This window comes from Streptomyces sp. NPDC101219, assembly GCF_044767675.1.
GTDB lineage: Bacteria > Actinomycetota > Actinomycetes > Streptomycetales > Streptomycetaceae > Streptomyces.
The window spans coordinates 593492-650677 of record NZ_JBIWOK010000001.1; the positions used below are offsets into that span (position 1 = coordinate 593492).

The 57186-nt window shown below is 74.3% G+C and carries 48 protein-coding genes and 1 pseudogene (2 of these 49 only partly in view); 27 read left to right on the forward strand and 22 right to left on the reverse strand.

Annotated elements, in window-relative coordinates; genetic code table 11:
• Positions 1-157, forward strand: the 3' portion of a protein-coding gene (locus ACIRPP_RS02730; protein WP_403637583.1) for a carboxymuconolactone decarboxylase family protein. The gene continues 323 nt to the left of window position 1, outside the view; the window shows 157 of its 480 coding nt (coding positions 324-480); the start codon falls outside the window, past its left edge; the stop codon is at positions 155-157.
• A 68-nt stretch (positions 158-225) separates the two neighbouring features.
• On the opposite strand, the gene ACIRPP_RS02735 is transcribed toward ACIRPP_RS02730, so the two are convergent.
• Positions 226-1881, reverse strand: coding sequence for a GMC oxidoreductase (locus ACIRPP_RS02735; RefSeq protein ID WP_403637360.1), 1656 nt, complete (start codon positions 1879-1881; stop codon positions 226-228).
• Positions 1882-2054: 173 nt separating this feature from the next.
• On the opposite strand from ACIRPP_RS02735, the gene ACIRPP_RS02740 reads away from it, so the two are divergent.
• Positions 2055-2402: a hypothetical protein gene (locus tag ACIRPP_RS02740; protein ID WP_164346631.1), complete on the forward strand. Its 348-nt coding sequence runs from the start codon at positions 2055-2057 to the stop codon at positions 2400-2402.
• A gap of 249 nt (positions 2403-2651) precedes the next feature.
• Positions 2652-4715, forward strand: coding sequence for a discoidin domain-containing protein (locus tag ACIRPP_RS02745; RefSeq protein WP_403637362.1), 2064 nt, complete (start codon positions 2652-2654; stop codon positions 4713-4715).
• Between the two features lie 73 nt (positions 4716-4788).
• Here the strand turns inward: ACIRPP_RS02745 and ACIRPP_RS02750 are convergent, their stop codons facing one another.
• Positions 4789-6366, reverse strand: coding sequence for an FAD-dependent oxidoreductase (locus tag ACIRPP_RS02750; protein ID WP_403637364.1), 1578 nt, complete (start codon positions 6364-6366; stop codon positions 4789-4791).
• On the reverse strand, positions 6363-6962 hold the full coding sequence (locus tag ACIRPP_RS02755) for a TetR/AcrR family transcriptional regulator (RefSeq protein WP_403637366.1): 600 nt from the start codon (positions 6960-6962) through the stop codon (positions 6363-6365). Before ACIRPP_RS02755 ends, ACIRPP_RS02750 begins: the two co-directional genes overlap by 4 nt.
• An 85-nt stretch (positions 6963-7047) precedes the next feature.
• Here ACIRPP_RS02755 and ACIRPP_RS02760 point away from each other — a divergent pair, with 85 nt between their 5' ends.
• Positions 7048-8643 carry an FAD-binding oxidoreductase gene (locus ACIRPP_RS02760; RefSeq protein WP_403637368.1) on the forward strand — a complete coding sequence of 532 codons (1596 nt, stop codon included), beginning with the start codon at positions 7048-7050 and terminating at the stop codon, positions 8641-8643.
• Positions 8644-8704: 61 nt separating this feature from the next.
• Positions 8705-9586, forward strand: a complete 882-nt coding sequence (locus ACIRPP_RS02765) for a diacylglycerol/lipid kinase family protein (protein WP_403637370.1) — start codon at positions 8705-8707, stop codon at positions 9584-9586.
• 150 nt (positions 9587-9736) lie between these two features.
• Here the strand turns inward: ACIRPP_RS02765 and ACIRPP_RS02770 are convergent, their stop codons facing one another.
• Positions 9737-10168 carry a hypothetical protein gene (locus ACIRPP_RS02770; protein ID WP_403637372.1) on the reverse strand — a complete coding sequence of 144 codons (432 nt, stop codon included), beginning with the start codon at positions 10166-10168 and terminating at the stop codon, positions 9737-9739.
• A gap of 82 nt (positions 10169-10250) precedes the next feature.
• On the opposite strand from ACIRPP_RS02770, the gene ACIRPP_RS02775 reads away from it, so the two are divergent.
• From ACIRPP_RS02775 to ACIRPP_RS02810, 8 genes are all read left to right on the forward strand, one after another.
• On the forward strand, positions 10251-10931 hold the full coding sequence (locus tag ACIRPP_RS02775) for a helix-turn-helix transcriptional regulator (RefSeq protein WP_403637584.1): 681 nt from the start codon (positions 10251-10253) through the stop codon (positions 10929-10931).
• 134 nt (positions 10932-11065) lie between these two features.
• Complete coding sequence (locus ACIRPP_RS02780; RefSeq protein ID WP_192234859.1) at positions 11066-11512, forward strand: SRPBCC family protein; 447 nt, start codon at positions 11066-11068, stop codon at positions 11510-11512.
• A 93-nt stretch (positions 11513-11605) separates the two neighbouring features.
• The gene (locus ACIRPP_RS02785) at positions 11606-11785 is read left to right on the forward strand and encodes a hypothetical protein (RefSeq protein WP_403637374.1); all 180 of its coding nucleotides are present in this window, start codon (positions 11606-11608) and stop codon (positions 11783-11785) included.
• 178 nt (positions 11786-11963) lie between these two features.
• Positions 11964-12419 carry a hypothetical protein gene (locus ACIRPP_RS02790; protein ID WP_403637376.1) on the forward strand — a complete coding sequence of 152 codons (456 nt, stop codon included), beginning with the start codon at positions 11964-11966 and terminating at the stop codon, positions 12417-12419.
• Between the two features lie 262 nt (positions 12420-12681).
• Positions 12682-13038: a hypothetical protein gene (locus ACIRPP_RS02795; RefSeq protein ID WP_031102058.1), complete on the forward strand. Its 357-nt coding sequence runs from the start codon at positions 12682-12684 to the stop codon at positions 13036-13038.
• Positions 13039-13210: 172 nt separating this feature from the next.
• Positions 13211-14443 (forward strand): ricin-type beta-trefoil lectin domain protein, encoded by a 1233-nt coding sequence (locus ACIRPP_RS02800; protein ID WP_403637378.1) that lies wholly within the window; start codon positions 13211-13213, stop codon positions 14441-14443.
• A gap of 78 nt (positions 14444-14521) precedes the next feature.
• Positions 14522-14992, forward strand: coding sequence for a hypothetical protein (locus ACIRPP_RS02805; protein ID WP_403637380.1), 471 nt, complete (start codon positions 14522-14524; stop codon positions 14990-14992).
• Complete coding sequence (locus ACIRPP_RS02810; RefSeq protein ID WP_403637382.1) at positions 14989-15615, forward strand: DinB family protein; 627 nt, start codon at positions 14989-14991, stop codon at positions 15613-15615. The genes ACIRPP_RS02805 and ACIRPP_RS02810 overlap by 4 nt, the downstream gene beginning before the upstream one ends.
• Before the next feature lie 85 nt (positions 15616-15700).
• On the opposite strand, the gene ACIRPP_RS02815 is transcribed toward ACIRPP_RS02810, so the two are convergent.
• The 3 genes from ACIRPP_RS02815 to ACIRPP_RS02825 form a co-directional block, all read right to left on the reverse strand.
• Positions 15701-16882, reverse strand: coding sequence for an acyltransferase family protein (locus tag ACIRPP_RS02815; RefSeq protein ID WP_403637384.1), 1182 nt, complete (start codon positions 16880-16882; stop codon positions 15701-15703).
• A 246-nt stretch (positions 16883-17128) separates the two neighbouring features.
• Positions 17129-17878, reverse strand: a complete 750-nt coding sequence (locus tag ACIRPP_RS02820) for a beta-glucanase (RefSeq protein ID WP_403637386.1) — start codon at positions 17876-17878, stop codon at positions 17129-17131.
• Positions 17879-18084: 206 nt separating this feature from the next.
• Positions 18085-30753 carry an amino acid adenylation domain-containing protein gene (locus tag ACIRPP_RS02825; RefSeq protein WP_403637388.1) on the reverse strand — a complete coding sequence of 4223 codons (12669 nt, stop codon included), beginning with the start codon at positions 30751-30753 and terminating at the stop codon, positions 18085-18087.
• A gap of 414 nt (positions 30754-31167) precedes the next feature.
• Here ACIRPP_RS02825 and ACIRPP_RS02830 point away from each other — a divergent pair, with 414 nt between their 5' ends.
• The 5 genes from ACIRPP_RS02830 (at position 31168) to ACIRPP_RS02850 (ending at position 35922) form a co-directional block, all read left to right on the forward strand.
• On the forward strand, positions 31168-31887 hold the full coding sequence (locus ACIRPP_RS02830) for an FAD binding domain-containing protein (protein ID WP_403637390.1): 720 nt from the start codon (positions 31168-31170) through the stop codon (positions 31885-31887).
• 144 nt (positions 31888-32031) lie between these two features.
• Positions 32032-32889 carry an MBL fold metallo-hydrolase gene (locus tag ACIRPP_RS02835; RefSeq protein ID WP_403637392.1) on the forward strand — a complete coding sequence of 286 codons (858 nt, stop codon included), beginning with the start codon at positions 32032-32034 and terminating at the stop codon, positions 32887-32889.
• Between the two features lie 92 nt (positions 32890-32981).
• Positions 32982-33395 (forward strand): SRPBCC family protein, encoded by a 414-nt coding sequence (locus ACIRPP_RS02840; protein WP_164345675.1) that lies wholly within the window; start codon positions 32982-32984, stop codon positions 33393-33395.
• A 19-nt stretch (positions 33396-33414) separates the two neighbouring features.
• On the forward strand, positions 33415-33723 hold the full coding sequence (locus ACIRPP_RS02845; RefSeq protein ID WP_403637394.1) for a hypothetical protein: 309 nt from the start codon (positions 33415-33417) through the stop codon (positions 33721-33723).
• Between the two features lie 903 nt (positions 33724-34626).
• Positions 34627-35922, forward strand: coding sequence for a flavin-containing monooxygenase (locus ACIRPP_RS02850; RefSeq protein ID WP_403637396.1), 1296 nt, complete (start codon positions 34627-34629; stop codon positions 35920-35922).
• Positions 35923-36015: 93 nt separating this feature from the next.
• Here ACIRPP_RS02850 and ACIRPP_RS02855 read toward each other — a convergent pair whose 3' ends face one another.
• The 6 genes from ACIRPP_RS02855 to ACIRPP_RS02880 all read right to left on the reverse strand — a co-directional run bounded on the left by ACIRPP_RS02855 (position 36016) and on the right by ACIRPP_RS02880 (position 41225).
• A complete protein-coding gene (locus ACIRPP_RS02855) occupies positions 36016-37146 on the reverse strand; it encodes a tryptophan dimethylallyltransferase family protein (RefSeq protein WP_403637398.1) in 1131 nt (376 codons plus the stop codon).
• A 208-nt stretch (positions 37147-37354) separates the two neighbouring features.
• Positions 37355-38698 (reverse strand): cytochrome P450, encoded by a 1344-nt coding sequence (locus tag ACIRPP_RS02860; protein WP_403637400.1) that lies wholly within the window; start codon positions 38696-38698, stop codon positions 37355-37357.
• Between the two features lie 14 nt (positions 38699-38712).
• Complete coding sequence (locus ACIRPP_RS02865) at positions 38713-39306, reverse strand: ATP/GTP-binding protein (RefSeq protein WP_164332438.1); 594 nt, start codon at positions 39304-39306, stop codon at positions 38713-38715.
• Positions 39281-39658: a DUF742 domain-containing protein gene (locus tag ACIRPP_RS02870; protein ID WP_164332439.1), complete on the reverse strand. Its 378-nt coding sequence runs from the start codon at positions 39656-39658 to the stop codon at positions 39281-39283. Before ACIRPP_RS02870 ends, ACIRPP_RS02865 begins: the two co-directional genes overlap by 26 nt.
• Positions 39655-40056, reverse strand: a complete 402-nt coding sequence (locus tag ACIRPP_RS02875) for a roadblock/LC7 domain-containing protein (RefSeq protein WP_164347243.1) — start codon at positions 40054-40056, stop codon at positions 39655-39657. Before ACIRPP_RS02875 ends, ACIRPP_RS02870 begins: the two co-directional genes overlap by 4 nt.
• Positions 40053-41225 carry an ATP-binding protein gene (locus tag ACIRPP_RS02880; protein WP_403637403.1) on the reverse strand — a complete coding sequence of 391 codons (1173 nt, stop codon included), beginning with the start codon at positions 41223-41225 and terminating at the stop codon, positions 40053-40055. The genes ACIRPP_RS02875 and ACIRPP_RS02880 overlap by 4 nt, the downstream gene beginning before the upstream one ends.
• Positions 41226-41650: 425 nt before the next feature.
• Here ACIRPP_RS02880 and ACIRPP_RS02885 point away from each other — a divergent pair, with 425 nt between their 5' ends.
• On the forward strand, positions 41651-41983 hold the full coding sequence (locus ACIRPP_RS02885; protein ID WP_164332442.1) for a cupin domain-containing protein: 333 nt from the start codon (positions 41651-41653) through the stop codon (positions 41981-41983).
• A 104-nt stretch (positions 41984-42087) separates the two neighbouring features.
• Here ACIRPP_RS02885 and ACIRPP_RS02890 read toward each other — a convergent pair whose 3' ends face one another.
• The 8 genes and pseudogenes from ACIRPP_RS02890 to ACIRPP_RS02925 all read right to left on the reverse strand — a co-directional run bounded on the left by ACIRPP_RS02890 (position 42088) and on the right by ACIRPP_RS02925 (position 49384).
• Positions 42088-43194 carry an ABC transporter substrate-binding protein gene (locus ACIRPP_RS02890; protein WP_403637405.1) on the reverse strand — a complete coding sequence of 369 codons (1107 nt, stop codon included), beginning with the start codon at positions 43192-43194 and terminating at the stop codon, positions 42088-42090.
• A 243-nt stretch (positions 43195-43437) separates the two neighbouring features.
• On the reverse strand, positions 43438-43539 hold the full coding sequence (locus ACIRPP_RS02895; protein ID WP_403637407.1) for a putative leader peptide: 102 nt from the start codon (positions 43537-43539) through the stop codon (positions 43438-43440).
• A 145-nt stretch (positions 43540-43684) separates the two neighbouring features.
• Complete coding sequence (locus tag ACIRPP_RS02900; protein ID WP_403637409.1) at positions 43685-44143, reverse strand: RrF2 family transcriptional regulator; 459 nt, start codon at positions 44141-44143, stop codon at positions 43685-43687.
• 71 nt (positions 44144-44214) lie between these two features.
• Positions 44215-44541 (reverse strand): annotated as a pseudogene (locus ACIRPP_RS02905) (acyl-CoA dehydrogenase family protein); the annotation flags it as partial.
• A gap of 27 nt (positions 44542-44568) precedes the next feature.
• Positions 44569-45750, reverse strand: coding sequence for a PP2C family protein-serine/threonine phosphatase (locus ACIRPP_RS02910; RefSeq protein ID WP_403637411.1), 1182 nt, complete (start codon positions 45748-45750; stop codon positions 44569-44571).
• 100 nt (positions 45751-45850) lie between these two features.
• Positions 45851-46603, reverse strand: a complete 753-nt coding sequence (locus ACIRPP_RS02915) for an IclR family transcriptional regulator (protein ID WP_403637413.1) — start codon at positions 46601-46603, stop codon at positions 45851-45853.
• Positions 46604-46667: 64 nt separating this feature from the next.
• Positions 46668-47822, reverse strand: a complete 1155-nt coding sequence (locus ACIRPP_RS02920) for an amidinotransferase (protein WP_403637415.1) — start codon at positions 47820-47822, stop codon at positions 46668-46670.
• A gap of 83 nt (positions 47823-47905) precedes the next feature.
• Complete coding sequence (locus ACIRPP_RS02925) at positions 47906-49384, reverse strand: glutamate-cysteine ligase family protein (RefSeq protein WP_403637417.1); 1479 nt, start codon at positions 49382-49384, stop codon at positions 47906-47908.
• A 185-nt stretch (positions 49385-49569) separates the two neighbouring features.
• On the opposite strand from ACIRPP_RS02925, the gene ACIRPP_RS02930 reads away from it, so the two are divergent.
• The 6 genes from ACIRPP_RS02930 (at position 49570) to ACIRPP_RS02955 (ending at position 54304) form a co-directional block, all read left to right on the forward strand.
• Positions 49570-49779, forward strand: a complete 210-nt coding sequence (locus tag ACIRPP_RS02930) for a DUF2191 domain-containing protein (RefSeq protein ID WP_164335479.1) — start codon at positions 49570-49572, stop codon at positions 49777-49779.
• 126 nt (positions 49780-49905) lie between these two features.
• Positions 49906-50802 carry a DMT family transporter gene (locus tag ACIRPP_RS02935; protein ID WP_403637419.1) on the forward strand — a complete coding sequence of 299 codons (897 nt, stop codon included), beginning with the start codon at positions 49906-49908 and terminating at the stop codon, positions 50800-50802.
• A gap of 104 nt (positions 50803-50906) precedes the next feature.
• Positions 50907-51707 carry a VOC family protein gene (locus ACIRPP_RS02940; protein ID WP_403637421.1) on the forward strand — a complete coding sequence of 267 codons (801 nt, stop codon included), beginning with the start codon at positions 50907-50909 and terminating at the stop codon, positions 51705-51707.
• 87 nt (positions 51708-51794) lie between these two features.
• A complete protein-coding gene (locus ACIRPP_RS02945) occupies positions 51795-53000 on the forward strand; it encodes an MFS transporter (protein ID WP_403637423.1) in 1206 nt (401 codons plus the stop codon).
• A 94-nt stretch (positions 53001-53094) separates the two neighbouring features.
• Complete coding sequence (locus ACIRPP_RS02950; RefSeq protein WP_403637425.1) at positions 53095-53676, forward strand: sugar O-acetyltransferase; 582 nt, start codon at positions 53095-53097, stop codon at positions 53674-53676.
• Between the two features lie 10 nt (positions 53677-53686).
• Positions 53687-54304 (forward strand): TetR/AcrR family transcriptional regulator, encoded by a 618-nt coding sequence (locus ACIRPP_RS02955; protein WP_403637426.1) that lies wholly within the window; start codon positions 53687-53689, stop codon positions 54302-54304.
• Here ACIRPP_RS02955 and ACIRPP_RS02960 read toward each other — a convergent pair.
• The gene (locus ACIRPP_RS02960; RefSeq protein WP_403637428.1) at positions 54268-54759 is read right to left on the reverse strand and encodes a hypothetical protein; all 492 of its coding nucleotides are present in this window, start codon (positions 54757-54759) and stop codon (positions 54268-54270) included. The genes ACIRPP_RS02955 and ACIRPP_RS02960 overlap by 37 nt on opposite strands.
• Before the next feature lie 142 nt (positions 54760-54901).
• Between ACIRPP_RS02960 and ACIRPP_RS02965 the strand changes: the two genes are divergently transcribed.
• Together ACIRPP_RS02965 and glpK are read left to right on the forward strand one after the other, a co-directional pair.
• Positions 54902-55798, forward strand: coding sequence for an MIP/aquaporin family protein (locus ACIRPP_RS02965; protein WP_403637430.1), 897 nt, complete (start codon positions 54902-54904; stop codon positions 55796-55798).
• A gap of 126 nt (positions 55799-55924) precedes the next feature.
• Positions 55925-57186, forward strand: partial view of a glycerol kinase GlpK gene (gene glpK, locus ACIRPP_RS02970; RefSeq protein WP_403637432.1) — the 5' portion only. The gene runs 256 nt beyond the window's last position; 1262 of the gene's 1518 nt are visible here — the first part of the coding sequence; it begins with the start codon at positions 55925-55927; its stop codon lies beyond the right edge, outside the window.

A 57186-nucleotide genomic window follows, 5' to 3' on the forward strand; every position in this document is an offset into this window, starting at 1 on the left:
CCACCGCCTCGACGACGCGTTCTGGTCCCGGATGGCCGCGCACTACAGCCAGCGGGAGATCGTGGAACTGACCATGAGCCTCGGCTCCTGGCTGGCCTTCGGACGGCTCAACCGGGTGCTCGGCCTCGACACCGTGTGCGTCCTGCCCGGGCACTGAGGCTGAGAAAGGGCCGGGCGGCCGGGGTGTCCGACGGCACCCCTGGTCAGCCCGGCCCCGCAGCGTCCTCACAGGTCATCGGCGATGATCCGCGCGATGTTGCGCTCCGCGAGGGCGGTGATGGTGACGAACGGGTTGACGGTGGTGTTGCCGGGGACCAGCGCGCCGTCGACCACGTACAGACCCCGGTAGCCGTGCAGGCGCCCGTGGTGGTCGGTGGCCCGGTCCAGCACCGCGCCGCCCAGCGGATGGTAGGTGAGGTGGTCGCCCCAGATCTTGTGGACGCCGAACAGGTCGGTCCGGTAGATCGTGCCCTCCTTCGCGTTGATCCGGTCGAAGATCGTCCTGGCCATGTCGATGGAGGGCTGCTTCCAGGCGGTGCGCCAGTCGAGCTCCACCCGCCCGGCCGCGGCGTTCCAGCCGAAGCGGGCCCGGTGCGGGTTGGCGGTGATCGACAGGTAGAACGACGCCCAGGTCTCGATGCCCGTGGGCAGCGGCGCGATCTCGGCGAAGGCGCCGCCCGCGGCCCAGTTGTCGATGCCCGCGCACGGGATCGAGGACTGCAGGGAACCGGTCGGGTCCCACAGGTGGTTGGCGCGTCCGCACATCACGTTGCCGTTGTCGCCCCAGCCCCGGCCGACCTCCCCGTTGAGGGCGGGCAGGGCGCCGGTGGCCTTCATCCGCACCAGCAGCTTGCTGGTGCCGACGCTGCCCGCGGCGAAGAAGACCCGGTCCGCCGTCACCGACTTGGTGGCCGTGACCCGCCCGTCGGTGGCGAGTTGCTCGATGCCCACGGTGTAGCCGGTGCCGGACGCGGGGGCGACCGACGTGACCCGGTGCAGCGGGGAGACGGTGACCCGGCCGGTGGACCTCGCCCGGGCCAGGTAGGTCTGCTGGAGCGACTTCTTGCCGTGGTTGTTGCCGTAGAGGATCTCCCCGGCGAGGGCCGACCGCGGAACCGTGCCGGCGGCCTCGCGCTCCATGTAGTCCCAGTCGTAGACGTCCGGCACGAACACGAAGGGGAATCCGGACCGTTCGGCGTGCCGGCGCCCCACGCGGGCGTACCGGTAGCACTCCGCGGTGTCGAACCAGGCGGGGTCGACGCTGCCGACGCCGAGTTCGGCGTTGGCGCGCGGGTAGTGCACCTCGTACATCTCGTCGGGGTCGACGGTGGGCAGCACGGCGTGGAAGTTCTCGCGCCGGGGTGTCACCGCCATGCCCCCGTTGACCAGGGAGCCGCCCCCGACGCCCCGCCCTTGGTAGACGAGGATGCCGCCCAGGTCCTCGGCGTCCAGGATGCCGGTGTAGCGGGGGACGTCCTTGTCGAGCGGGAAGCCCAGGAAGTTGCTCAGCGGCTGCTTGGTCCGGGTGCGCAGCCAGTACGAACGGTAGTCGGGCCGGGTGGTGTTGGCGAAGATCCTGCCGTCCTCGCCGGGGGTGTCCCAGGCCATGCCCATCTCGGCCATGTGCACCTCGGCACCGGCCTGGGCGAGCCGCAGTGCGGTGACCGCGCCGCCGTACCCGGTGCCGATCACGAGCACCGGCACGCGGGCGCCCGGTTCGATGACGGCGCCGCCGGAGAGCGGCCGGGGGCGGGGTGCGGCCTGGGCGGGCGACGCGTGCGCGGCGATCGCCGCGGCGCCCAGAATGGAACCTGTTCCAGCGATGAATCCGCGCCGTGAGATTCCGCCGTATCTGTCTCTCTCCTGGAGGGTGGTGCTCATGGGGCACTCCTCGGATCGGGGGTGATTGAAACTGGTTCTACTGCTGGCCGTCGGGCAAGTCACGACATACCGGTAGGTAATCTGGGCTGTCCGGGAGGGGTGCCCGAGGCGCCGGGCGAGCGGGATCCGTCGGCGCCCTGGGGGAAGGGGGTGCGGCTGTCTAGGCTGTGGTCATGGAGCAGCGCGAGTTCATGCAGCGGGGCGTCGGGATCCTCACCGAGGCGCTGGAGATGCGGCGGCAACTGCGGGCCGACCCCGACGCGGTCACCAACAGCGGCGCGGTCTCCAAGCTGCTGGAGGAGATGCTGCCGCACATCGAGCTGCCGGCCGACGCCGGCGCCCGCGAGGTCGCGGACATCGTCACGGCGAAGCTGGGGCCCGCGATCGTGCAGATCACCTCCGCGCTGGCGTTCGCCTTCGTCCAGCTCGCCGAGGTCCACGACGCGGGCCGCACCGACGTGTCCGCCACGGACGTGCTGCGGTCCATCTCGCTGCACTACGAGACGGGAGCGGGGGAGTAGTCCGCCCGGCCGGGGCTCCGCCGCGCCGCGGTGGCCCTGCGGCGGAGGGGCGTGTCCCGTCCGTGCCCCGAACGGCTCCCGGGCGCGTCCCGTCCCCTTCGCGAGCGACTGCCGGCTCCCGGAGTCTTGACTCCTTACGCACCAGTAGCGATCCTCGGCCCGTACTGTGCGCGGTCATGACAAGCCGGGGGTCCCCCGTTCCCCGCCCGTCGAGCGGCCGTGCCGACCGCCGACGGAGGGACGTGGGCCGTGACCATCGTTCGACGCTCCACCGGCAGACGCCGACCAGTCGCCTTCCTGTCCCTGATCCTGCTCGTCCTGGCGGCGGCCCTCGGTCCCACACCGAGTTCCGCCGCCGACGGCGACTGGTGGGACCCGACGGCCCGCCCGTCCCCGGACTCGGGGATCGGCGTCACCGGTGAGCCGTTCCAGGGCACGAACTCCGCCGGAGAGGTACGCGGGTTCGTCGACGCGCACAACCACATCATGTCCAACGAGGCGTTCGGCGGCCGGCTCATCTGCGGCAAGCCGTTCTCCGACCGGGGCGTCGCCGAGGCGCTCAAGGACTGCCCCGAGCACTACCCCGACGGCTCGCTCGCCGTGTTCGACTTCATCACCAACGGCGGCGACGGCCGGCACGACCCCGTGGGGTGGCCCTCCTTCAAGGACTGGCCGGCCCACGACTCCCTGACCCACCAGCAGAACTACTACGCCTGGATCGAACGCGCCTGGCGCGGCGGACAGCGCGTGCTGGTCAACGACCTCGTCACCAACGGCGTCATCTGCTCGGTGTACTTCTTCAAGGACCGCAGCTGCGACGAGATGACCTCCATCCGGCTGCAGGCGCAACTCACCTACGACATGCAGGACTTCGTCGACCGGATGTACGGCGGCCCCGGCAAGGGCTGGTTCCGCATCGTCACCGACAGCGCGCAGGCCCGCCACGTCGTCGAACAGGGCAAGCTGGCCGTGGTGCTGGGCGTCGAGACGTCCGAGCCCTTCGGGTGCAAGCAGATCCTGGACATCGCGCAGTGCGACCGGGCCGACATCGACGCCGGACTGGACGAGCTGTACGACCTCGGCGTGCGCAGCATGTTCCTGTGCCACAAGTTCGACAACGCGCTGTGCGGCGTGCGCTTCGACTCGGGCGCGCTCGGCACCGCCATCAACGTCGGCCAGTTCCTGTCGACCGGCACCTTCTGGCGCACCGAGAAGTGCACCGGCCCCCAGCACGACAACCCCATCGGCCTGACCGCCGCGCCCGGGGCGGAGCAGAAGCTGCCCGACGGCGTGGACCTGCCCCGCTACGCCGAGGACGCCCGGTGCAACGTCCGGGGGCTCACCGACCTCGGTGAGTACGCCGTGCGCGGCATGATGAAGCGCAACATGATGCTCGAGATCGACCACATGAGCGTCAAGGCCACCGGCCGCGTCCTCGACATCCTGGAGGCCGAGTCGTACCCGGGCGTGATCTCCTCGCACAGCTGGATGGACCTGGACTGGACCGACCGCGTCTACGGTCTCGGCGGCTTCATCGCCCAGTACATGAACGGCTCCGAGCACTTCGTCGCGGAGGCCGCACGGACTGGCGCACTGCGCCAGAAGCACGGCGTCGGCTACGGCTACGGCACCGACATGAACGGCGTCGGCGGCTGGCCCGCGCCCCGCGGCGCGGACGCCCCGAACCCCGTCACGTACCCCTTCCGCAGCGTCGACGGCGGGTCCGTCCTCGACCGGCAGACCACCGGCGAGCGCACCTGGGACCTCAACACCGACGGGGCCGCGCACCACGGGCTGGTGCCCGACTGGATCGAGGACATCCGGCGGGTCGGCGGCCAGGACGTGGTGGACGAACTGTTCCGCGGCGCCGAGTCCTACCTCGGCACCTGGGGTGCCTCCGAGGCCCACCGCTCCGAGGTGAACCTCGCCGAGGGCGCCCCCGCCACGGCCTCCTCCGCCGAGTGGAACCCGTTCACCAGCTACGCGGCGGGACGCGCCGTCGACGGCGACCGGGGCACGCGCTGGGCCAGCGACTGGGACGACGGCCAGTGGCTGCGGATCGACCTGGGCGAGACCCGGCGGATCGGACGGGTCACGCTCGACTGGGAACGCGCCTACGCCCGTTCCTACCGCGTCGACGTGTCCACCGACGGCACCACCTGGCGCACCGTCTGGTCCACCGCCTCCGGTGACGGCGGCCTGGACACGGCCCGGTTCACCCCCGTGCAGGCCCGGCACGTGCGGGTGCAGGGCCTGGAGCGGGGAACCCGGTGGGGCTACTCCCTGTACGAGGTCGGCGTGCACAGCCGGTGAGCCCGCCGGGGGTCCCGCCGCGCCCGGGCGGGGCCCCCGGGGGCCGGCGGGACGGTCCGGTCCCGCGCCCGGGTCAACCCCCCTGCGTCAGCGCTCCGTCCAGCAGGTCCCGTACCGCGTCCAGGGCCGCCTCCCGGTCGGCGGGCACCAGCCCGATGCGGGTCCGGCGGTCCAGGACGTCGGCCTCGTCCAGGGCCCCCTCGTGCCGCAGCGCCCACAGCACCTCGGCACCGGTGACGGGGTGGGACGGCAGCACGCGCTCCCGGAGCCGGGGGTCGCCTGCGCCCAGTGCGTGGACCGCCGGCGCCTCCGTGCCGTGGCGCTGCACCAGCCGGCGGGGCGCGGGCAGCGCGGCCAGGGTGCGCGGTGCGGCGGCGCCGACCAGCGGGAGCGCGGCCGTGCGGGACGGGCCGGCCGCCAGCCCGCGCACACGCACCGCGGTGTCGACGGCGTCCTCGGCCATCCGCCGGTAGGTGGTGAGCTTGCCGCCCACGACGGTGACCACCCCCTCGGACGAGGTGAGGACCGCGTGCCGCCGTGAGATGTCGGCGGTCCTGGCCGACGCGCCGCCGCCGGCCGTGGTGTCGAGCAGCGGGCGCAGACCGGCGAAGGCTCCCACGACGTCGTCCCGGCGCACCGGCACGTCCACGACCGAGCCGAGGACGTCGAGGAGGAAGCCGATGTCCGTCTCCGGTGCCTCGGCGACGTCCGGGACGGGCCCCTGCACCGGTTCGTCGGTGAGCCCGACGTAGACCCGGCCGTCGTCCTGGGGCAGGACGAGGACGAAGCGGTTGGACTCGCCGGGGATCGGGATGTGCAGGCCGGCCGGGAGCGGCCCGAGGCAGTCGGGGCGCAGCACCAGGTGGGTGCCGCGCGAGGGCCGGATGCGGATGCCGTCGACCAGGCCGTCCGCCCAGACGCCGGAGGCGTTGATCACCGCGCGGGCGCGGATCTCGCCCTCCTCGCCGGTGAGTTCGTCCCGCACCCGGGCGCCCGTCCCGGTCAGGGCGAGCGCCCGCACGCGGGTGAGCACCACGGCGCCGCGCGCGGCGGCGGTCCGGGCCAGCGCGGTCACCAGGCGGGCGTCGTCGGTGAGCCGGCCGTCCCAGGACAGCAGGCCGCCGCGCAGGCCGTCGCCGCGCAGGACGGGCGCCAGGTGCCGGGTCTCCACCGCGGACAGCCGGCGCGGCGGCGGGAGCGTGGCGCGGGCGGTGCGGGCGGCGAGCCGCAGGGTGTCGCCGGCCCGGAACCCGGCGCGCGCGAGGGCGGCCTGACGGTGCGGGACCAGCGGGGTCAGCGGCAGCAGGAACGGCTGGGCGCGCACCAGGTGCGGGGCGGTGCGCTCCATCAGCACCCCGCGTTCCACCGCGCTCTCGTGGGCCACGTCGAGCTGGCCGGAGGCCAGGTAGCGCAGCCCGCCGTGGATGAGCTTGCTGCTGAAGCGGGAGGTGCCGAAGGCGAGGTCGTGGGCGTCCACGGCGACGACGCTCAGTCCGCGCGCGGCGGCGTCGAGCGCGACGCCCGCGCCGGTGGCGCCGAGGCCGACGACCAGCACGTCGACGGTGGGGCCGCCCACCGTGCGGGCGAGTTCGTGGGTGCGCCGGCGGGCCGACAGGGAGGACCCGGGGGGCGGGCCGCTGGGGGAGTTCATGGCGTGAGGGTCCTCTCCAGGAGATCGCGCAGCTCGGCGAGGAGGGCCTCGGCGCCGAGGTCGGGGTCGTCCTCGTCGGTCATGGTCCGCAGGGACAGGGCGAAGGACTGGACGACCAGCAGCAGCGAGCGGGCCTGCCGTTCGGCGTGTCCGGAGCGCACCGAGCCGTCGGCGTGTCCCTCGCGCAGGTCGTCGGCGAGCAGCCCCAGCAGGGCCTGCTGGCTGGCGCCGCGGCGGTCGAGGACGTAGGGCAGGAGCAGTTCGGGATCGACGTCCACGATCTTGCGGAACAGCGGGTGCTCCCCGAAGGCGCGCACCCCGGCCACCAGTCCGGCGACCATCCGGTCCCGGGTCGGCACGTCCGGACGGCGCTCGGGGACGACCCCGGTGGCGACGTCGACCCACTCACGGGTCATCAGGTCCCCGACCAGGGAACGCACGTCGGGCCACCGCCGGTACAGCGTCATGCGGGAGACCCCGGCGCGGCGGGCCACGTCGGTCATCGTGGTGCGGCGCACGCCGACGGCCATCACGCAGTCGCGCACGGCGTCGAGGACGGCGTCGTTGTCCGAACGGTTGTGACGAATAGGCGTCATGTGTAACAGTGTAACGCCAGGTGCGGCCGTCGGCGACGGCACCACTGCTTCATTCCGCTCGAACCGACCGGTGAGGACGACAGTCATGGACATGCTGTGGAGTGGCTGGGGCGACCCGGCCCGGGCGACGCCCCTGCCGGACTCGGTGACCGGATTGCTGCGCGATCTGCTCGGCGTCAAGCCCCGCGCCCAGGAACCCCTCGCGCTGGAGGACCTGACGGTCCCGGCCTCCCCCCTCGACCCGGCCGCGCACCGCGCCCTGGCCGCCGCCGTCGGCGAGGAGCACGTACGCACCGACCCGGAGACCCGGATCCGCCACACCCGCGGCAAGTCCACCCCCGACCTGCTGCGCATCCGCGAGGGCGACCTCTCCGACGTCCCGGCGGCCGTCCTGCTCCCCGCGGAGCACGACGACGTCGTCGCGGTGATGGCCGCCTGCGCCAAGCACGGCCTGGCCCTCGTCCCGTTCGGCGGCGGCACCTCCGTCGTCGGCGGTCTCGCCCCGGACCGGGGGCGCCCCTTCGTCGCCCTCGACCTGCGGCGCATGGACCGCCTGACCGGCCTCGACCCGGTGTCCCGCACCGCCACTCTCCAGCCCGGGCTGCGCGCCCCGCAGGCCGAGGCGCTGCTGGCCGAACAGGGCTTCACCCTCGGCCACTTCCCCCAGTCCTACGAGTGGGCCACCATCGGCGGCTTCGCCGCCACCCGCTCCAGCGGCCAGGCGTCCGCCGGGTACGGCCGGTTCGACGAGATGGTGCTCTCCCTGACCCTCGCCACCCCGCGCGGCACCCTCGACACCGGCCGCGCCCCCCGCTCGGCCGCCGGACCCGACCTGCGCCAGCTCGTCCTGGGCTCCGAGGGCGCCTTCGGCGTCATCACCGCGGTCACGGTACGGATCCGCCCGGTGCCGGACAGCCGCGTCTACGAGGGCTGGCGCTTCCCCTCCTTCGCGGAGGGCACGGCGGCGCTGCGCCGCCTCGCCCAGGACGGGCCGCGGCCGACCGTGCTGCGCCTGTCCGACGAGACCGAGACGCTGATCGGCCTCGCCCAGCCCGACGCCATCGGCGCCGGCGCGCAGGACTCCTCGGCCGGCTGCCTCGCCGTCGTCGGTCACGAGGGCACCGCCGAGGACACCGAGCACCGCAGGGCCGGCGCGGCCGCCGTGCTGCGCGCCGCAGGCGGCACGCCGCTGGGCGAGGAACCGGGCCGGCGCTGGGCGGGCGGCCGCTACTCCGCCCCGTACCTGCGCGACTCCCTCCTCGACGCCGGGGCGTTCGCCGAGACCCTGGAGACCGCCACCTTCTGGTCCCGTGTCCCGGAGCTGTACGCGGCCGTCCGGGACGCGCTGACCGGCACCCTCACCGAGGCGGGGACCCCGCCCCTGGTCATGTGCCACATCTCGCACGTCTACGAGAACGGCGCCTCGCTCTACTTCACGGTCGTCTCGGCGCAGGGCGACGACGCGGTGGCGCACTGGACCCGCGCCAAGCACGCGGCCAACGAGGCGATCCTCGCCGCCGGGGGCACCATCAGCCACCACCACGGCGTCGGCACCGACCACCGCGACTGGTACCTCCGGGAGATCGGCCCCGTCGCCGCACAGGCGCTGGACGCCGTGAAGCGGCACCTCGACCCCGCCGGACTGCTGAGCCCCGGCGTACTCCTGCCCGCCGGTGACTGAGCGGCACCCCGCCGGACCCCGCCCTGCCCACCCCACCCCTCGGCCCGCCGGAGGCAGCCCGATGCGCCAGTTCACCGCCGTCGTCAACCCCACCGCGGGCGGCTCGACCGGCGCCGCCGCGCTGATCACCCTGGCGCGGCTGCTCCGGGAGGCGGGCGCCGACCTGCGGACCGAGTACAGCCGCAGCCTCGCCCACGCGGGCGAACTGGCCCGCGCCGCCGGGGAGCAGGGCCGGGTGGTGCTCGCCGTCGGCGGGGACGGCATCACCGGGTGCGTCGGCGGCGCCCTCAGCGGCACCGGCGCCACGCTCGGCCTGGTGCCCGCCGGCCGCGGGAACGACTTCGCCAGGGCCCTCGGCCTGCCCTCCGACCCCGAGGAGCTGGCCCGGATCCTCCTCACGGGCGAGCCCCGGCCGGTCGACACGATCGAGGTCACGTCCGCCGTCCACGACCGCACCGTGGTCCTCGGCAGCGTCTACGCCGGCGTCGACGCGCTGGCGAACCGGCACGCCAACCGCTCCCGCCTGCTGCGCGGATCGGCGTCCTACTACGCCGGCGGCCTGCGCGCCGTCGCCTCCTGGCGGGCCGCGCACTACCGCGTCACCGTCGACGGCGTGGAACACGCGCACACCGGCTACACCGTCGTCGCCGCCAACTCCGGCTACTACGGCTCCGGCCGCCTGATCGCGCCGGACGCCCGGGTCGACGACGGGCTGCTGGACGTCGTGATGATCGAGGAGGCGCCCCGCAGGCTGTTCTTCGCCCTGATGAACGAGCTGGAGTCGGGGGCCCACGTGAACCGCCCCCAGGTCCGCGTCCTGCGCGGGCGGGAGATCCGCATCGAGGCCGACCGCGAGGTGCCCTACGGCACCGACGGGGAGGTCGAGGCCGTCCTCCCGGTCAGCGCCCGCGTCCTGCCCGGGGCGCTGCTGGTGCTCGGCTGACGGATGGTGCTCGGCCGAGGGTGGTGCTCGGCTGACGGCCCGGGCCGCCCGGGCCCTGGCCGGCGTGCCTTGCGGTTCCCGCGTGCGGACGCGGGCGGGTGGTGCGCACGGCACCACGCGCCCGCGCCCGACGCGGGTTCCCGCCGTCCCTCACTCCTGTGCGCCGTGGTAGCGCTGCGCCAGCCGGGCGAGCGCGACCGCGCCGAGCAGCAGCCCGAAGTCGCGCAGGGCGACGTCGTAGTAGTCCGGGATGGTCAGCAGGTTGAGGATGATGCCGGCCAGCCAGCCCGCGACCAGCCAGCCCCCGAAGCGCGGTGCCACGGCCACGACGACACCGGCCAGGATCTCGATCACTCCCACCATGTACATGGCTGCCTGGGCGTCGCCCGGCACGATGCCGTCGATCCACGGGGCGAGGTACCCGGGCCAGTCGACGAGCAGATTGGCGAACTTGTCCAGCCCGAACAGGATCGGCGCCACGACGAATCCCGTCCGCAGGATCACGTACGCCTGGTAACCGGGGTCGGCGAGCTGCGCGCGCCGCACACCGGTCGTGTTCTTGCTGGTGGTCGTGGAGGCCATGGCCCCTCCTTCTATCGACAAGGTTCATTACTTATAGAAGACCTCCGCCGTTCTTTAGTCAAGGGCTGTGGGTTTTACACTGGTGTTCGTGGACGACACGGACGAAGTACGCGACCCAGACGTCTCCGCCATCGCCGCGCTCGGCGAACCCACCCGCCGGAGGCTCTACGACTATGTGGCGCGCAGCACCGACCCCGTCGGCCGGGACGAAGCCGCGGCCGACCTGGGGCTGGCCCGGCAGACCGCCGCATTCCACCTCGACCGCCTCGCGGACGAGTCCCTGCTCGACGTGGTGTACGAGCGGCGCAGCGGGCGCACCGGACCCGGCGCGGGCCGCCCGGCCAAGCTCTACCGGCGGTCCGCGCGCCAGATAGCCGTCAGCCTGCCCGGCCGGCGCTACGAACTCGCCGGCCGGCTCCTCGCCCGCGCCGTGGAGGAGTCCGGCGCGACCGGTGAACCGGTGCGTGACGTCCTGCACCGTGAGGCGCGTGCGCTGGGCGCCCGCATCGGCGCCGACGGTGCGGGGGAGGAGGTGCTCCGTGTCCTGGAGCGGTACGGCTTCGAACCCCGGCGCGAGGACGGCACCGTCGTCCTGGGCAACTGCCCCTTCCATGCCCTGGCCCGCGAACACACGCAGACGGTGTGCGGGATGAACCTGCACCTGCTGGGCGGAGTCCTCGAAGGGCTCCGGGAAACCGGCTACACGGCCTGCCTGGCCCCGGCGGAGGGCCGCTGCTGCGTCCGCCTGGAACCCGTCGCCTGAACCGGGCCGGGTCAGGGGCGCCGCCGGGCGGCCGGGCCCCCGTGGGGCGGCACGACCCCGGTGACGGCCGTATCGTGGAACGGCGCCGACTGCCCTATGCGGCAGCGCCCAGCCTCCTCGGAGGAGGACGACCCATGTCCACACGTTTCGAGGCCACCGTCGACATCGACCGCCCGATCGACGAGGTCTTCGCCTACCTGGCGGACGGGGAACACGACCCCGAGTTCAGCCCGCGCGTGCAGCGCATCGACAAGGAACCCGGCGGCCCCACCCACGTCGGCACCGTCTTCACCAGCACGGTCAAGGACGCCGGCATGACGACACGGCGGGAGTTCGAGATCACCGAACTGACCGCCCCCACCCGGATCCGCTGGCACGAACGCTCCCGCAACCTGATCACGGCGGACGAAGGCGGCTACGACCTGGAGCCGACCCCCGACGGCGGCACCCACGTGCGGCTCTACAACGTCCTTGAGGGCCACGGCGTCGGCAAGCTGCTCCTGCCGGTGGCGGGCGGCGCGGCCCGCAAGGACGCCCCGGCCTTCGGCCGGCGCATCAAGACGGCGGTGGAGGCGCACTGACCGTGCACAACTCGCCCGCCCGGCGCCCCCGCGAGGCCGGACGGCCCGGACGCCGCACGGTCGTGGCCGCTGACGGTCCCTTACACCTCGTTCGTGACAGCGGCGTCGGCGCTGGCCGGCAGCGCCCTGCTGCTGACCGGCCGGGTCCTCGGAGTCGGCCGCCTGGGCCTCGGCGCCGCCGCGGCCACGTGCGTGCTGATCAGCATCACCTCGCGGTTCGCGACGCCGGAGCCGGAGGGGTCCGGCCCGGAGAAGGAGGGGGCGACCGCCTGACTCCGCCCGAGCCCCCGACGTCAACTGCCGCACCCGGCCGAGTGTTTCTCCACCGGTCGGCGACCGGGATCCGCCCCCGATGTCAGTGCCGAATTGCAGAATGATCGGAAAAGGAGATCAACACCGGCGCCCCGCTGGGTAGACGGTCTCGAGTCCCGGCTCCGGAAAGGCCCTGCTGATGCTCTCCACCGTCGATCAGGCCGCACGCCTCGTCGCCCTCCCGGCCCCGCGCACCCGCTCCTCCCGCACCGTTGCCGGACCCGCCACCCGGCCCCTGCCCCGGCCCCAGGGGGCGCCCGGCACGCCCGCGGCGGACGTGCTGCGCATCGTCTCCGACCCGCGCACTCCCACCTACGTGAGCGTGCACGCCAACGGCCGTCGCCGGTACAGCTATTGGCGTCCGATCGACTCCACCACGGGCCTCGGCGGCTGCTACGTCGCGCTGCCCACGGACGAGTGCGACGCCCTGCACGCCGCCGGCCGGATCACGCTCGGCGACCCCGTGGTCGACCCGCACCGCACGACGTACCGGGTCCGTGCCGCGGTGCGCACGCCCGCCGCCCCGGCCCGCCCGGCGGTCCGCACCGCCGAGCCGCCCGTGGGCCCGCTGCGGGGGCGCGCCCGCGTGGCCTGAGGCCCCGCCCGCCCCACTCAGCCCGAAGGTCCCGCCCGGGGCGGACCGCCCAGCATTGCCTCCGGCGTCACCCCGGCGTCTGACGGGACGCCAGGGACTCCCGACTCGCGCTGGGGCGAGGCCCGTTGAACTTCTGCCGTCCGGGCGGTCATGGTCCCGTCCATCGCGGGCATCCGAACTCCATCCGCAGTCGCCGGGACCCGGGCGAGTCACGTCGCCGTCCGGTCCGGTGCGCCCCCCCGACGGATCGAGGAGGACCGGCATGAGCAGAGGCAGCCGTACCCTTTCCGCGCTCTACGTCGCCGTCGCCCTCTGGCTCGCCTACTGCACCGTGCGCACCTGGGGCACGGTCCCCCTCTGGACCAGCCTCGCCATGGCCGTCGCCGGTCTGGCCCCGGTGCTCGGGGTCGCCCGGGAGGGCGTCATCGCGGAGGAGCGGCATGCCGTCGCCGTCCTGCGCGAGCGCGAGGGCCGACGCGGGGCCTGGCGCGACACGGCCGCCGCGGTGCTCGCCCGGGTCGAGGTGGACGCCGCGTGCTGCGAACGGTGGTGGACGTCGTGCGCGACCGACCACGACCCCGGCTGCGCGCACCGCACCTCACGCGACGGCACGGCCTGACGCCCGTCCACGCCCCGCGGCCCGGCCGGACCGCGCAGGTGTGAACGCCTGGTCCGGACCAAGGTGTTGACGCTCCCTTACCTCATGCCTTGAATCAAGAGGCGACGCTCTTTCCCCCCACCACCTCGGTCCGGCGTGCCCGTCGGCGGGCCGCCGAACGGAAGGGAGAGCCATGGCCTCTCCGCGCCCCCTCCGCACCTGGCTGATCGCCGCCCTGTCCGCCGCCCTCGTCGCCGCCGGAGCGACCGGGACCGCACGGGCCGAACCCGCCGACGTCCCCGCCCCGACGGCCGTGACCTTCTCGGACACCTTCGACGGCCCGGCCGGAGCGGCGGTCGACTCCTCGAAGTGGCAGCTGGAGACCGGCGACAACGAGAACAACCACGAGCGGCAGTACTACACGGGCGGCACCGGGAACGCCGCCCTGGACGGCCGGGGCCACCTCGTCGTCACCGCCCGCAAGGAGAACCCCGCCAACCACCAGTGCTGGTACGGCACCTGCCGGTACACCTCCGCCCGCCTCAACACGGCCGGGAAGTTCACCGCGCAGTACGGACACGTCGAGGCCCGCATGAAACTCCCGCGCGGTCAGGGCATGTGGCCCGCGTTCTGGATGCTGGGCACACCGGTCGACTGGCCCGCCTCCGGCGAGATCGACATCATGGAGAACGTCGGCTTCGAGCCCTCCACCGTCCACGGCACCCTGCACGGCCCCGGCTACTTCGGCTCCGGCGGCATCGGCGCCTCCTACACCCTGTCCGGCGGCCGGGCCTTCGCGGACGACTTCCACACCTTCGCCGTCGACTGGGCGCCCGACTCCATCACCTGGTCCGTGGACGGCACCGTCTACCAGCGGCGCACCCCGGCCGACCTGGGCGGCCGGACCTGGGTGTTCAACAAGCCGTTCTTCCTCATCCTCAACCTCGCGGTCGGCGGCTACTGGCCCGGCGACCCCGACGGCTCCACCGTCTTCCCGCAGCAACTCGTCGTGGACCACGTCTCGGTGACCACCGGCGACACGGCCCGGGGCGTCCCGGTCAGGGGGCTCGCCGGGAAGTGCGCCGACGTCGCCGGGGCGAACCCGGCCAACGGCACCCCGGTGCAGCTCCACGACTGCAACGGCACGGCCGCCCAGCAGTGGACCGCCGGGGCCGACGGCACGCTGCGCGCCCTCGGCAAGTGTCTGGACGCCACCGGCAACGGCACCGCGGACGGCACCCCGTTGCAGCTGTGGGACTGCACCGGCGGACCCAACCAGAGGTGGACCGTCACGGCGGCCCGCGACATCGTCAACCCGCAGGCCGACACATGTGTGGACGTCACCGGCAACAGCTCCGCCAACGGCGCCAGGCTGCAACTGTGGACCTGTACCGGGGGAGCGAACCAGAAGTGGACGCTGGGCTGAACCGCGCCGGGCGCCCCGCGCCGATGAGCCGATCGGCAAACCGGTTGCGGCCCGCGCCCTGATCGCTACGCTCACCGCGTGCGTATCCCCCGCTCGCCCTCGGGCTGGACCATGGCCGTCTTCGGCGTACTCGCCGCGGCGCTCGGCGCCGTCGGCCTGGTCTCACCGGCCGCTCAGCTGTCGCTGCTCGGTCTCGGTGTGCCGGGCGCGCGGGGGAGCGGCGACCACACGGCCGCCTTCGTGACCGCTTCGTCGATGGCGGCCCTCAACATGGGCGTGTATTACGTGCTCGCCGCGCTGGCCGACTGGCGTGCCTTCTACCTGTGGACCGTGCCGTTCCGGCTCCTCACCTGCACGGTGTTCACCGTCGCGGTGGCCGGCGGTAGGGCACCGCAGGCGTTCCTCGGTGTCGCGGTGTGGGAGGGCCTCGGCGCACTGGCCACCGGCGCCGCCCTGCTGCACGAACGGCGCGCCGCCCGGCGGCAGCCGTCCGCCGGCGCCACGGCTCCGGCGTTCCCCGCCCCTGACCCCGACGAGGAGGTGCGTTGACCCCGCCCCGTCTGACCTCCCTGCTGGAGCAGTTCGACTTCGCCCGCGCGCGGCTGACCGGCCGGATGACCGGCCCCGTGACGGACAGCGGTGACGGATGCGGCACCGAGGTCCCGGCGATGACCGACGACGAGTACCTCTGGGAGCCGGTGCCGGACTGCTGGTCGGTCCGCCCCCGCGCCGGCGGGCCGGGCCCCCGCGCGACCCTGCTGGCCGGCGCCGGCCCCTTCGGGCGCGACGCCGCCGCGTATCCGCATCCCTGGCCACCGCCCTTCACCACCATCGCCTGGCGGCTGAGCCACCTGAGCGAGATGCTGGCGCTGCGCGCCGACCACACCGCCGGCAGCCGCCGGCTCACCCGCGACGACCACCCCGTGCCCGGCGACCGGGACGCGGCCGTGGCCGCCTTCGAAGCGGGGGCCGCGGCCTGGCGGAAAGCGCTGCTGGGCGTCGACGACACCGCGCTCGACACCGTCGGGCTGTGCACGTACCCGCACGGCAGCGACGCGGAGGAATCCTTCATCGACATCGTCTGGTGGGTCAACCAGGAAGTGCTCCACCACGGCGCCGAGATCGCCCTGATCCGCGACCTCTACCGCGAGCGCGGCGACCGCGGCCACTGACCCGGACCGCGTCCGGCGGAAACCGCCGCCGCCCCGGGGCCGGACGCTCCCCGGGGCGCGGACGCCCGCCGGCGCGGGCGCCGGGTCAGTCGGCCGTGCGTGGCGTCGTCCGGAACGCCCAGTCCGGTCGCGGCTCCACCGCCCACCGGAAGAACCGCCGCACCGGCGCCGAACACAGGACCGTCACCACGACCGCGGCCACCACGGTCACCACCACCGCGCCCAGCGGCTCGTACAGCCACTCCGGGTCGTACCAGCCCCAGTACTTGCTCACCTGGGCCACGAAACCGTGCAGCAGATACCCGTACAGCGTGGCCGCGCCCAGCGAGGTGAACCACGTCCGCCGCCCCGGCACCCAGGACAGGAAGCAGGCGACGAGCAGCAGCGAGCAGGCGAACACGGCCAGCGTCGCCACCGGCCCGTACCAGACGGGGGCGCCCAGCTCCTGCGCGCTGTCCCGGTGGTAGAACCAGGCGGTGGTCGACCGCGGGACCGCCCAGTACGCCGCGGCCAGCGCCCCGGCGAACACCGGCACCGCGAGCATCCGCATCCGCCGGGTGCGCACCACGCGGAAGTGCTCCGGCCGCAGACACAGGCCGAGGACGAAGAACGGCAGGAACTGCAGCATGCGCTGGATGTCGAGATCCTCGCCCAGCGACGGGGACATCGTGGCCAGCATGGCGATGCCGAGGGCCACCGGCACCGGCCACCGCACCAGCTTCCACACCGGCGTGGTCAGCCGCCACACGAACAACGACGCCAGGAACCACGTCAGGTACAGCGGCTCCAGGAGGGTGATGGGCCGGTCCGGCACTCCGTCGGTCCAGCGGGTGAAGAAGGTGTACGCCGTCTCGAACACCACGTACGGCAGTGCCACCCCGGTGACCAGGCGCCTGATGCGTCCGGGACTGCCGTCGAAACTGCGGGAGTAGTACCCGGCGATGATGATGAACGCCGGCATGTGGAAGGCGTAGACGAGCTGGTAGAGCGCGGTGACGGTGCGGCTGTCGGACCGCAGCGGTTCCCAGGCGTGCCCGACCGCCACCAGCACGATCGCCAGGTACTTGGCGTTGTCGAAGAACGCGTCGCGACGCCCAGGCTGCTGCGCCGCCACGTCCGTCCCGGTGGGCTCGTCTGAGCGGCCGGCTGCCGGTGGACCGCCCGCCGTGGCCAGGGCCGTCGTGCCGGCCGCGGGGTCGGCGTCCGTCTCCGGTGCGGTACCGCGCTCCTCGGGACCGCGGCCGGCGGACCGTGCGGCGTCACTCACCGCGCCTCCCGGGGTCGTGGGTCTGCGATGCCCGGGGGCCGCCGGTGTGTCTCGTGGGGTGGGGACGGAAGGGGAGGGGGAGCGGAGACATCCCAGCCGCCTCACCCGTCGCACGCCGGCTAAACCTGTGGCGTCGCCCACATACGGCCGGACGGGCGCGGGGCGACGGCGGTCTCCACCGAAGGAGTGGCCCTTGCTGTCTCTGCTCTCCTTTCCGCCGGCCTCTCACTCGCGGAATCCGGCGACTCACGGCCTCCGCACGACCAGGCTCGCCACCTCGTAGGCCATCTCCTCGGTGTCCTCGTCCGGCGGCGGGTGGTACCGCCCGGCACACACCGAGAGGTTGACGATGAGATGGGCATGCCAGCCACGCCCCACGCCCCGCCGGTCGGCGAACGCCCGGTTGCCGTTCACCCACCAGACGACGGACCGCGCACCGAACTCCACCCGGAGGTCCACCCAGGCCCCGGGACGCACCGACCGGTGCCGGTAGTAGTGGCCGGTGTCACGGACATGGTTGCTGAGCTCCAGCAGGTCGGGGTTGTCGGGGTGGTACTCGAAGACGTCGATCTCCTGGTCGCCGTCCCGCCAGGTCCAGATGGCCGGCCAGGCCCCGATCTCCCGGGGCAGCCGTACGCGGGCCTCCAGCACGTCCCCGGCCCGCGCGACGAAGCCCTCCTCGCTGCCCTCGGTGGTGAGCAGACCGGTGTTCCACCGGCCGTCGGGTCTGCGCGTGGCGCGGAAGGTGCCCCCGCGGCCGTAGTCGTCGTCCGGTACCAGGTGGTCGAGTTTGTCGTCGCCGGGATTGGTGGGGCCGCCGCCCGGATAGGCCCAGGAGCGGCCCGCGACCCACTGCCGGGTGGACGCGAAGTCGGCCGTGAAGACCACGTCGTGGGCCGGACCGCTGAGCCGGTCATGGAGCGCGCCGGACGCCGGGCCGGGTGCCGGAGGATTCTCGGGCGAGGAGGACGGGAGGTGCCACGCCGGTTCGTGCATGACCGGGTTCTCTCCGCCAGGAGGCCCGCACATGCCCACGCCCCGCCCGGGTCCCGGGCAAACAACGCGTTCGGGTGAACCACCGGGGGGAGGGGGCGGACGGCCATGGCGGACGAGCGCCGACGTACCGACCCGCACGCCCTCTGGCCGGGCGGGGCCGCCCCGCCGAGGCATCTCGTCCTCCATTCGCCGCCCCTCCGGTCTGTTCAGCGACGGGCCACGGCGCCCCCGGTCGGGTCCGCGTCGAGGGTGTGGCCGAGCAGGTGCAGCGGCGCGGCCGTCACACCGGCTCGCTCCACGGCCCGCCAGTGGGCCCGCGCTGCCTCCGCGTCCACCAGACCGTGCACCAGCGGAAGTTCACTTCTGGCGGTGGCGGTGGCGGCCCACAGCAGGGACTCGGTGCGGCACGAGGCCAGCGTGCCCTCGATCCAGGGCTGGGCGAGATGCCCCGCCGCCGCGACGGCCGGCAGGTCCGCTGCGGGCTCCCGCCGGGCGGTGCCGACGTGCAGCAGTCCGCCGCCGACGATCAGCACGTCGTTGCGCTGCCGCATCCGGGCCAGCGCCCGCCCGGTGTCGAAGCAGTGCGGGAACGAGTCGTCGACCACGACGGCCCCGGGCCGCAGCCGGTCGACGTCGAGCACCGTCGTGGCCCCGCTGACCGCCGTCACCAGCAGATCCGCGTCGTACACGGCGTCCGGCAGCACCTGCTGCGCCTCCACCACCCGGACGTCGCCGGTCAGCCCCCGCTCCCGCAGCCGGCGGCCCAGTTCCGTCAGCCGGGGCCCGCTGCCGGCCACATCGCACAGCAGCAGACCGCGCGGCGGCCGGGCCGCGAGCGACAGCAGCAGTTCGAGGGAGGAGGCTCCGATCGACCCCAGCCCGGCGAACGCCACGTCGAGGTCCGCGAGGTCCCGGCCGGTCGCGTCCAGCGCCGCGTGCACGGTCTTGACCACGGAGACCACCGTCGTCGCGTGGCCGGTCGTCACCGCCGCCGGCTGCCGCCCCGCACGCAGCACGTCGAAGCCGTAGCCGGTCAGCGAGGGGATCATGCCCGCCAGCGACACGCAGCGCGCCCCGCCCGACGCGGCGAGCGACACCGCACGGGAGACGTGGGCCACGAGGTCAGGGCCGCCGGCGAGTTCGTCGGCGAAGAGCGGCACGCACACGAACCCCGACCGCCCCAGGCCGGTGGACACGGTCTCCAGCAGGCGCGGCGCCCCCTCCGGGAACAGCATGCCCCGCACCTCTTCACGCGGCAGCGCGCCCGCGGGCAGACCGGCCAGCCGCGCCAGGTGGTCCGGCGCGGGCAGATAGCCGACGAGCGCCGCGTCCATGGCCGCCACGGGCCCCCCGCCCCGGCGCCCGGCCGCCCGTCCTGCTTCAAGCGCGCCGGCCGCCCGGACGAGACGGTCGCGTACCGCGCGGGCGAAGGCCTCCAGCGCGCCCGCCGAGAACGCTGCCGCGGAGCCACGGACGGTCACGCGCAGCCCGTCCTCCTCCGGCCGCACGGCCATGAACACATCCGTCGCCGACGACGGCGGCAGGAACGCCGACGCGCCGTCCCCCGCGTCCCACGACACCCGCAGCACGCTGTCCCCGGCCGGGGCGAGCGCCGCGAAGTCCAGGAACGTGAAGAAGAACTGCGCGGTCAGAGGCAGCCCGTCGGGGTGGTGCGGCGCCGGGACCTCCTCCTGGGCGCGGGCCTCCTCGGCCGCCGCCGCGACCCGGCGCAGCGCGCGGCCGAAGTCGGCGTCCGGGAGCGGCCGGTCAGGCGACGGGGCGGCCCGCACCGGCACGGCGGAGGCGAACGGACCGAACACGCGGTGCACGTCGGGCACCGCCCGGTCGTCCCGGCCGCTCACCGCCAGCCCCACGACCAGGTCCCCACGGCCCGTCAGCACCGCCAGCTCCTGGTGGTAGGCCGTCAGCAGCGGGGCGTGGAGCGTGGTCCGCGCGTCCGAGGCCAGCTTCCGCAGCGCCGCCGTCCGGGACGCGTCGAGCGTGAACTCCGTGGCGTGGAAGTCCAGGTCCGCGGAGCCCGTGGCGGCAACGCCCCGCACGGGGGAGCGCAGCACCGGCGGCCGGTACGGGGCGGCCACCTCGGCCGGGACCGCCCCCGTGCCGGTCGGCAGGCCGGTGCCTGTGCCGGTGCTGGTGACGGCCGGGGCACGGGCCGACAGGACGTGGTCCCGGAAGTCGGCCCGCAGCGGGTCCGGCAGGGGGGCCTCGCCCCGGGTCAACCGGTCGTAGACCTCCGTCAGTTCCCGCATCAGCAGCGCGGCGCTGTATCCGTCCGCGATCACATGGTGCGCGTGCACCAGCAGGACGTGCTCCCGCGGGGAGAGGGTGAGCACCCGCAGCCGTACGAGCGGCCACGCCCATGTGTCCAGGCGCCGCCGCGACTCGGCCGCCGCCCGTTCGTCGACCGCGTCACGTCCGGTGACCGTCTCGAACTCCACCGGCAGCCGCAGTGACCGGGGCAGTTCCTGCTGGACCGGGGGCCGGGCACCGGCCGGGAAGACCGTGCGCAGCATGCCGTGGCGTTCCACGAGCAGGTCCACCGCCCGCTGGAAGAGGTCCGGGTCGAGCAGGCCGGACAGCCGTAGCCGCGCCAGCCACGTGCCGGCGCCCGGCGACAACGCCTCGGCCAGGAGGAACCCGCGCTGGCCCGGCGTGACCGGGAAGGGCCCGGAGGGGCCGGCCGTCCCGTCGCCCGGCGCAGGCACCCGGGCCGCCGACGGCACTCCCGCCGCCTCCGGTGGTCCGGCGGCGTCGACGGCGGACGCCAGCGCCGCCAGGGTGCGGTGACGGTAGATCACGGTCGGCCGGGGGAGCGGGCGTCCGTCCTCGGCGAGCCGGTCGAACACCTGCAGGACGAGCAGGGAGTCGCCGCCCAGGTCGAAGAAGTCGTCGTCCCGGCCGACGGAGGCCACCGGAAGCAGGGCGGACCAGATCGCCGCGAGCCGCCGCTCGGTCGGTGTCGCCGGAGCGGTTCCCCCGGAGCTCTCGGAGCTCTCGGAGCCTGCGGACGTGCCGGACCCGGCCGCCGGGTCCGCCGGTCCGGTGTGCCGGGCCCGCCCGGGGGCCCGCGGGGGCTCGGCTTGGCCGGCCGCCGCCGTCCGGTCGGCCACGCCCGGGCCGGTCAGCGCCGCCCGGTCGACCTTGCCGGTGCCGGTCAGCGGCATCGCGTCGACGACGGTGAGGCGCGCCGGGACCATGTAGGGCGGCAGCAGCGTGGCGAGGTGCCGCCGCATGTCCCGCGTGCCCGGCCGCCCGGCGCCCGCGCGCACGGTGACGAAGGCGTGCAGGCGGCCCTCCCGCGCGATCACGACGGCCCGGCCGACACCCGGGTGCGTCTGGAGGGCGGCCTCCACCTCGCCGGGCTCCACCCGGTTGCCGCGGATCTTCACCTGGTCGTCGAGACGGCCCAGGAACTCCAGTTCACCGTCCGCCGACCACCGGACCCGGTCGCCACTGCGGTACCAGCGCCGCCCGTCCCGCACCACGAACGCCCGCGCGGTCAGTTCCGGTTCGCCCAGGTATCCGTCGGTCAGGCCGGTTCCGGCGATGAGGAGTTCACCCGGCTCGCCCGGACCGCAGGGCGTGCCGTCGGCGCCGATCACGGCCAGGTCGGTGCCGGCCACGGGCCGTCCGACCGGCACCTGCCGGACGGTGTCGGCGGGGCGGGCGTCGATGACGTGGCACGTGGCGTTGACGGTCGTCTCGGTGGGCCCGTACAGGTTGGCGATGCGCGCCCCCCGGCCGAACAGGTCGAACCAGCGGCGCACATGACCGGCGGGCAGGGCCTCCCCGCCGACGTGCACCCAGCGCAGCGCGGACAGGTCCGGCACCGCGCCCCCGTTCCGTACCCGCTCCTCCGCGGCGGACAGCAACTGCTCCCACACCGTGGGCACCGAACTCCACACGGTGATCCGGGTGCGCTCCACGTGGGCCAGCAGCATCTCGGGATCCCGCAGCAGGTCCCGGGACGCCGACACCACCGTGCCCCCCACCATCAGCGGGGCCAGCAACTGGCGGACCGAGGCGTCGAAGCAGGGCGACGCGGTGCGGGCCAGACGGTCGGCGGGGCCGTAACCGAAGGTGGCGACCGCCCAGTCGAGGTAGTTCTCCATCGCCCGGTGACTGATCGGCACGGCCTTCGGGCGGCCCGTGGAACCCGAGGTGAAGATGACGTACGCCACCGCCTCCGCGCCGGTCACGGCGAGATCGGGGGCGGCCGCGGGGGACACGGCGGCCCGCCGTTCCTCGTACCCGCCCGCATCCGCGTCCGCAGCGTCCACGGGCACCGGCCGTGCGCCGTCCAGCGCGCCCGCAAGGTCCCGGGTGGCCGCGTGGCAGACCACCACGGTCGCGCCCGTGCACGCCAGCTGACCGGTGAGCCGGGCCTCCGGGTGGTCCGGGTCCAGCGGGACCCAGCCGGCGCCCGCCCGCAGGATGCCCACCACCCCGGTGACCGTGTCCGCTCCCGGCTCGGTGAGCAGCCCGACGAGGTCACCCGGCCGCACCCCGTCGGCGCGCAGCCGGGCGGCGAGCCGGGCGGAGGCCCGGTCCAACTGCTCGTAGGTGAGGGACGCGTCCCCCGTCTCGACGGCGATCGCGCCGGGACGGTCACGGAATCGGGCCAGCAGACGGGCGATCAGCGGGACGCTCCCGTCGGCCCGCACGGGCACCGGGCGCGGCGCCCCGGCCGCATGGTCCCGGCGGGAGGGCGCCGGGAGCGGCGCGCCGGGTTCCTCCGGTGCGAGCAGGGCGGCGAGTTCGGCGCGGAACTCGCGGTCCAGCCGGGCCACCGTCGTGCGCGCGAAGAGAGGCGCCGGGAAGTTCCACGCCATGCGCAGCACGGGACCGTCGGACCAGCACAGCAGGCTCAGCCGGGTCGCGGCCGACCCGGTGCCCGCGGCGGTCGCCCGCACCTCGACCGGGCAGCCGTCGGCGAGCCGCGCGGGGAAGCGGGCGAAGCTGAAGCCCGCGGGGCTCACCGTGCGCGGACCGGTCCCCGCCCCGGGCAGCAGGCCGGCCAGGTCGAGGCTGCTGGGGCCGGCGTGCCGCTCGCTCTCCAGCCAGGCCAGACGCACCCGTTCGGCCAGCGCCACGAGGGGTTCGCCGCCGGTGGTGCGGCACAGCAGCGGCAGGGTGTCCGCGAGCGGGCCCACCAGGCGCTCCACGCCGTCGAACCGGTCCTCCCGCCGGGCCCGGGCCACGTTCACGGCGATGTCCGGCCGCCCGGACCAGCGTGCCAGGCAGCGCACGTACGCGGCGAGCAGGAGGTGGAACAGGGAGACGTCGTGCGCGGCGGCCAGCCGTTCGAGCGCCCGCGTCGGTTCCGCGCCCAGCTCGCCGTGGTGCTGCACGACCGGCCCGGCCACGGGCGCACCGGGTGCGGTACCCGGCGGTGGCGTGTCGTAGGGCAGCCGCAGCGGCTCGCCCAGGCCGGCGAGACGCTGCCTCCAGTAGCGCAGGTCGGCTTCGGGGGCGCCGTGCGTCGTCGCAGCGGCATGGCGCGCGAACTCCGGTGCGGCCGGCAGCCCGTGAGGGCTCTCCCCGCGGTGCAGCGCGGTGTAGACCGTCCAGAGTTCCTCGGCCAGGAGGTTCAGGCTGTACCCGTCGGCCGCCGCGTGGTGCGCCACCAGCAGGAGATGGGCGAGCTCCGGCTCCTCGCGCAGCAGCACGGCACGGACGGGGGGCCCGGCCGCCAGGTCGAAGGGCCGGTTGCACAGGGCCGTCTCTGCGTCGGTCAGGTCCCGGGCGGGGCACGCGCGCACCTCGTACCAGTCGGACAGGGGCGCCGGTGGGGCCACGCGTTGCACGGGCAGCGGGCCGCCGTCGTCCACGCGCAGCCGCAGCATGCCGTGCCGTTCGGCCAGCGACTCCAGCGCACGGCCGAGCAGGCCGGGGTCCAGAGGGCCGCGGACCGTCATCCGCAGGTGACCGCGGGCCGGAACCTCCGGATGCAGCCGGCTGCTGGTGTGCAGCGCGAGCTGGACCGGCGTCAGGGGGAACGGCACACCCTCCCCGGTGGCGGCCGCCCCTGAGGACACCGCCTCCGGCGTCCGCGCCCCCGCCCGGGGGGACCCGTCCGGCTCCGGACGGTCGAGGCGGGCGGCGAGTTCACGCACCGTGCGGTACTCGAAGAACAGCGTGGCCGGCAGGTCCCGGCCCGTCCTCCGTTCGAGCCGCTTGACCAGGTCGACCGCGCTCAGCGAGTCCAGGCCGAGGCCCAGGAACGGCGTGTCGTCGTCGACGCCCGACGCGGGAATCCCCAGCGACTGGGCCAGCAACTCCCGCAGCAGAGCCGCGTGTCCGCCTCCCGCCGACGCCGCTTCACCGGCCCCGGCCGTCGCGGCGGGGCGGGCGGGAGCGGGGGAGAGGGAGGGGCCGGCGGGCCGGTCCGTCGACGGTGCCGCCGTGACGGCCGGTCGCGCCCGCTCCTCGTCCGGCCGGGTCCGGGACGCCCCGGTCCCGAGGTCGGCGAGCACCACCTGGGCCGTGTCCGTCCCGCACACCGACTGCAGGGCGGCCAGCGCGGGCGCGATGGCGAGGGGACGCCCCGCCGGACCGGCGAGGACACCGGCGTCCGCCGCCCCCGCGGCCATGCCCGGACCGGCGAACGGGCCGAAGTTCACCGACAGCCACGGGCGTCCGGCCCGCCGCTCGGCCCCGGCGAAGGCGTCGAGGAAGGCGTTCGCCGCGGCGTAGGCACCGAGCGCCCCGGCGAGGCCGGGCAGCACCGACGCCACCGACGAGAACGCCACGCACAGGCCGGCCCGGCGGCCGTGGCGTCCGAGCGCCTCCGCCAGCAGGACGGTGCCGGCCGTCTTCACCGCCAGGACGTCCAGCGTGTCCGCCACGTCCGTACCACGCAGACTGCCCGGCCGTACGACCCCGGCCGCGTGGAACACCGCGTCCAGCGGCGGCAGCCCGGCGACGAGCCGCTCCACCTGGTCCGGCACGGTGAGGTCGGCGGTCACGTAGCGTGCGTCCGCGCCGAGCGCGGTCAGCTCCTCCAGCAGGCCCCGGGGCGGACGCACGGAACGCCCGGTCAGCACCAGCACCGGCCGGCCGCGGCCCGCCAGATCCCGGGCGAGGGCCGACCCCAGGGCTCCGGCGCCGCCGGTGAGGAGGTAGGTGCCGTCCGCGGGAAGGCGGTCGGCGACGGCCCGCTCACTGGTACTCGGTCCATCCGTACCCGGCGCATCCGTGCCCGGCGCATCCGTGCCCGGTCCGGCCGTGCCCGGTCCGGCCGTGACGGTCCGCCGCCACCGCCGGCCGCCCCGCCAGGCGACCGGCTCGGGTGTCCGCGGGACGGACAGCTCGGCGGCCACGGCCCGGACGCGGCTCAACGCGTCGTCAGCGGAGGCGAGATCGACCCAGTGCGCCGAGGCACCCGCCGACTCCGGGTCGACGGCCAGGGCCAGCCCGCCGAGGACCGCCTGCCCCGGCACCGGGCGCTCCACGCCCCGCCCGGTGACGTGCACGTCCTCGGTCACGAGCAGAAGCCGCCGCGCCCCGTACCGGTCCACCAGGGCCAGCGCGTCCCGGAACTGCTCCACCGCTCCGTGCAGGCCGGTGTCCGGTCCGGTCGCCGTTCCCGGGTGCGCCGGTCCGGGGGCTGCTCCGTGCTGGTCCGCGTCCGGCCCGGCCGCGGTCGTGGAGGCCGCTCCGCGCACATCCGTGCCGCCCCCGCCGGCCGGCCCCAGCCGTACCGGCCCGGCGAGCAGCAGCACCGTCGCGGGACGCTCGCCGTCCGGGGCCGCGTCGTGGACGTCACCGGCCAGCGCCCGTACCCCCTCGGCCTTCAGTGCGTCCGTCAGGCGTCGCACCGCCACATCGTCCGGCCCCGTCACCAGCACGGCCCCCGCAGGGCTGCCGGCGGCCGGCGGCGCGGGGCGCCAGACCACCTCGTGCAGCAGCCCTCCGTCATCCGGCAGCGGGCCGGGCCAGTACCGGCGGCGCTGGTACGGGTACGGCGGCAGGGGCACGCGCCGGGTGCCGGCGTCGAGTTCCGTGCGGTCCAGCGGCACGCCCCGCACCCAGAGGCGGGCCACGGTCGCCAGCAGTTCCCGCGCCCCGCCCGGCCCGGTCACGGCCCCGGTGTCCTCCACCCCGGCGTCCTCGGGCCGGGCGGGCGCGGACACCACGAGGATGCTGCCGCTCCCGGCATCGCTCGCCGCACCGTCCGCCCCGCCTCCCGCCCCGCCGTTGGCACTCGCGCTCGCGCGCGCCCGGCAGCGGGCGGCGACGGCGCGGACCGGACCGGCGAGGCCCCCGTCGGCCCCGAGAGCCACGAACGTGTCGTAGCCCTCCTCGGCCAGCCGCTCCACCGCCCGGCCGAACCGCACGGGCCGCAGGGCGTGTTCACGGAGGTGCTCGGGGCTGAGCCACGACTCCCACCGGGCGGTGAGCGTGCTCATCAACGGCACGTCGGACGCCTTCGGTGCGAGCTTGCGGGCCGCCTCGGTGAGAGCCTCCGCCACCGGCTCCATCAAGGGGGAGTGGAAGGCACGGGTCACCTCCAGCGGGCGGACCGTCGCCCCCCGCCCGGTGAGCCGTTCCGCGGCCCGCCGGACCGCGTCCGGCGTACCCGACAGCACCAGCCGGCCGGGCCCGTTGTACGCCGCGACCGCCAGGGTGCCGGCCGCGGCGCCGACCAGGTCGGCCACCTCGCCCTCGTCGGCGCCGCGCACCGCGGCCATCGCGCCCGGCGCGGTCGACGCGCCCATGAGCCTGCCGCGTTCGGCGGCGAACGCCAGCGTGTCGGGCAGCGACAGCATCCCGGCGACACAGGCGGCGGTGAGTTCCCCCACACTGTGTCCGACCACCGCGTCCGGCCGCACCCCCCAGGCCGCCAACTGCCGGGCGAGGGCCACTCCGTGCGCCACCAGCAGCGGCTGCGCGACCTCCGTCGCCGCCAACTCCCCGACGTCCGGCGCGGTGTCGGCGCACCAGGCGGTCAACTCCCGTCCGTGCACGGGGTCCAGCACTGCCGAGGCCTCGTCGAGCGTCGCGCGGTACACCGGAGCCGTCGCGTACAGTTCCCGGCCCCGCGCCGGCACCGGAGCGCCCTGCCCGGGCAGGACGAACACGGTACGCGGACGGCGTGTCACCGTGCCGGCGGCGGCTCCGAGCCCCGCGCCACTGTCCGTCCGCAGGGCGGCGAGCCGCTCGCGCAGGTCACCGTCGACGACCACGGCGAGGCGGTGGGGGCGCTCGTCGCGGGCCTGCGCGGCCGACCGGCAGACGTCGCCCTCGGCGAGGTCCGGACGCTCGCGCAGATGGTCCGTGAGCCGTGCCGCCCACGCGTCGAGTCCCGCGGCGCTGCCCGCCGACAGCGTCAGCAGCCGCGGCCCGGCGCCGTCCCGGTGCGGTGGCCGTACGGGGGCGGGCGGGGCCTCCTCCAGCACGGCGTGCGCGTTGGTGCCGCCGAAGCCGAAGGCATTGACGCCCGCCCTGCGCGGGCCGTCCGAGTCCCATCGGGTGGCCTCGGTGACCAGCGCGAAACCGGCCCGTTCGACGGCCGGTGAGGGCCGGGTGCCGTGCAGGGAGGCGGGCAGCCGGCCGTGCCGCAGCGCCAGGACGGTCTTCACCAGGGACGGCAGCGCGGCGGCGTTCAGCAGGTGCCCGACGTTGGTCTTCACCGAGCCCAGCAGTCGGCGCCGGCCGTCCGGGCGGGCCGGAAAGGCGTGGGCCAGGGACCGGAGTTCGATCGGGTCGCCCACGGGAGTGCCCGTGCCGTGCGCCTCCACGTACGTCACCGAGGCCGGATCCACGCCGCAGACCTCGTAGGCCCGGGTGATCACCTCGCGCTGGCGCAGCGGGTTCGGCGCCATGAGGCTGAGCGACGTCCCGTCGTTGTTGACGGCGGTGCCGCGGACGACGGCCAGGACGTCGTCGTCCTGCCGCCGGGCCGCCGGCAGGGGGCGCAGCACGAGGGCGGCTCCTCCCTCGCCCGGGACGAAGCCGTCGGCGTCGGCGGCGAAGGCGCGGCTGCGTCCCGTCGGAGACAGGGCCTGCGCCGCCTCCAGGGCCCGGTGCGCGTCCGGGGTGAGATGCAGGTTGACGCCCCCGACGACCGCCAGGTCGCACTCGCCGTCCGCGAGGCTGCGCCGGGCCAGGTGCAGGGCCACCAGGCCGGAGGAGCAGGCGGTGTCCACGACGAGCGCGGGCCCGTCCAGGTCGAGGCAGTGCGCGACCCGGGCGGCCACCAGGTTGGGCAGCGTGCCGGTCAGGGCCGCTCCGGCGGGCGGCGTGTACGCCGGACCGGCGTCGGCGAGGACCTGCCGGTAGCCGCTGTCGCCGACGGCCGCGAAGACGCCGACCCGCAGCCCCCGTCGTCGCGCCCCGGCGTATCCGGCGCGTTCCAGGGCCTCGTGGGCGAGTTCGAGGAAGATGCGTGCCTGCGGGTCCAGGGCGCGGGCCTCCGCGTCGTCAAGGGTGAAGTGACCGGCGTCGAAGGAGGCGGGATCGTCCAGGAAGGCACCCCAGCGGGCCGTCCCGGGCGCCCCTCCCGCGCGCCTCCCGGCCCCGGAGTCGCCCCCCGGCTCGGCCCCCGCGTGCCCGGCACGGAAGTCGACCCCGCCGTGCGTCCCCGCGCCTCCGGTGCCGGGGCCGTCGTCCCAGCGGCCGGGTGGCACCGTGGTTACCGCGTCCCGGCCGGAGACGAGCAGGTCCCAGAACTCCTCCGGCGTGTCCGCCCCCGGGAACCGGCACGCCAGGGCGAGCACGGCGGTCGGCGGCGCGGGCACCGGCTGCCCGCCGGCGCGCCCCACGGCCCGGTCACCGGAGCCGCCCGCCCGGCGGTCCACCCCGGTCCCGCCGTCCGCACCGTCCGCACCGTCCCCGCCGTCCGCGCCGACCGCCGAGGTCGTACCGTCAGCCCCGCCCCCGACGCCCCGCCCGTCGCCGCCCCGCCCGGCGGGCCACCCCGCACGGGCCGTCTCCCGGACGTCCAGCAGAGGGTCGGTGAGCGCACTCACCGTGTCGTTGCGCAGCACCGCCGGCTCAAGGGGCACGCCCAGCGCGTCCTCCAGCGCGGCGAGCACCTCCATGGCCTTCAGTGAGGTGCCGCCCAGTTCCGCGAACCGGTCACGGTCCCCGAACGACGGCTCCGGCACCGCCAGCACCCGGGCCCACGCGTCCCGCACCGTCCGGCGCACCTCCCGCCGGGAGCGGGGCGGAGCCGTGCCCTCCGGGGTGCGCACCGCCGGCTCCCGCGCGGTGCCCGACGAGGCCGACGGCCGGTAGCCGTCCGCCTCGAACCGGGCGCGCATGCGCTGCCGCCGCACCTTGCCGCTCGTGGTGCGCGGGAAGGACGACGGGGGGAGGGCCAGGACCCGTACGTCGTCGTGGCCCAGGGCCGCCCGCACCCGCCGCGCCACCATGTCCAGGACCTCACCCGCGGAGGCGGGCGGCCGGGCCCAGGCCACGAACACCACCACCCGCTCGCCGCCGGTCACCGGGTCGGTCGACCCGACCACCACCGTCGTCCCCGCGGGAACCCCGGGCGTCGCCGCCGCCACGTCCTCCATGTCCGGCGCGTGGAACGTACGGCCGTTGACGAACAGGACGTCCTTGGCCCGGCCGCTCACGCACAGCCGGCCGTCCCGCAGGAAGCCCAGGTCGCCGGTGCGCAGCCAGCCGCCGGCGAAGGACTCGGCCGTGGCCGACGGCAGCCGGTGGTACCCGCGCGCGAGCTGCGGGCCGCGGACCTCGATGTGCCCCACCCGCCGGTCGCCCAGCGGCCGGCCTCGGTCATCGGTGACGCGCACCTCGCACCCCGGTACGGGTGCGCCGACGTCCATCAACTCCACGGCGCCGGCGCCCGGTTCCCGTTCCACCGCGTGTCCCCGGCTGAGCCGGTCCCGGTCCAGCACCACCGGTGCGGCCACCTCGCCCGGGGGCGGGAACGTGACGCCCAGGGTCGCCTCGGCCAGCCCGTACACGGGTGTCGCCGCACGCGGATCCAGCCCGGCCGTCCGTGCCCGCCGGGTGAACGCCCGCCACACCGTGGCGGAGATCGGCTCGGCGCCCACCAGCAGCAGCCGCACCGCGCTCAGGTCCAGCCGCGCGCACACCTCCTCGGGCACCCGGCGGACGGTGAGCGCCAGCGCGAAGTTGGCCGCCGACAGCACCGTGGCCCGGTGGGCGGACGCCGTCTCGAACCACAGCCGGGGATTCTTGGCGAAGGACAGCGGGGCGATCCTGACCTGCCGGGCCCGTGCGGCGAGGGGCGCCAGATGGGTGCCGATGAGGCCCATGTCGTGGAAGTACGGCATCCAGCTGAGCACCACGTCCCGTTCGGTGAGCGCGGACGCCGCGGTCAGCTGCCGCAGGTTCGCCACCACGGCCGCGTGGGTCAGCTCCACGCCCTTCGGTGCGCCCGTGCTCCCGGAGGAGAACTGCAGGAACGCCAGGTCGTCCGGCGCGGGCGTGGCCGGGTCCGCGAGCGGGGGCCCCTCACGCAGTTCCTCCGCCCGCAGCACGCGTACCCCGTCCGGGAGTTCGCCCGCCACCGGAGCGCAGGACGCGTCCACCGCCACCGGCGGACCGCCGAGGTGCTCCCACACGGGGCGTACCCGCCGCGCGTCCGGTGCCAGCGGCACCGGCACCAGACCGGCCGCGAGCGCACCCCAGAACAGCGGCTGGAAGTCCTCGCCGCGCTCCGCGATCAGGGGCACGCAGGTGCCCGGCGCGACACCGGCCTCGCGGAACCCGCCGGCGACGTGCAGCGCCTGGTCCAGGAGTTGCCGGTAGGTCACGGTCGACTCGCCGCCGTCGCCCCGGACATGGACGACCACCTGGTCGGGGGACGTACGGGCGGCGTCCAGCAGGACGTCGAGGAGCGTGGCGGCGTTCATGGATCCGATCGTTCGGCGAGGGCGGCCGGGACGGGCCGCATGGGGACGGGACGGGGACGGGACGGTGGGGCGGGACGGGGACGGGACGGGGAAGGGACGGTGGGACGGGACGGGGAAGGGACGGTGGGGCGGGACGGCGCCGTGGAGCGGGCGGAGGGCGGGGCGGACGCTATGGGGGACGGTTCACGGACGGTGAGGGTTGCTCCCGAGCCCGGCCCTCGGGACGCCGGTCCGGACCGGCGGTCGTGTCCGCCGCGCCCGGACCCGCGGCGGGCGCACACGGTCACGGCGTGAGCCCTGTACGCGCCCCCGCGTCCGTACCGACAATGCAGTGCCTCCCCCCGGCCGTCCGACGAAGCGCCGCCCCCCGCTGCCCCGCCTCTTTGCCCACGTCAAGGAAAGCAGGTCCCGATCGTGCTGCTGCGTCTGCCCACCTCACTGTCCGAAGCACGCACCTGCCTCGCGGAAGGCGCGGTGCCCGTCGGAGGGGCCACGCTCGTGTGGGGCGTCTGGCAGCGGGACGGCTTCCCGGAACAGGCCGTGTCGCTGCGCCACGTTCCCGAGGCCAACGTGCTGGAGCGCGAGGCGCTCGGCGGTGCCGTCCTGCTGCACCGCGTCGACGACCGGGTGCCGGAGGTGCTGCACCGGGCGGCCGGCAGCGTCGGCACCGGGGCGGTGCGCCGGACCGCCACGGTCGGCGGCAACATCGTGGGCAGCACACTGCGCTGCCTGCTCCCGGCTGCCCTCGTCCTCGACGCGCGCGCGACGGTCCTGGACCGCGACGGGACCTACGAGACCGACCTGCCCGAGGTGGTCGCCAAACGCCACCTGCTGCTCGGCCTGCGCTGGCGCGAGCCCGCGGCGAGCGGCTACCACAAGGCGCCCGCCGACCCGGGCGGACCGCCGCCCCTGGTCGTCGCCACGGCCGCGCACGCCGAGGACGGCGGGCACCGCCTGCGCGTCGCCGTCCGGGACGGCCACGAGGTGGTCACCGGGTCCGCCGCCCGCCTCGCCGGAACCGGCGGCGACCCGGTGCTCCGGGCCCTGGAACGGACCGACCTCGGTGCCCTGCCGCCCACCGCCCGCGAGGTGGTCCGGCGCGAGGTGACCGCGCTGCTGGACCGCCTGACCTGACCGGGCGCCCGCCGCACCGGCCGGCCCCGAAGCGCCGCCCCGGGACGCGTGAGCGGGTCCCGCGGGGGTACCCCGTCCCACCGGAGGAAGCAGTACGGACCGGTGGTGTGACGGGGTCCGGGGCCCCCGTCGGATGGGATGGCCATGTCACACATTGCGGGCGACCTCACGGACAGCTCGGTCGAGATCCAGTTCATCGGCAACGCCACGATCCTCGTACGGTACGACGAGCTCACCCTGCTCACCGACCCGAACTTCCTGCACCGCGGTCAGTACGCCCACCTCGGATACGGGCTGGTGAGCAGGCGGCTCACGGAACCGGCCGTCGACCTCGTCGACCTGCCCCGCCCCGACGCGGTCGTCCTGTCCCACCTCCACGGAGACCACTGGGACCGGCGCACGAACCGGCACCTCGACCACACGGTGCCGGTGCTCACCACCCGGCACGCCGCCCGGCGGCTGAGGGCTCTGCACGGCTTCGGCCGCACCGCCGGTCTGCGCACCTGGCAGGGGCTCACCGTGCGCCGGGGCGGCGCACAGGTCACGGTGACGGCCCTGCCCGGACAGCACGCCGGTGCGCGGGCACTGCGCGCCCTCCTGCCGCCGGTGATGGGGAGCATGCTGGAGTTCGGCCCCGTCGGCGGGCCGGTCCGGATGCGGCTGTACGTATCGGGTGACACGCTGGTCCACGACGGCCTCGACGAGATCGCCCGGCGCTTCCCCGCCGCCGACCTGGCCGTGCTGCACCTCGGCGGCACGCGGCTGCCGGGCGGCTTCGTCGTGACCATGGACGGCGCACAGGGAGCCGAACTGGCCCGCCGGCTGGACCCCCGCCAGATCCTGCCGGTCCACTACCACGACTACACGGTGTTCCGCTCGCCCCTGTCGGCGTTCCTCGCCGAGGCCGAAAGGGTGGGCCTCGGCGACCGGATCGTCCACTGCGGCCGGGGCCAGAGCATCCGCCTGACCCCGGACCGGGGCGTGGTGCCGACCGTGTTCTGAACCCCGGGCGCCGGGCCGCCGCGTCACCCGCCCCGCCGCGGGTACCCGGCCGGCCCGCCGCCCCGCCCGAACGACCCGAGGACGGAAGCGCGATGACCGAGTACGAACGTTCACGCACCATGCCCGCGCAGCCGGAACACGTCTACGACCAGGCCGCGAACATCGGGCAGATGGACTCCTGGCTGCCCGAGGCGCTGCACGTGCACGCCGAGGAGCCGCCCGCGGTCACCGTGCACGAGGACCGCACCGACCACGACACCGCCGCCCTGCTGCGCAGCCGGCACGACCAGATGCGGCTGGAGTGGGGCACCCGCGAGCAGGGCGGCTACAGCGGCTGGCTCCAGGTCGCCGGGATCGGCGGCGGCGCCAGCGAGGTCACGGTGCACCTGTCCTTCTTCGACGACGACCACGACCCGGGCGAGAAGGCCGTGGGCGACGCGCTGGAGACCAGCCTGCGGCGGCTGGAGGAGCAGGTCCGGCTGCGCGTGGACCACGCCGCCGGCTGAGCCCGGGACGGACCGCGCCATGCCACGCCCCGCCGCGTACGCCGTCGCCGCCTCCGGGCAGTGGACCGACGAGGAGGAGGGCCGTCTGCGTCTCCCGGCCGGTGAGGTCCACGCCTGGCAGCCCGGACGCAACGAGACCGTCTGCGGACTGTCCTTGAGCCGCTCCCGGCTGACCCGGTTCCCCCACGTCAGCTGGCCGGACACGTTCCCGGAGTCGGGAGGGGCGGCCGACCGGGTAGGCCGCCAGTGCCCGCGGTGCGCGTCCGTCGCCGGACGCCGCGGCGGCGACGCCCGGCCCCGATGGCGACGGACCAACCCGCGCCCGTGACCCTGGGGGAGGGGGGACCGATTCGCGTCCACGACGGGGGGACCACCCTGCGCCCGGAACCGGGGGACCACCCTGCGCCCGGAACCGGGGGACCGGCCGGCGCCCGTGGACCGGGGGACCACCCTGCGTCCGGAACCGGGGGACCGGCCGGCGCCCGTGGACCGGGGGACCGCCCTGCGCCCGGAACCGGGGGACCGCCCTGCGCCCGGAACCGGGGGACCACCCCGCGCCCGGAACCGGGGGACCGGCCGGCGCCCGTGGACCGGGGGACCGGCCGCGGGCCCGCCCGGCCCGGCTCGCCCGGTGACCGGCGAGGGCCGGGACGAGGAGGACCTTGACGCGATCGCGTTGTGCGCGGTGTCCGGACCGGCGGCGGACGACAGGCTGTCCGTCCGCCTGCGCCGCGCCCCCCGGCCCTGGGCAGAGCGGTGTCGCGCAGGGGACCGCCGCGGGTCGTCCAGGTGGTGGAATCCGCGCCCGTGGCCGGCGGCGGGGAATCCGCGCCCGTGGCACCGGCGGGAGCAGCCCGGCTCGCCGGGCCTGCTGCGGTGGAAGCGCCCTGCGGGGTATGTGGTGCGGGGGCGGCCGCCGAGTCGGCGCTGCGCCTCCCTTCCGAGGGGCGCCACCGGCGCCGGCGGACCGTCCCCACGGACCCGCCGGCGCCGAACCTCCGCACAGCACCCCCGGTGCCCCGGACCGCCGCCGGTATTCCTCGCTGCTCCCCAACTCCCGTGTCGGGGGCCGGGCAGGAACCCGGCCCGCCGGGCGGAACGGTGCCGTGCCGGTCGAAACCGTGAGGATGAACACATTCGTTCGACCATGGTGCCGGTGTGCGGCAAGGTGTCGATGGGCAGTCAATGCCTCGTCGGGGGAAGGGCGGTGTCGGACCTGGGGGGAATCAGCGTGCGCGTGTGTGTGATCGGTGCCGGTCTGTCGGGGCTGGCCGTGGCCCGTTCTCTGGCGGAACGCGGCGTCGACTTCGTCTGTGTGGAGAAGGCGCCGGACGTGGGCGGCATCTGGCGTCAGCCGGGGGCGGGCGAGCGCGGACCCGGCTATGTGTCGCTGCACCTCAACACGGCCAAGGAACTGACGGGTTACCACGGCTTCCCGATGCCGGACGAGTACCCGCTCTACCCCCGGCACAGCGACGTCGCCGCCTACTTGCGCGCCTTCGCCGACTGGGCCGGCGTCCGGGACCGCATCGAACTGCGCACCGAGGCCGTCTCCGTGCGCCGCGACCCCGACGGCACCTGGACGGTCGTCACCCGCGCCGAGGGTGCCGACACCGTGCGGCGGTTCGAGCACGTGATCGTGGCCTCCGGCCACCACTCCCTGGCCGCGCTGCCGGACCCGCTCCCGCCAGGATCCGAGCACTTCGCCGGAACGATTCTTCACTCCCTGGACTACCGCCACGGCAGCGACTTCGCCGGGCAGCGCGTCGTCGTGGTCGGCCTGGGCGCGTCCGCGGTGGACATCGCGGCCGACCTCTCCCGGCACGCCGCCCGCACGGTGCTGTCGGTACGGCGCGGACTGCACATCGTGCCCAAGCAGCTGTTCGGCCTCTCGCTCGACGAGATCGCCGACGCTCCCTGGTGGAACGACATGTCCTTCGAGGAGCAGCGCCGCTTCGTCGAGCAGGCCCTGCTCGTCGCCCGCGGCCGGCTCTCGGACTACGGCCTGCCCGAGCCGGACCACCGCATCTTCTCCTCCGCCGTGACGATCTCGGACGAGATCCTCAGCCGCATCCGCCACGGCGCCGTCGCACCCCGGCCCGCGATCGCCTCCTTCGACCGCGACCGGGTCGTCTTCACCGACGGAGCCTCCGAGCCGGTGGACGCCGTCGTCTACTGCACCGGCTTCCGCCTGGACTTCCCCTTCCTGCCCGACGGCGGCCCCCTGGCGGCGGACGGCACCGTCCGGCTGTACAAGCGCGTCGTCGACGCCGCGAGCCCCGGCCTGTACTTCGTCGGACTGGTCCGGCCCGTCGGTGCCATCACCCGGCTCGTGGAGGCCCAGGCGCAGTGGGTCACCGGCATCATCGAGGGCGAGGTCGCCCTGCCGTCCCCGCCGGAGATGCGCCAGGAGGTGGCCGACTACCTCGACGGCGTCGAGCAGCGCTACGGCCGCACCCAGGGCGCCTCCATCCAGGTCGACGTACGGCCCTACCTGGCGGAGCTGCGCCAGGTGCTCACCGTCTAGACGGGCGACCCGGCCCTCGCGGGCCCGCGGTACGGCGAAGGGCCCCGGTGTGCTCCACCGGGGCCCTTCGCGGCGCTGTGGCTGTCCGGCGCCTCAGCCGACCGTCTGCGGACGGCGCGGGACACCCCCGGCCGGGGGCCGGACCGCGTACGCCTCCGAGGACAGGTAGGCCGTCACCCGGGGCGGCCGGTCCTGCTGGTGGGCCAGCGCGAGATAGGCGATCAGCCCCACGCCGTCCTCCGGGCGCCGGCCGGTCAGGACACCCGTCGACCGCGTGAGGGCGTCGGTGTCCATGCCGTGCCGGCGCAGCAGGCGCTCCGCGCGGGACAGTGCCTCACCGTCGTGCGCGGCGTAGTCCCGCACCGGGATGTGCAGGGTGAACCCGCTGGGCCGGTCCGCGCCGGTGTCGGTGAAGGAGTGGCAGGTCAGCCCCGGCCGCCGGCTGAGCCGCGTGGTGCCCGCACCCCGGCCCGCCGCCGTGCGGAAGAACTCCTCCAGTGCCGCCGGGCCGGGCCCCCGCTCCATGCGCGACAGACGCCCGGCGCGCGCGGCGGTCAGACCGTCGTGCCGGAGGTAGACCTTGACCCGGGGTTCCTCCCAGTCCCCGAGGTCCAGGGCGAGGAAGGGGTACCCGTCCGCCTCGGGCAGCGCGGCGTACGCCCCGCGGTGCCCCAGCCGGCGCAGCGCCTCGCGCACCGTCCCGGCGGCCCGTTCCGGGCCCGACGCCGCCGGGTTGAGGTACACCTTGACCTTCGGCACACCGCCGGGCCGCAGCTCCAGCGCGCACCACAGGGCCAACGGCCCCTGCGGGGACGGCGGCAGGAACAGGTCCTGCACGGCGTCCAGGGCGTCCGTGGCGAAGTCCCACCGCCTCGCCATCGTCCGGACCGTCTCCAGCCCCACCGCGCCGTTGCGGGCCAGGCTGTCTGCGCCGCAGCCCGGTTCCGTCAGCAGACGCAGCGACGGGGCGGCGCCCGGCTGGAACGACAGGGAGAACTCCACGGGTGTGTGGTCGTCGGACAGGAAGGTCCGGTCGGGCGGCGGCAGGTCCAGCGGCCGGGCGGACACCGGGCCCAGGCACTCGGCCAGCACCCCGGCATAGGTGTCCGCGTCCGCGCCGGACAGGCCCGCGAGCGCGCACATGCCGCGCAGCTGACGGCCCGTGAAGGAGCCGAGCGTCGGTATGCCGGGGTCCTCGCCGTCGCCGTGCCGGCCCGCGTTCACCGGCTCTCCCCGAGCCGCAGGGTCCGCACAGGAAGATACCCGCCCAGTAGGGCGGGTATCTGTCGTCCCGGCGGGAAAGCGGTGTCTGAGGATATGTGGTCCATGACACCTCCTTTGCTTCGTGAAACAACGGGTATGCCGCGTTGCTCACTACCCCTGCCGTTGAACCTTCATGCGGGAGAGGCCACTTGGGCACGTGTTGCGTGGATCACCGAGTGAGCCAGTTGAGGAACTGGCTCCAGCGTCCGCCGCGTTCGGACCGTGGCGCCGCACCGCCCGCGGCCTCCGCGGGCGCAGGCGCCGGCGCGGGATCGGGCCGCCGGACGGGCTGCACCGGGGTGAAGCGGGCCGGCAGCGCGGACAGCGCCCGGTGGAAGGGTCCGCGGCGCCAGGACAGACTGTCCTCCGGCACCGCGAGCCGCACATCGGGGAGTTGGTTGAGCAGGTTCTCGATGGCGGTGACGGTGATGTGCCGGGCCGGTTCCTTGGACGGGCAGGCGTGCGGTCCCGCGCTCCACGCCAGGTGGGCCCGGTTGCTGCCCGACTGCCGGGAGGCCTGGAGCGCCGGGCCGGTGTTGGCCGCGGCGAAACTGACCAGCACCAGGTCACCGGCCTGGAGCTGCTGACCGGCGAACTCCGTGTCGGCGGCCGGGTAGTGCGGCGCGTAGTTCGACATGGGAGGGTTCTCCCACAGGGTGTCGTCGAGGGCCTCGTCGATCAGGCCGCCCTCGCGGGCGTACCGGTCGTGGGTGAGGAGCCGGTGCAGCGTGTTGCCGATCAGATTGCGCAGCGGTTCGGCGCCCGCGCCCAGCAGCAGCGCCAGTTGGTGCACCATCTCCTCGTCGGTCAGGCCCGCCTGATGCTGCATCAGCCACGAGGTGACGTCCTCGCCGGGACGGCTCCGCTTGAGGGCCACCAGCTCGCCCACCGCCTGGAACAGCACGGCGGTGGCCTTGTCGGCGTTGACGCCGTCGAACATCCCGGAGATGCCGAACAGCACCCGGTCGCCGATGTCGGCCGGGCAGCCGAAGAGTTCGTTGAACACGAACAGCGGCAGCTGCTTGGCGTAGTCGCCGAGCAGGTCCGCCGAACCCCGGGCACTGAACTGGGAGATGAGGTAGCCGGAGATCTGCTCCGTGCTGTGGCTCAGCCGCCGGGTGTCCACCCGGGCCATGCTGTCGGTGACCGCCTGGCGGAGCCTCAGGTGGTCGGCGCCGTCGGCGAACATGCAGTTGGGCCGGTAGGCCAGCAGCGGGGCCACCGGACTGTCCGGCCCGACCTTGCCCTCGTTGAAGGCCCGCCAGCGGCGTGCGTCCTTGCGGAAGGTGCCGGAGTCCTGCAGCAGTTGCAGGGCCGCGGCGTAGTCCGTGACCAGGGTCGCCTCCACCCCCGGCGCCAGTTCGACCGGGGCGGCGGGACCGTAGTGGCGCAGGAAGCCGTAGTACGCCTGCGGGTCCGCGGCGAACTCCGGTCCGTGCAGCGGCACCCGGCCCCCGGAGCCGTGGGCCGGGCACCCCGGCGGGGGCACCGGGGTGGTGTCGTCAGCGTCCATGTGTGCTTCCCGTCCTAGTGGGCGCGGTCCAGCAGGTAGCGGACCAGGGTGGTGAGGGCGTCGGCCGAGGACTTCTCGTCGCGCGCGTCACAGGTGACGACGGGGGTGTCGTCGAGCAGATCCAGTGCCTCGCGCAGGGCCCGCTCGTCGCGGGGCGGCGCGCCGTCGAAGTGGTTGACGGCGATGGCGTAGTCGAGCCCGTACTGCTCGATGAGGTCGATCACCGCGAAGGAGTCCGCCAGCCGCTCGGGGTCGACCAGCACCAGCGCGCCGAGCGCGCCGCGTGCCATGTCCTCCCACATCTGCACGAACCGCTGCTGGCCCGGCGTGCCGAACAGGTACAGCACGACCCGCTCGCTGATGGTGAGCCGGCCGAAGTCCATGGCCACCGTGGTGGTCGTCTTGCCCTGGACACCCTTGAGGTCGTCGACCGCCTCGGCGGCCCGGGTCATCGTCTCCTCGGTGGACAGCGGCTCGATCTCGGAGATCGAGCCGATGAACGTCGTCTTGCCCACCGCGAAGTGCCCGACCACCAGGATCTTCACCGCGGTCTGGGTCGCCCCGCCGCGGACGTAGGCCTGCTCACCCAAACTTGGCGCGGAGACCATTGAGCACCTCCTCCAGGATCTCCCGGTCGGCGAGGCGTGCCCGCGCCACCGGCGGTCGGGTGATGAGGTAGCCGCCCTCCGTCAGGGAGGCCAGCAGGATCCGCACGACCCCCAGCGGCAGCCCGGTGTGCCCGGCGAGCTCGGCCACCGAGAGGTAGCCGGCGGAGCAGATGTCCAGCAGGCTCTGCTCCTCCGGGGACAGCCGGGTCGGCCGCTGCGCGTGCTCCGGCGACGCCGTGACCAGGGTGATGAGGGAGAGCTGCTGCTCGTCCGGCAGGTCCCGGCCCCTGGTGATGACGTACGGCCGTACTAATTCCGCGGCCTCCGGCTCCCACCCGTCATGACCGGTCATGAGCGGACGCCGAGGTTCTCGCGCGGCGGCGTCGTCAGCTGCTTGCCGAGCTGGGCGACGAGCTGCTGCATCCGGAAGGTGATGTCCGCCATGTCGACGTCCGGGGAGGCGGACACCCCGAGGTAGGCGCCCTCGCCGGCGGATATCAGGAACACCCAGCCGCCGTCGAACTCGACCAGGGTCTGCCGCCAGCGGTGCTGGGGGTCCTCGCAGAAGAAGCCGAGGGTGCGGCTGAGCGACTGCACACCGCTCATCGCGGCGGCGACCCGGTCCGCGTCATCCTTGTCGAAGTCCTTCGTCCGGGCCATCAGCAGGCCGTCGGCGGAGATCAGGACCGCGTGCAGGGCCCCGGGAATCTCCAGGGCGCTGTCGAGCATCCATGACAGGTCGTCGTTCACGAGACATCATGTCCTTCGCTGCGTGCACCAGGGGTGCTGCTCGTCTGGTCCCCGGCCTCCGGCTGTGTGACCCGGCCGGACTGCGTGCCCCGCTGGAAGGCGCCCATGACCTGCGCCTGCTCGGAGTCGGAGCGGCCCGCGGGACGCGGTGCCGACGCGGTGCCGGGCACGATCGCCATCGGCCGCTTGCGGCGACGCCGGGGCAGGCCGTCGACGGTCGACGCCGGGACGGCCGGCGAGGGCTCCGGGCCGTCGTCAGGACCGTTCGTGGCGGGCCTGGCGGCGGGCGCGGGTGCCTTGCGCTCCGGCATGGCCGTCAGCAGTTCGTGCGGGAGCAGGACCACCGCGCGGACGCCTCCGTAGGGTGAGGAGGAGTCCACCGACACCTCGAATCCGAAGCGTTCGCACAGCACGCCGATGACCGCGAAGCCGAACTGCGGTGGATTGCCGAGCCCCGCCACGCTGGACGCGCGCTCGCTGGAGAGCAGCTTCTGGGCGCGGGCGCGTTCCTCCTCGCTCATGCCGACACCGGCGTCGTCGACGACCACGCAGATGCCCTTCGGCACGGTCCGGATGTTGATCTCGACGATGGTGTCCGGGCTCGAGTAGCTGGTCGCGTTGTCGAGCAGCTCGGCCAGGGCCAGCGCCGCGGGCTCGACCGCCCGGCTGGTGATGCCGAAGTCCACCTGGGAGAGGATCTCCACCCGCCGGAAGTGCCGGATGCGGCCCTGGGCGCTGCGGACCACGTCGTACACCGACGCGGTGTCGCGTCGGCCGCCGAGCCAGCCGTCGCAGAGCACCGCGATGGACTGGGCGCGGCGCCCGAACTGCGAGTTGGTGTGGTCGATCTCCAACAGGTCCTGCAGCATCGCCGAGTCGCCGTACTTGCTCTGCAACCGGGAGAGCACGAGCTGCTGTTCGGCGGCCAGTCCCTGGAGTGTCCGCATCGCGGACTTCAGAACGGTCTTGGTCTCCTCCTCGGCCCGCTCCTGCGCGGCCTGCACCGATTTTCCGTAATCGCTCTCGAGCTCCGCGTAGTGATCCCTCAGGCCCTGGATCTCCTGTCGCAGCGCACGCGCGTGCCGGCGCTGACGGACGATGAGGGAGATGGTGCCGACGAGGGCGACGAGGAGAGCCCAGAGCAGTGGGTTCCCTGTGTATTCCGTCATAAGACTCTCTTCAGGCGACTGACAGCCGGCTTGCTGATTGTCCCGTCACTGCGGGCGGTCGCGGACCGCCCGCCGGGGTTGCCGCCCGGGCCGTCCCAGCAGGGGAGATGTCGGCTTTCGCCCATCCGCCCGCTCCGCAAACGCGGTGATCGTATCATCGGCCGAACACATGAACTGACGTCAGCAAGCCTGTTCCCACGGGCGGTTGACCCTTCCATTCCGCTCCGGTGAAGGGGACCCGAACGGCGGGTGCACGGAGCCGGTCGGCAGCGGGCACGCCACGGCCCCGGGCGCGCGTGCGCCGGGCCGCAGGGCGGACGAAAGCGAGGGCGCGCGCGGCTCACGAGCGCCGTTCCCCCGGACGGGCGCACGCGTCCGGTCATGGCGCCCTTCGTCCGGTCCGCCGGAGCGGGGACACTGGGCCCATGCAGAAACTCTCTCTCGACGCCCTCGCCCGGGAACACCTCGAACGGGCCGCCGCCACCGCCAACGGCCGCAGCGCCACCACCGTGTACGGCGGACACGAGCACGTGCTGCGGCAGACCCTCCTCGCGCTCACCGCGGGCACGTCCCTGGCCGAACACGAGAATCCGGGCGAGGCCACCCTGCTCGTCCTGCGCGGGCGGGTCCGGCTCACCAGCGGCGACGACTCCTGGGAGGGCCGCGACGGCGACCTGATCGTGGTGCCCGACGCCCGTCACGGCCTGGAGGCGGTCGAGGACGCCGCCGTGGTGCTCACCGTCGCCAAACGCGACTGACCCCGCCCTTCGGCGGGGTCCCTGGCCGCCCGCACCCGTCCCGGGGCGCTCCCGCGCCGCCGGGACGGGCCGCGCCGGCTACGCGACGCCGAGACCGGCGTCGGCTACGCGACGCCGAGACCGGCGTCGTCGACCGCATCCTTGCCGTCGGCGCGGAGGACCTTGTTCAGCGGGCCGAGGTCGTAGATGCCCTTGAGCCGGGGCTCCTTGAGCAGCCCGGCCTTCACCGCGTACCCGGCCTGGGTGTCGAGCGTGGAGGCCAGCGGGTCGTCCAGGAAGGTGATCGACGGCCAGGCCGGCTCGATGACGTCCGCGGGCAGCGCCTTGCCGGACAGCTTCTCCAGGGCCGCGTTCGCCGACGTCCTGGCCTTCTCGGGGTTGGCGTTGATCCACTCGTTGGTGCGCACCGAGCCGCGCAGCACCGCCTCGACGACGTCCGGGTGCTCCTTGAGGAACTTCTGGGACACGATGATGTTCGTGATGACGAACTTCTTGTCCGGCCACAGGTCGGCCTCGTCCAGGAGGACTTCGGCGCCCTGGGCGACGAGCCGGGAGGCGGTCGGTTCCGGGACCCAGGCGCCGTCGATCGAGCCGGCCGCGTAGGCGTCCGGTGTCACCTTGTTGTCGGAGCGGACCACGGACACGTCCCCGGCTCCGCTCTGCGGGTCGACCTTCCAGCCCTTCTCGGCGATCCAGTTGAGGAACGCGATGTCCTGGGTGTTGCCGAGCTGAGGCGTCGCGATCCGCTTGCCCTTGAGGTCGTCCTCCGACTTGATCCGGTCCGGGTTGACGACCAGCTTCACGCCCCCGGACGCCGAACCGCCGATGATGCGCAGGTTCCTGCCGCCGGACTTGGTGTAGCCGTTGATGGCGGGCGACGGGCCGATCCAGCCGATGTCGATGGAGCCGGAGTTGAGGGCCTCGATCTCCGAGGGGCCGGCGTTGAACGTCGACGCCTTGATCGTGGTGCCGCCCAACTCCTTCTGGAACAGCCCCTCCTGGACGCCCACCAGAGCGGTGGCGTGCGTGAGGTTGGGGAAGTAGCCGATCCGCACCTCGTCGGCGGACAGCTTCTCGGCGCCCGCCGCGACCTGGGACGTCTTGCCGTCGTCGGTGGATTCGGAGCCGTAGCCGCAGGCGGTGAGCAGCAGGGGGAGGGCCGCGGTGGCGGCGAGGGCACGCAGGAGGGTGCGAGGTCGTGCGGCAGACACGGAGGTGTCCTCTCGGGAAGGGTGATCCGGGCAGTACGGACGGTCCGGCCGGCATCCCCCGGCCCCGCGCGAGCGGAAGTCGCGGGTTCCGGGATGGCGGCGGAGCCGTAGGAAGAAGCCGCCCGCCGGCTCCGGCCCCGGTGGCGGGGGAGGAGCGGGCGCGGGCGTATGCGGGGCGCCCGGGGACGCGGAAGCGGTCCTCGCGGCGCGGGCGTGCCGGGCCCGAAGAGGCGGGCGCCGGGCTCAGGCCGCGCGACAGATGGCGCTGGACGTGCGGCCGAAGTCGATGTGGCGGCGCGACGTCAGCAGGAGCAGCAGCCGGGGAGTGCGATCGAACGCGGACACGACCGGCCACCCCCCATGATTCCTAGTTTTCCCACCTGGTTGCTAGGGATCGTGGCAGAAGGAGGCGCGCACCCCAAGAGGGTGTTCACATGGTGGATGACGCGATCTCACAATCCGGTTACGCTGGAAGTGGCGGCAGGTGCGGTCAGGGGTTCACCCAGGCGTCCGGCGCCTCGGTCAACGCCGATACGGAGTCCGGCAGTTCGGCTGCCGCCACGTCGGCCAGCGTGACGCCTTCGAGGATCTCGCGGACGTTGGACCGCAGCGCGATCCACAGCGGGAGCAGCGACCGGGCGGGGCCGGTGTAGGACAGGTCCGGCGGGCGCACACCGCGCACCGACACCAGGGGGCCGTCCACCACGCGTATGACGTCGGCGATGCTGATCTCCCCGGCGGGGCGGGCCAGCCGGTACCCTCCGTTGCCGCCGCGCCGGCTCAGCACCAGCCCGCCGCGGCGCATGTCGTTGAGGATGCCTTCCAGGAACTTGTGCGGGATCTCCTGCGCGTCGGCGATGGCCTCCGCCTTCAGCGGGCCGCCGTCGGGGGACGCGGCGAGCTGGAGTGCCGCCCGCACCGCGTAGTCCGCCCTGGCTGAGATCCGCATGGACGCATTGTCCCGCACCTTCGCGCCGGACCGCCCGCCGGGTCGCCGGACGCGCTCGGGAGCGGGGCGGGTCAGGCGGGCAGATCGAACGGAGGGTGCGCGCCGTTCAGCAAGTAGTCGCCGACGTCCCGGAGCCGGTGCGCGACGGGCTCGTACAGCGTGTGCGTGCGGGCGTTGCGCCAGAACCGGTCGAAGCCCAGCCCCGCGGAGGCGGACCGGACGCCGACGACGTCCAGGGCACGGGCCGTGCACTCCTGGGCGGCCCGGGACGCCGCGGCCTCGGCCATGGCCACCAGGACGGACATCTCCGCACACTCCTCGTGGCTGAGGTCGCCGCCGCGCGCCGGCCCGGCCTCGACGGCGTCGACCGCCTGGTCCGCGAGGACGGCGGCGGACCGGGCCCCCGTCCACCTGTCCCCAGGGAGTCAGTGGGCAACGGTGTGCCGCGGGGGCTCCGGGGCGGCCGTGCCCTCGACGGGCGACGTCCGCCCGGCGGGCTTGCGCAGCAGGAGCAGCGCGGCGTCGTCGTGGAGCCGACCGCCCACGTGCGCCAGCAGTTCCTCGTGCAGCGCCGCGACCGTGCGGTCGGGTTCGTCGTACAGATGCCGGGCCAGGCCCTCGGCCAGCGGGTAGAACCGGCGGGCGGCGTCGCGGGCCTCGGTGACCCCGTCGGTGTAGAGCAGCAGACGGTCCCCGTCGCCGAAGGGCAGCACCTCCAGGTGCGGCGCCTGTCCGGACAGGGCGCGCAGCCCGAGCGGCGGGACCGGCTGCGCCGGCTCCACGGGGACGATCTCGGACCCTCGCACCAGGAACGGCGGGGCGTGGCCGCAGTTGACCATCTCCAGGCGGCCGGGCTCCGGGTAGCCCGCCACCACGGCGGTGACGAAGTCGTCGGCGCGGAGGTTGCGGGCCAGGCTGCGCTCGATCCTGTCGACCACGGCCAGCAGGTCCGGTTCGTCGTGGGCGGCCTCGCGGAACACGCCCAGCACCAGGGCCGCGGTGCCCACGGCCGGAAGGCCCTTGCCCCGCACGTCGCCGACGATGAACCGCACGCCGTGCGGTGTGGGGATCAGCGCGTAGAGGTCGCCGCCGATCCGGGCCTCCGCGGCGGCGGCGCTGTACTGGACGGCCACCTCGAACGGCCCGACGGTGCGGGGCGGCGGCGCGAGCAGCGCGTGCTGTGCGGTCTCGGCGACGGACCGGACCGCTTCCAGTTCCAGGACTTCTTCCGCCCGGCCGCGCCGCCCCGCGGCCAGCGCCCCGGCCAGGGTGACGCCCGTCAGGGCGGCCAGCAGGACGGCCGTCTCCCGGCCGGGCACTCCCGCGTGGACGCCGATCGCGCTCCCCAGCACCGAGGCGAGGAGCCCGGTGCCGAGGACCACGGGCCGGCCGCCGGTGACCGCCGCCAGTGCCGGCCCCGCGGCGAGCAGCGGCAGCCACACCGGCTCCCCGCCGGCGAAGGCGGCGAGCGCCACGGCCCAGACGCCCAGTAAAGGGAGGAGGTGGCGCAGGACCGGCAGGGACGGCCCGGCAGACGTGTGCGGCTCGGCGGCGGTGGCCCGGTGCGCGGGGATCCGTGTCCGGGCGTGCTGTCGGGCGTTCCTCATCTGTCGTCCGCGGTCCTCACCTCTGCGCGCAGTACGCGCTCCCGATATGTCTGATGTAAAGGAAACGCGACCGGCGTGAGGCGTCACAAGGCACGGTTTTTCAGATAGTGAGAGAAAGGCTCCGCGTCACCCGTCCGGCCGTCGGGAGCAGCCGGGACCGGACCTCGGCCAGCCCGGACAGCCGGTCCACCGGCAGCGACACGCCCAGCGAGCCGAGGGTGTTCCCGCTGCGGACCGGCACAGCGAGGCAGACGGTGCCCAGCGCGTACTCCTCCAGATCCGTGACGGCCGGAGCCTCGGGCGCGGTGTCCAGGCGGCGCAGCAGCTCCGGCGCCGCGGTGATCGTCCGCGGGGTCAGATCGTTCAGCGGATGCCGGGAGAGGTACTCCTGACGGGCCGCGCCGTCCAGCTCCCGCAGCACCGACTTGCCGAGTGCCGTGGCGTGCCCCGCGTCGGCGAACCCCACCCAGAGGTCCACCCGGGGCGCGCGGGGGCCGTCCACGATCTCGGCGACCCGGATCTCGCCCTCCTCGTAGAAGGTGAGATACGCCGCCGCCCCGAGTTCGTCGCGCAGCGCGGCGAGCGTCGGCCGGACCCGGCTGAGCAGCGCCTGTCCCCGGCCCGCGGTGTGCAGGGTGTGCAGGCGCTCCCCGAGGACGAACGCGCCGTCGTCCAGCCGGCGCAGGTAGCCGTCGTGGACCAGGGTGCGCAGCAGGTGGTAGGCCGTGCCCAGCGGCAGCTGCGCCTCACGGGCCAGCTGTTTCGCGGGCGCGCCGTTCTCGTGCGCGCCCGCCGCCTCCAGCAGGCGGAAGGCCCGCTGCACGGAGGTGATCAGCGTGGGGCCGGTGGCCATGGGACCAGCCTGCGCCCGGGCCGGCCGCCCGGGCAAGCCCCGGCCGCCGCCGGGAGGACCCGCCTCACCCCTGCCGGGCGCGGCGCGGGACGGTGGGCGGGTCGACGTAGGACTCCAGGGTGCCCCGGCGTCGGACGTCCAGCGTGGCGCAGTGGAACGAGCCGCCGAACGGCGCGTAGTGCAGCAGGTCGCAGGGGATCGGCTCGAAACCCCACTTCTCCAGGGCCCGCAGCATCCCCGTGTGGTGGCGCTCGGCGATCACCCGCTTCTCGTCCACCATCAGGACGTTCATGCTCAGCCACTTGCCGCACATCGAGGTGACCCGCAGCAGCGGATCGCGGATCGGCTCCGGCTCGGGCGCCGTCAGCACGTCCCAGGAACGCAGCACGTCCGGCAGGCGGTCGATGTCGATGTACTCCGGGTTGATCATCACCTTGCCCGGCCCGAGCAGGACGAACGTCGTGTCGATGTGCATGGGGGTGCGGCAGCGGCTCTCGATCTCGTGGATCCGGTAGCCGGGGCCGAGATGACGGCGCAGCCACTCGATCCCCATGCGGTTGGTGACGTTGCTGCGGGTGACGAACAGGTCCCGTCCCGCACGGACGAAGTCCGCCGCGTCGAACACCGGCTCGAACTCGGTGAGGATGTAGCGCATCGGCTCGTCGGCCCGGGGGATGCGGAAGTCCGGTTCGAACAGCGCGTCGGTGAGTTCGGGCTTCGGGGCGGCGGTCCAGCGCGCGCCCCGCCGGAAGTAGTCCTTGAGGACTCGGCGGTAGGAGTGCGTCTCGAAGTAGCGGCACGGCCAGGCCATCGGGGTCTCGATGATCTCGTCCCCGACGACGAGCATGCTGTCCCGGGGGCACGTGGTGCAGAAGCCGCGGGACGACCAGTCCGGGGTGGCGAACCTGCGCCGGTGGTCGACCGGGTCCGGACGCCGCACCGTCACTCCGAGGTCTTCGAGCAGGGTGACGAAGTGGTCGAGTTCCTGCTGCGCCCGCTCGACCAGCCGGCGCGGATACCTCCGGCCGGCCGCGAGGCCCTGCAGCCGCGCCGCCCACGGCGGGACGTTGCAGGTCACCACCGGGTGGCCGGACGGGATCGTCGCGCCCTCCAGGCGGCCCACGATGATCTCCTCCAGCGGGTCCCACTCGTTGTGGGACATGACCGGTGAGGCGGGAGCGGTGCCCGTCCCGGTCGCGGTGGTCGAGGGTGCGGACATCGACAGGCCTCTTCCTCCCGTGGACGACCGGTTGCCCAGTATAGGCGGCGGGTCACGGAATGTGCAGGTCCGTGCGCGAGGCGTCAGTCGACCGGCCAGGTGTGGACCGGGGCGTTGAGGTGCATGTAGTCGATGTACTGCTGCGTCATCCGGCGCAGCGCCTCGTGACGGCCGCAGCGCGCGGAGGCGTCGATGTGATGGAACATCTCCTTCTGCCAGACGGCCCCGTTGCGGCCGGTCACGCACCGCTGCTCGATGATGCCGAGCAGCGGCTCCCGCCAGGCCGCGTCCATGCCGGAGAGCTCCAGCCCGTGGTGCGCCATCGGCAGCAGGCGCCGCAGGACCAGTTCCGGCACCATGACCTCGCCCATGCCGGGCCAGTACACCATGGCCTCGATGCCGTGCCGGGCGGCCGTGTGCAGGTTCTCCTCGGCGGCGGAGAAGGACATGCGGGACCACACCGGCCGCTCCTCCTCCACCAGGGCACGGGTGAGGCCGTAGTAGAAGGCGCCGTTGGCGAGCGTGTCCGCCACCGTCGGCCCGGCCGGCAGCACGCGGTTCTCCACCCGCACGTGGGGCTTGTCGTGGGCGACCGCGTACACCGGGCGGTTCCAGCGGTAGATGGTGCCGTTGTGCAGCGTGAGCTCGCCCAGTTCGGGGACGTCGCCGCGGTCCAGGGTCTCCCTGGGGTCCTGCTCGTCGCACAGCGGCAGCAGGGCGGGGAAGTAGCGCAGGTTCTCCTCGAACAGGTCGAAGACGCTGTTGATCCACCGCTCCCCGAACCACACCCGGGGGCGGACGCCCTGCACCTTGATCTCCTCCGGGCGGGTGTCGGTGGCCTGCTCGAACAGCGGGACGCGGGTCTCGTGCCACAGCTCCTTGCCGAACAGGAACGGCGAGTTGGCCGCCAGCGCGATCTGCACCCCGGCGATCGCCTGGGCCGCGTTCCAGTAGGCGGCGAACTGCTCCGGGTGCACCTGCAGATGGAACTGCGTACTGGTGCAGGCCGCCTCCGGGGTGATCGTGTCCGCGTAGGTGCGCAGCCGGTCCACGCCGTCCACCGCGATGCGCAGGTCCTCCCCGCGCGCCGCGAAGATCTGGTCGTTGAGCAGCCGGTAGCGCGGGTTCTCCGACAGCGCCCCCTCACCGACGTCCTCCTGCCGCAGGGTGGGCAGGATCCCGGACATGATGAGATGCGTGCCCACGGACCGGGCCCGCTGCTCGGCGTGGTTCAGCGCGGCACGGATCTCGCTCTCCCAGGCGTCGGGGCCGCCCGCCGTCAGACGGCGCGGCGGAATGTTGATCTCCAGGTTGAACCGGCCGAGTTCGGTCGACCACGCGGGGTCCGCGATCGCCTCCAGGGCGTCGCTGTTGCGCATCGCCGGTTCCGCCTGCTCGTCGACCAGATTCAGCTCGATCTCCAGGCCCACCTGGGGGCGCTCGGACTCGAAGCGGGCCTCGCGCAGCATCAGCGCGAAGGTGTCGAGGCACTCCTGCATCTTGATCCGGTACCGACGGCGGTCCTCGCGGGTGAACACCATCGCCGGGACATCCCGTCCCATCGGTTCTCCCTCCCGGCTCGTGCCCTGGGGGTTGCCCAACCCCCAGAGTGGCACCACCGGGCGACTGCGACCACGCGACGGCGTCCGTGCCGGGTGCAACCACCGGCACCGGACCGGCGTCACAGTCGGCGCGCACGACCGCCACGGCCGCCCGGCCGTGGCACCACAGGGCAGGAGAGGCGCACATGGCGGGAAGAGCCAAAGTCAGCATCGGTCTCGACGCGGAACTCGTGGTGGAGGTGATGGTCCTGTCCGGGATCGGTTCGCCGCAGGACGCCATCGAGGCCGTCGTACGGGACTACGTGGCCCGCGGCCACCGGACGGAGGCCCGGACCGGCCTCGTCGACCGCGGCCTGGGCGAGACCGACGCCGCGCCCCAGGAACCGCAGGGCTGACCGGCCGCGCGCCCCGTCCGGCGGGCGGCCCGGCGGCCCGGCGCGCTCGCGGCGGAGCGTGCGGCACGTCACCATGGCACCTGGGGGCGGGCCGCACTCGTCATCCCCATGTCCCGGAGGACCGCCGTGAGCATCCTGGTGCCCGTCGTGTTCGCGCTGGCCGCCGCCTTCAGCAACGCGCTCGCCACCGTCCTCCAGCGCAAGGCGGCCCTCCAGGTGCCCCGGTCCGACACGCTGCGGGCGGGGCTCATGCTGGACCTGCTGCGCCGTCCCGTCTGGCTCGCCGGCATCGCCGCCGTGATCGCCGCGGCCGTCTGCCAGGCGGTCGCGCTCGCCACGGGGCCGCTGACCGTGGTCCAGCCGCTCCTCGTGATGGAGCTCCCGCTCGCCCTGGTCATCGGCACCGTCCTGCTGCGCGGCGGACTGTCCCGCGCGGGCTGGACGGTCGTCCTCGCCGTCGTGGCCGGACTCGTCGTCGCCCTCGGTGCCGCCTCCCCCTCGGGCAACCGGACGCACGTGCCGATGGACCGGTGGATCCCCGCGCTCGCCGTCTGCGCCGGCGCGATCGCCGCACTGGTCGTCGTCGCGCTCCGCCGCCCCGAGGGCCGGGCCCGCGCCGCCTGCTTCGGGCTGGCCACCGCCGTCGCCTACGCGGTGACGGCGGCGCTGATGAAGGAGTCCATGCACACCCTCGACGACGGCGGGTTCACCGCGTTCCTCACCGCCTGGCAGACCTACGGTTTCGCGCTCTTCGGGGCGGCCGCGCTGTTCTTCCTGGAGAACGCGCTGCAGTCGGGCCCGCTGGTCGCCTCGCAGCCCGCGATCACGCTGGGCGACGCGGGACTGAGCCTGGCCCTCGGGCTCACCCTCTACGCCGAGTACGTGCGGTCCGGCTGGTGGCTGGTGCCCCAGCTGCTGGGCGTCGCCCTGGTCGCGGGAGGCGTCTTCGCGCTCGCCAGGCTGCCCCAGGCCCGCGTGCTGGCCGGGGAGGACCGCGCCACCGTCGGCGCCGGGCCGCCCTGAACCCCAGCAGTCGGGTCCCTTTGCGGCGCGGCGCCGCCGACGCGCGGGCGTCCGGACCCGGTGTCACGCTGATACGGACCGCGGAACGCGTGAAGGGATTCGCCGTGATCATCAACGACCGCACCCCCGGCTCCCCCTGCTGGCTCGACCTCGGAGCCCCCGACGTCCAGGCCGCCGCGGCCTTCTACGGCGCCGTGTTCGGCTGGGAGTACCAGTCCATGGACGGCGGCGGCGAGGACATGGAAGGCGGCATGTTCCAGAAGGGCGGCAAGACGGTCGCCGGGCTCGGCAGGCTCACCGAGGAGGGCGCCCGGTCGGCCTGGATGATCTACTACACCGTCGCCGACGCGGACGACACGACCGGGGCCGTCGAGCGGGCGGGCGGCACCGTCCGGGTGGAGCCGAGGGACCTCGGCGAATGGGGCAGGATGGCGCAGTACAGCGACCCGCTCGGCGCCCAGTTCGCCGTCTGGCAGCCGGGCCGGAACGCGGGCTTCGAGCTGGTGGAGGAACCCGGTTCGCTGTGCTGGGCCGAGCTGTACACCACGGACGCGGCGGCCGCGCAGGAGTTCTACGGCGAGGTCCTCGGCTGGCAGTTCAGCGACATGCCGATGCCGGGCGGCGAGGGCGCCTACACGCTGATCACCCCGGCCGGACTGCCCGAGGAGCGCATGCACGGCGGGCTCATGCAGGTCGCCGCCGACGACCTCGCGGCGACCGGCGGGCGGCCGTACTGGCACCCGGTGTTCGCCGTCACCGACTGCGACGCGGCTGTGGACCTGGTCACCGGGAACGGCGGCAGCGTGCGGGCGGGACCCGACGACGCGGAGGGCGTGGGCCGGCTGGCCGTCTGCGCCGACCCGGCGTCGGCGGACTTCGTGGTCCTGGCACCCGCCCCGCGCTGACCCGGCGGAACGGGGGCCGCCGCCTGCCCACGCGTGCGGCAGGGGTGGAGCGTACGTTCGTACGCTCCGGGTTGTAGTGTCCTCCGCATGACTGTTGACGTACTGCGCCGGCCTGCCCTGGCCGAACGGCAGGCCCGGGTGGCCGTCGCCGCGTTGTTCTTCACCAACGGGGCCCTCTTCGCCAACCTCCTGCCGAGGTATCCGCAGATCAAGGCGGATCTGGGCATCGGCAACGCCGCCTACGGTCTGGCCGTCGCGGCCTTCCCGACCGGCGCCATCGCGGCGGGCCTCGCCGCCGGGGTGCTCATCCGCCGGCTGGGCTCGGCGCGGGTGGCGGTCGCCAGTACGATCCTGACCGGCGTCGGCATCCTCGCCGCCGGAACCTCCGGCACGGTGATGTGGTTCGCCGCCGCGCTGTTCGCGGCCGGAGCGATGGACGCGATCACCGACGTCGCGCAGAACGCCCACGCCCTGCGTGTGCAGCGCCGCTACGGCCGCTCCATCATCAACTCCTTCCACGCCATCTGGTCCATCGGCGCGGTCACCGGCGGCTCCATGGCCGCCGCCGCGATCGCCCTCGACCTGTCCCTGGGCGTGCACCTGCTGATATCGGCGGGGCTGTTCGCGGCCGTCGCGCTCGTCGCCCTGCGGTGCTGCCTGCCCGGCCCGGACACCGAGCCCGCGGCGGACGGCGACGGGGGAGCGGGCCGGCGGTCCACCGGCCGCCCGGCGGCCGGTCCGCGCACCGCCTACGTGCTGGCGGCGCTCGTCGTGATCGCCACCGCCGGCACCCTGGTCGAGGACGCGGGCAACTCCTGGGCCGCGCTCTACCTCTCCGACTCCCTGCGCGCGTCCGCCGCGCTCGCCGCCTCCGGATACATCGCCCTGGTGGGCGCCCAGTTCGTCGGGCGCCTCGTCGGCGACCGGCTCGTGGACCGCTTCGGGCAGCGTGCCGTGGCCCGCGCCGGCGGTCTCGTCGCCGCGGCCGGCATGGGCCTGGCGCTGGCCGTGCCCACGGTCGGCGGGACCGTCCTCGGCTTCGCGGCCGCCGGGTTCGGTGTGGCCACGCTCGTCCCGGCGGCGATGCAGGCCGCCGACGAACTGCCCGGCCTCAAGCCGGGATCGGGACTGACGATCGTCTCCTGGCTCATGCGCCTGGGCTTCCTGCTCTCCCCGCCGGTCGTCGGCCTGGTCGCGGACGCGACCAGCCTGCGCGTGGGCCTGGTGGTGGTGCCGCTCGCCGGAGTCGTCGTGCTCCTGCTCGCCGGAGTGCTGGCGCCCAGGCGCCGGTGAATCCGACGCCGGTGGATCCGACGCCGGTGGATCCGGCGCCGGTCCGGCCGCGCTGGAGCGTACGGGCGTACGCTCCGCCCGGTACGCTCGGGCCATGCCGACGGACCACTTCGCGCACGACCCCCGCACGAACCTCGAACGCATGCAGGCGGGCGACCTCTACATCGCCGACGACCCGGAGATCGCCCGCCGCCAGCAGCGGGCCGTGCGCCTGGCCGCCCGCTACCAGGCCGCCTTCGCCGAGGACGCCGGGGCGGCACGGCTCCTGCTGGAAGAACTCCTCGGCTCGCTCGGCGAGCAGGCCGAGGTCCGGCCGCCGCTGTACGTCGACTACGGCAGCAACATCACCATCGGCGCCCGCACCTTCGTCAACTACAACCTGACCGCCCTGGACGTCGCGGCGATCACCGTCGGCGAGGACTGCCAGATCGGCCCCAACGTGCAACTGCTCACCCCCACACACCCGCTGGAGCCGCAGCCGCGCCGCGACAAGCTGGAGGCCGCCCGGCCCATCACCATCGGGGACAACGTGTGGCTGGGCGGCGGGGTCATCGTGCTGCCGGGCGTGACCATCGGCGACGACTCCGTGATCGGCGCCGGCTCGGTGGTGACCCGGGACGTGCCGGCCGGTGTCGTCGCGGTCGGCAGTCCGGCCCGGCCGGTCCGCACCCTCTGAGGGGGCGGACATGGCCACCGGGTACACCGATCCGCGACGCCGCGAACGCATCCTGGACGCCACGCTGGACCTGATCGCCGACGAGGGCATCGCCCGGGTGTCCCACCGGAGGATCGCGAGCCGGGCCGGTGTGCCGCTGGGCTCGATGACCTACCACTTCGAGGGCATCGACCACCTCCTGAAGGAGGCGTTCGGCCGCTTCACGGACCACATCGTCGCCGTCTTCGACACCCACCTCGCGGCCGCCGCCGACCGTGCCGGGGCCCGGGAGGCGGTCGTCGACCTGGTGCACACCCTGTCCGAGGGCAGCCGGCGTGACCTCGTGCTCACCCAGGAGCTCTACACCCTGGCGGCCCGCCAGCCCGCGTACCGCGAACTCACCCACGAGTGGATGCGCCGCAGCCGCGTGCACCTGGAGAAGCACTTCGACCCGGACACCGCCCGTCAGCTCGACGCCCTCATCGAGGGACTGACCCTCCACCGGGCCCTGGCCCGGGAGCCGCACGGGCGCGCCCTGACCCGTGAGGCGGTGACCCGGATCACCGGGACGGACCGGGGCCTGACGGCGTGTCCCGAAGCGGTGCGGGCCGTTCAGGCGGAGGGGGCCTCCGGCGCGGCCGGCGGGTGATGCCGGCCGCGGATCAGGCTCTCCCCGCCGTCGAGCAGCCGTTCCAGGCCGAACTCGAAGTCGTAGTCCGGGTTGTCGTCGTCCTCGAAGACGCCGGCCTCGACCACTTCGTGCAGGTGCGGGTGGCTGCGGGCGTCGATGAGGCGGCGCAGCAGAGTGCCGTAGCCGCGCAGGTCGTCGCCCGGCAGCCCGGTGGTGCCGTCGCGGACGTGTTCGTGCAGATCGGTGGTGAGCGTCGCCTCGTTTGCGGACGAAGCCGGTGACCAGCAGGAGCACCGAGAGCCGGTCGCCGGGCGGAAGGGCGGCGCCGTGCAGGGCGGCCAGGCCCATCGGCGGCACCGCCGTCCTCGCCGGCCACGTGGTGGCCAGCGTGGCGCGCAACCTCGTCTCCTGGCCGGGGTCCTCTTCCGGCGGCGCACCGAGGGCTGAGCGGGCGCCGCGGAGCGTACCCCCACGGGTCCTGCCGCGCAGGATGCGCTCCCCGTGAGGGGGCCGTTCGAGCGAACAAGCTGAATGTCCCGTTTGATGTGCTTATCATCCTTGATGTCCCGGGTAAGGATGGGTCAGTTTTGACCCTTTCCAGCCAAGGAGCTACCCATGGCGGAACGCACTGCACGACGGCGGGGCTACAAAGAGGGCCTCGGCGGCGAGATGGTGGCAGAGTTTCTCGGAACATTCGTCCTGATCCTGTTCGGACTCGGGTCCGTGGCCGTCGCGGTGGTCGGTCTGCCCGGCTCCGGCCGGCAGGCGGTGGACTTCGGCCCCGCCAACTGGCTCATCATCGCCTGGGGCTGGGGCCTCGCGGTCGTCTTCGGCGTGTACGTGGCCGGCGGCATCAGCGGCGCCCACCTCAATCCCGCGGTGACCCTCGGATTCGCGGTACGCAAGGACTTCGCGTGGAACAAGGTGCCGGCCTACTGGCTGGCGCAGGTCTTCGGAGCCTTCGTCGCCGCCGCGCTCGTCTACGCGAGCTACCGGTGGGCCATCGACGCCGCGAACGCGGACGCGGGCATCCCACGCGACGAGTCGCTCGCCACCTACTCCATCTTCGCGACCTTCCCCGCCGAGTACTTCGGCAACTCGTGGTGGGGTCCGCTGCTCGACCAGATCATCGGCACGGGAATGCTGCTGATGCTGATCTGCGCCGTCATCGACACCCGCAACACCGCACCCATGGCCAACCTCGGCCCGTTCATCATCGGCCTGATCGTCGTCGCGATCGGCCTCACCTTCGGCACGAACGCCGGCTACGCGATCAACCCGGCCCGCGACTTCGGTCCACGTCTGTTCACCTTCTTCGAAGGCTGGGGCGACATCGCACTACCCGGCACCTTCGGCTGGTTCAGCGGCTATTGGTGGATCCCCATCGTCGGACCGCTCATCGGCGGCGTCATCGGCGTCCTGGTGTACGACTGGCTCATCGGCCCGCTGATCAAGGCCCGCACCGTGCAGGCCGAGGAGCGCGAGGAAGGCCCCGCGACCCCCGAGCCGTAGGAACCCCCCGCCTCCGTCCGGCCCCGCGCCGGCCGGGGGCGCGCCCCATCCGCCGGACAGGGGTGCCACCGGCGCGACGCGGTACCCCACCGGGAGACAACGCATCAGGAGAAGAGGCGGCAGACCATGCCCGAATTCGTCGGCGCGGTGGACCAGGGGACCACCAGCACGCGCTTCATGATCTTCGACCACTCAGGCAACGAGGTGGGCAAGCACCAGCTCGAACACCGGCAGATCCTGCCCAAGTCGGGCTGGGTCGAGCACGATCCGGTGGAGATCTGGGAACGCACCAACACCGTGATCCAGAACGCCCTGCGCACCGCCGGGCTCACCGCGAGCGACCTCAGGGCGATCGGCATCACCAACCAGCGCGAGACCACCGTGGTCTGGGACCCGCGCACCGGACGCCCTTACTACAACGCCATCGTCTGGCAGGACACCCGCACGGACAGCATCGCCGCCGCCCTCGAACGCGACGGCCACGGCGACACCATCCGTCACAAGGCGGGCCTGCCGCCGGCCACCTACTTCTCCGGCGGCAAGATCAAGTGGCTGCTGGAGAACGTCGAAGGGCTGCGGGAGGCCGCCGAGGCGGGCCACGCCCTCTTCGGAAACACGGACGCCTGGGTGCTGTGGAACCTCACCGGCGGCCCCAACGGCGGCGTGCACGCCACCGATGTCACCAACGCCAGCCGCACCATGCTGATGAACCTGGAGACGCTGGACTGGGACGACGAGCTGCTGGGGATCTTCGGCATCCCGCGCGCGATGCTGCCGGTGATCAACCCCTCGTCCCACCCGGACGCGTTCGGCCAGGCCCGCACGTCCCGGCCGCTCAACGCCGCGGTGCCGATCACCGGCGTACTGGGCGACCAGCACGCCGCCACCGTGGGCCAGGTCTGCTTCGCCCCCGGCGAGGCCAAGAACACCTACGGCACCGGCAACTTCCTGGTCCTCAACACCGGGACCGAACTGGTCCGTTCACAGCACGGGCTGCTCACCACCGTCGCCTACCAGTTCGCCGGCCAGCCCGCCGTCTACGCGCTCGAGGGGTCGATCGCCGTCACCGGAGCCGCCGTGCAGTGGCTGCGGGACCAGCTGAAGATCATCCAGACCGCGCCGGACAGCGAACCGCTCGCCCGCTCGGTGGAGGACAACGGGGGCATGTACTTCGTGCCGGCCTTCTCCGGCCTGTTCGCCCCGTACTGGCGCTCCGACGCCCGCGGCGCGATGGTCGGCCTCGCCCGCTACAACACCAACGCGCACATCGCCCGGGCGACGCTGGAGGCCATCTGCTACCAGAGCCGCGACGTGGTCGACGCGATGGAGCGTGACTCCGGCGTGCATCTCGACGTCCTCAAGGTCGACGGCGGTGTCACCGCCAACGA

Coding starts and splice junctions, on each gene's coding strand:
- ACIRPP_RS02735 (WP_403637360.1), bottom strand. CDS start 1,881: ATGAGCACCACCCTCCAGGAGAGAGACAGATACGGCGGAATCTCACGG.
- ACIRPP_RS02740 (WP_164346631.1), top strand. CDS start 2,055: ATGGAGCAGCGCGAGTTCATGCAGCGGGGCGTCGGGATCCTCACCGAG.
- ACIRPP_RS02750 (WP_403637364.1), bottom strand. CDS start 6,366: ATGAACTCCCCCAGCGGCCCGCCCCCCGGGTCCTCCCTGTCGGCCCGC.
- ACIRPP_RS02755 (WP_403637366.1), bottom strand. CDS start 6,962: ATGACGCCTATTCGTCACAACCGTTCGGACAACGACGCCGTCCTCGAC.
- ACIRPP_RS02760 (WP_403637368.1), top strand. CDS start 7,048: ATGGACATGCTGTGGAGTGGCTGGGGCGACCCGGCCCGGGCGACGCCC.
- ACIRPP_RS02765 (WP_403637370.1), top strand. CDS start 8,705: ATGCGCCAGTTCACCGCCGTCGTCAACCCCACCGCGGGCGGCTCGACC.
- ACIRPP_RS02770 (WP_403637372.1), bottom strand. CDS start 10,168: ATGGCCTCCACGACCACCAGCAAGAACACGACCGGTGTGCGGCGCGCG.
- ACIRPP_RS02780 (WP_192234859.1), top strand. CDS start 11,066: ATGTCCACACGTTTCGAGGCCACCGTCGACATCGACCGCCCGATCGAC.
- ACIRPP_RS02790 (WP_403637376.1), top strand. CDS start 11,964: ATGCTCTCCACCGTCGATCAGGCCGCACGCCTCGTCGCCCTCCCGGCC.
- ACIRPP_RS02795 (WP_031102058.1), top strand. CDS start 12,682: ATGAGCAGAGGCAGCCGTACCCTTTCCGCGCTCTACGTCGCCGTCGCC.
- ACIRPP_RS02800 (WP_403637378.1), top strand. CDS start 13,211: ATGGCCTCTCCGCGCCCCCTCCGCACCTGGCTGATCGCCGCCCTGTCC.
- ACIRPP_RS02820 (WP_403637386.1), bottom strand. CDS start 17,878: ATGCACGAACCGGCGTGGCACCTCCCGTCCTCCTCGCCCGAGAATCCT.
- ACIRPP_RS02825 (WP_403637388.1), bottom strand. CDS start 30,753: ATGAACGCCGCCACGCTCCTCGACGTCCTGCTGGACGCCGCCCGTACG.
- ACIRPP_RS02835 (WP_403637392.1), top strand. CDS start 32,032: ATGTCACACATTGCGGGCGACCTCACGGACAGCTCGGTCGAGATCCAG.
- ACIRPP_RS02840 (WP_164345675.1), top strand. CDS start 32,982: ATGACCGAGTACGAACGTTCACGCACCATGCCCGCGCAGCCGGAACAC.
- ACIRPP_RS02845 (WP_403637394.1), top strand. CDS start 33,415: ATGCCACGCCCCGCCGCGTACGCCGTCGCCGCCTCCGGGCAGTGGACC.
- ACIRPP_RS02860 (WP_403637400.1), bottom strand. CDS start 38,698: ATGGACGCTGACGACACCACCCCGGTGCCCCCGCCGGGGTGCCCGGCC.
- ACIRPP_RS02865 (WP_164332438.1), bottom strand. CDS start 39,306: ATGGTCTCCGCGCCAAGTTTGGGTGAGCAGGCCTACGTCCGCGGCGGG.
- ACIRPP_RS02870 (WP_164332439.1), bottom strand. CDS start 39,658: ATGACCGGTCATGACGGGTGGGAGCCGGAGGCCGCGGAATTAGTACGG.
- ACIRPP_RS02880 (WP_403637403.1), bottom strand. CDS start 41,225: ATGACGGAATACACAGGGAACCCACTGCTCTGGGCTCTCCTCGTCGCC.
- ACIRPP_RS02885 (WP_164332442.1), top strand. CDS start 41,651: ATGCAGAAACTCTCTCTCGACGCCCTCGCCCGGGAACACCTCGAACGG.
- ACIRPP_RS02900 (WP_403637409.1), bottom strand. CDS start 44,143: ATGCGGATCTCAGCCAGGGCGGACTACGCGGTGCGGGCGGCACTCCAG.
- ACIRPP_RS02910 (WP_403637411.1), bottom strand. CDS start 45,750: ATGAGGAACGCCCGACAGCACGCCCGGACACGGATCCCCGCGCACCGG.
- ACIRPP_RS02915 (WP_403637413.1), bottom strand. CDS start 46,603: ATGGCCACCGGCCCCACGCTGATCACCTCCGTGCAGCGGGCCTTCCGC.
- ACIRPP_RS02920 (WP_403637415.1), bottom strand. CDS start 47,822: ATGTCCGCACCCTCGACCACCGCGACCGGGACGGGCACCGCTCCCGCC.
- ACIRPP_RS02925 (WP_403637417.1), bottom strand. CDS start 49,384: ATGGGACGGGATGTCCCGGCGATGGTGTTCACCCGCGAGGACCGCCGT.
- ACIRPP_RS02930 (WP_164335479.1), top strand. CDS start 49,570: ATGGCGGGAAGAGCCAAAGTCAGCATCGGTCTCGACGCGGAACTCGTG.
- ACIRPP_RS02945 (WP_403637423.1), top strand. CDS start 51,795: ATGACTGTTGACGTACTGCGCCGGCCTGCCCTGGCCGAACGGCAGGCC.
- ACIRPP_RS02950 (WP_403637425.1), top strand. CDS start 53,095: ATGCCGACGGACCACTTCGCGCACGACCCCCGCACGAACCTCGAACGC.
- ACIRPP_RS02955 (WP_403637426.1), top strand. CDS start 53,687: ATGGCCACCGGGTACACCGATCCGCGACGCCGCGAACGCATCCTGGAC.
- ACIRPP_RS02965 (WP_403637430.1), top strand. CDS start 54,902: ATGGCGGAACGCACTGCACGACGGCGGGGCTACAAAGAGGGCCTCGGC.